Source organism: Bradyrhizobium sp., from assembly GCF_035484855.1.
Classification (GTDB): Bacteria; Pseudomonadota; Alphaproteobacteria; order Rhizobiales; family Xanthobacteraceae; genus Bradyrhizobium.
Window position 1 is genome coordinate 1 of sequence record NZ_DATHOP010000159.1, and the last position, 43,517, is coordinate 43,517.

38 protein-coding genes and 2 pseudogenes are annotated in these 43,517 nt (G+C 62.8%); 18 read left to right on the forward strand and 22 right to left on the reverse strand.

Annotated features, from left to right (window positions below; translation table 11 throughout):
• The 6 genes and pseudogenes from VK804_RS18000 to VK804_RS18025 all read right to left on the reverse strand — a co-directional run.
• A pseudogene (locus tag VK804_RS18000) lies at window positions 1-261 on the reverse strand (oxalate decarboxylase); the annotation flags it as partial.
• 124 nt (window positions 262-385) lie between these two features.
• Window positions 386-1,393 (reverse strand): formate dehydrogenase subunit gamma, encoded by a 1,008-nt coding sequence (locus tag VK804_RS18005; RefSeq protein WP_325372685.1) that lies wholly within the window; start codon window positions 1,391-1,393, stop codon window positions 386-388.
• Between the two features lie 50 nt (window positions 1,394-1,443).
• Window positions 1,444-2,046, reverse strand: coding sequence for a formate dehydrogenase FDH3 subunit beta (gene fdh3B, locus VK804_RS18010; protein WP_325372687.1), 603 nt, complete (start codon window positions 2,044-2,046; stop codon window positions 1,444-1,446).
• An 11-nt stretch (window positions 2,047-2,057) separates the two neighbouring features.
• Entirely contained in the window at window positions 2,058-5,012 is a 2,955-nt protein-coding gene (locus tag VK804_RS18015; RefSeq protein ID WP_325372689.1) for a formate dehydrogenase subunit alpha, read from the reverse strand.
• Window positions 5,013-5,023: 11 nt separating this feature from the next.
• Window positions 5,024-5,233, reverse strand: a complete 210-nt coding sequence (locus VK804_RS18020) for a formate dehydrogenase (protein WP_325372691.1) — start codon at window positions 5,231-5,233, stop codon at window positions 5,024-5,026.
• Between the two features lie 228 nt (window positions 5,234-5,461).
• The gene (locus tag VK804_RS18025; RefSeq protein WP_325372693.1) at window positions 5,462-6,661 is read right to left on the reverse strand and encodes an adenylate/guanylate cyclase domain-containing protein; all 1,200 of its coding nucleotides are present in this window, start codon (window positions 6,659-6,661) and stop codon (window positions 5,462-5,464) included.
• 162 nt (window positions 6,662-6,823) lie between these two features.
• On the opposite strand from VK804_RS18025, the gene VK804_RS18030 reads away from it, so the two are divergent.
• The 3 genes from VK804_RS18030 (at window position 6,824) to VK804_RS18040 (ending at window position 10,889) form a co-directional block, all read left to right on the forward strand.
• Window positions 6,824-8,248, forward strand: coding sequence for an MFS transporter (locus tag VK804_RS18030; RefSeq protein WP_325372695.1), 1,425 nt, complete (start codon window positions 6,824-6,826; stop codon window positions 8,246-8,248).
• A gap of 389 nt (window positions 8,249-8,637) precedes the next feature.
• Window positions 8,638-9,699, forward strand: coding sequence for a sugar phosphate isomerase/epimerase (locus VK804_RS18035; RefSeq protein WP_325372697.1), 1,062 nt, complete (start codon window positions 8,638-8,640; stop codon window positions 9,697-9,699).
• Window positions 9,699-10,889, forward strand: coding sequence for a Gfo/Idh/MocA family oxidoreductase (locus VK804_RS18040; protein ID WP_325372699.1), 1,191 nt, complete (start codon window positions 9,699-9,701; stop codon window positions 10,887-10,889). Before VK804_RS18035 ends, VK804_RS18040 begins: the two co-directional genes overlap by 1 nt.
• Window positions 10,890-11,029: 140 nt before the next feature.
• On the opposite strand, the gene VK804_RS18045 is transcribed toward VK804_RS18040, so the two are convergent.
• The 4 genes from VK804_RS18045 to VK804_RS18060 form a co-directional block, all read right to left on the reverse strand.
• Window positions 11,030-11,440, reverse strand: a complete 411-nt coding sequence (locus VK804_RS18045; RefSeq protein ID WP_325372701.1) for a carboxypeptidase-like regulatory domain-containing protein — start codon at window positions 11,438-11,440, stop codon at window positions 11,030-11,032.
• A complete protein-coding gene (locus VK804_RS18050; RefSeq protein ID WP_325372703.1) occupies window positions 11,437-12,249 on the reverse strand; it encodes a carbohydrate ABC transporter permease in 813 nt (270 codons plus the stop codon). The genes VK804_RS18045 and VK804_RS18050 overlap by 4 nt, the downstream gene beginning before the upstream one ends.
• Entirely contained in the window at window positions 12,249-13,187 is a 939-nt protein-coding gene (locus VK804_RS18055) for a sugar ABC transporter permease (RefSeq protein WP_325372705.1), read from the reverse strand. Before VK804_RS18055 ends, VK804_RS18050 begins: the two co-directional genes overlap by 1 nt.
• 67 nt (window positions 13,188-13,254) lie before the next feature.
• The gene (locus VK804_RS18060) at window positions 13,255-14,505 is read right to left on the reverse strand and encodes a sugar ABC transporter substrate-binding protein (RefSeq protein WP_325372707.1); all 1,251 of its coding nucleotides are present in this window, start codon (window positions 14,503-14,505) and stop codon (window positions 13,255-13,257) included.
• A gap of 176 nt (window positions 14,506-14,681) precedes the next feature.
• Between VK804_RS18060 and VK804_RS18065 the strand changes: the two genes are divergently transcribed.
• Window positions 14,682-15,770, forward strand: coding sequence for a sn-glycerol-3-phosphate ABC transporter ATP-binding protein UgpC (locus VK804_RS18065; protein ID WP_325372709.1), 1,089 nt, complete (start codon window positions 14,682-14,684; stop codon window positions 15,768-15,770).
• Between the two features lie 28 nt (window positions 15,771-15,798).
• Here VK804_RS18065 and VK804_RS18070 read toward each other — a convergent pair whose 3' ends face one another.
• From VK804_RS18070 to VK804_RS18095, 6 genes are all read right to left on the reverse strand, one after another.
• A complete protein-coding gene (locus tag VK804_RS18070; RefSeq protein WP_325372711.1) occupies window positions 15,799-17,109 on the reverse strand; it encodes an ABC transporter substrate-binding protein in 1,311 nt (436 codons plus the stop codon).
• Between the two features lie 128 nt (window positions 17,110-17,237).
• Window positions 17,238-18,056 carry a family 1 encapsulin nanocompartment shell protein gene (locus VK804_RS18075; RefSeq protein ID WP_325372713.1) on the reverse strand — a complete coding sequence of 273 codons (819 nt, stop codon included), beginning with the start codon at window positions 18,054-18,056 and terminating at the stop codon, window positions 17,238-17,240.
• On the reverse strand, window positions 18,053-19,120 hold the full coding sequence (locus VK804_RS18080) for a Dyp-type peroxidase (RefSeq protein WP_325372715.1): 1,068 nt from the start codon (window positions 19,118-19,120) through the stop codon (window positions 18,053-18,055). The genes VK804_RS18075 and VK804_RS18080 overlap by 4 nt, the downstream gene beginning before the upstream one ends.
• A 224-nt stretch (window positions 19,121-19,344) precedes the next feature.
• Window positions 19,345-20,964, reverse strand: coding sequence for a hypothetical protein (locus tag VK804_RS18085; protein WP_325372717.1), 1,620 nt, complete (start codon window positions 20,962-20,964; stop codon window positions 19,345-19,347).
• Between the two features lie 78 nt (window positions 20,965-21,042).
• Window positions 21,043-21,810: a methyltransferase gene (locus VK804_RS18090; protein WP_325372719.1), complete on the reverse strand. Its 768-nt coding sequence runs from the start codon at window positions 21,808-21,810 to the stop codon at window positions 21,043-21,045.
• Window positions 21,811-21,902: 92 nt separating this feature from the next.
• Complete coding sequence (locus VK804_RS18095; RefSeq protein WP_325372756.1) at window positions 21,903-23,546, reverse strand: carbamoyltransferase; 1,644 nt, start codon at window positions 23,544-23,546, stop codon at window positions 21,903-21,905.
• Between the two features lie 1,075 nt (window positions 23,547-24,621).
• On the opposite strand from VK804_RS18095, the gene VK804_RS18100 reads away from it, so the two are divergent.
• Complete coding sequence (locus VK804_RS18100; RefSeq protein ID WP_325372721.1) at window positions 24,622-25,602, forward strand: tripartite tricarboxylate transporter substrate binding protein; 981 nt, start codon at window positions 24,622-24,624, stop codon at window positions 25,600-25,602.
• A 28-nt stretch (window positions 25,603-25,630) separates the two neighbouring features.
• Here VK804_RS18100 and VK804_RS18105 read toward each other — a convergent pair whose 3' ends face one another.
• Both VK804_RS18105 and VK804_RS18110 read right to left on the reverse strand, forming a co-directional pair.
• Entirely contained in the window at window positions 25,631-26,086 is a 456-nt protein-coding gene (locus VK804_RS18105) for a YybH family protein (protein WP_325372723.1), read from the reverse strand.
• Between the two features lie 159 nt (window positions 26,087-26,245).
• On the reverse strand, window positions 26,246-27,430 hold the full coding sequence (locus tag VK804_RS18110; protein WP_325372758.1) for a cytochrome P450: 1,185 nt from the start codon (window positions 27,428-27,430) through the stop codon (window positions 26,246-26,248).
• Between the two features lie 233 nt (window positions 27,431-27,663).
• On the opposite strand from VK804_RS18110, the gene VK804_RS18115 reads away from it, so the two are divergent.
• From VK804_RS18115 to soxA, 8 genes are all read left to right on the forward strand, one after another.
• Window positions 27,664-28,482 (forward strand): N-acyl homoserine lactonase family protein, encoded by an 819-nt coding sequence (locus VK804_RS18115; RefSeq protein WP_325372725.1) that lies wholly within the window; start codon window positions 27,664-27,666, stop codon window positions 28,480-28,482.
• Between the two features lie 1,108 nt (window positions 28,483-29,590).
• Window positions 29,591-30,040 (forward strand): (2Fe-2S)-binding protein, encoded by a 450-nt coding sequence (locus tag VK804_RS18120; protein WP_325372727.1) that lies wholly within the window; start codon window positions 29,591-29,593, stop codon window positions 30,038-30,040.
• Window positions 30,041-30,050: 10 nt separating this feature from the next.
• Window positions 30,051-32,234: a xanthine dehydrogenase family protein molybdopterin-binding subunit gene (locus VK804_RS18125; protein WP_325372729.1), complete on the forward strand. Its 2,184-nt coding sequence runs from the start codon at window positions 30,051-30,053 to the stop codon at window positions 32,232-32,234.
• Between the two features lie 54 nt (window positions 32,235-32,288).
• Window positions 32,289-33,566 carry an NAD(P)/FAD-dependent oxidoreductase gene (locus VK804_RS18130; RefSeq protein WP_325372731.1) on the forward strand — a complete coding sequence of 426 codons (1,278 nt, stop codon included), beginning with the start codon at window positions 32,289-32,291 and terminating at the stop codon, window positions 33,564-33,566.
• A gap of 37 nt (window positions 33,567-33,603) precedes the next feature.
• Complete coding sequence (gene soxX / locus VK804_RS18135; RefSeq protein WP_325372733.1) at window positions 33,604-34,017, forward strand: sulfur oxidation c-type cytochrome SoxX; 414 nt, start codon at window positions 33,604-33,606, stop codon at window positions 34,015-34,017.
• A gap of 11 nt (window positions 34,018-34,028) precedes the next feature.
• Entirely contained in the window at window positions 34,029-34,508 is a 480-nt protein-coding gene (locus tag VK804_RS18140; protein WP_325372735.1) for a SoxY-related AACIE arm protein, read from the forward strand.
• The gene (gene soxZ / locus VK804_RS18145) at window positions 34,508-34,828 is read left to right on the forward strand and encodes a thiosulfate oxidation carrier complex protein SoxZ (protein WP_325372737.1); all 321 of its coding nucleotides are present in this window, start codon (window positions 34,508-34,510) and stop codon (window positions 34,826-34,828) included. The genes VK804_RS18140 and soxZ overlap by 1 nt, the downstream gene beginning before the upstream one ends.
• A complete protein-coding gene (soxA, locus tag VK804_RS18150; protein WP_325372739.1) occupies window positions 34,825-35,607 on the forward strand; it encodes a sulfur oxidation c-type cytochrome SoxA in 783 nt (260 codons plus the stop codon). The genes soxZ and soxA overlap by 4 nt, the downstream gene beginning before the upstream one ends.
• A gap of 2 nt (window positions 35,608-35,609) precedes the next feature.
• Here the strand turns inward: soxA and VK804_RS18155 are convergent, their stop codons facing one another.
• Window positions 35,610-36,953, reverse strand: coding sequence for an MmgE/PrpD family protein (locus VK804_RS18155; protein ID WP_325372740.1), 1,344 nt, complete (start codon window positions 36,951-36,953; stop codon window positions 35,610-35,612).
• A 165-nt stretch (window positions 36,954-37,118) separates the two neighbouring features.
• Here VK804_RS18155 and VK804_RS18160 point away from each other — a divergent pair, with 165 nt between their 5' ends.
• Both VK804_RS18160 and VK804_RS18165 read left to right on the forward strand, forming a co-directional pair.
• Window positions 37,119-38,033 carry a tripartite tricarboxylate transporter substrate binding protein gene (locus VK804_RS18160; protein ID WP_325372742.1) on the forward strand — a complete coding sequence of 305 codons (915 nt, stop codon included), beginning with the start codon at window positions 37,119-37,121 and terminating at the stop codon, window positions 38,031-38,033.
• Between the two features lie 90 nt (window positions 38,034-38,123).
• Complete coding sequence (locus VK804_RS18165; RefSeq protein ID WP_325372744.1) at window positions 38,124-38,603, forward strand: GNAT family N-acetyltransferase; 480 nt, start codon at window positions 38,124-38,126, stop codon at window positions 38,601-38,603.
• A gap of 41 nt (window positions 38,604-38,644) precedes the next feature.
• Here the strand turns inward: VK804_RS18165 and VK804_RS18170 are convergent, their stop codons facing one another.
• Window positions 38,645-39,850, reverse strand: coding sequence for a BtaA family protein (locus VK804_RS18170; protein ID WP_325372746.1), 1,206 nt, complete (start codon window positions 39,848-39,850; stop codon window positions 38,645-38,647).
• Window positions 39,851-40,051: 201 nt separating this feature from the next.
• On the opposite strand from VK804_RS18170, the gene VK804_RS18175 reads away from it, so the two are divergent.
• The gene (locus VK804_RS18175) at window positions 40,052-40,756 is read left to right on the forward strand and encodes a class I SAM-dependent methyltransferase (protein WP_325372748.1); all 705 of its coding nucleotides are present in this window, start codon (window positions 40,052-40,054) and stop codon (window positions 40,754-40,756) included.
• The gene (locus tag VK804_RS18180; protein ID WP_325372750.1) at window positions 40,753-41,076 is read left to right on the forward strand and encodes a multidrug efflux SMR transporter; all 324 of its coding nucleotides are present in this window, start codon (window positions 40,753-40,755) and stop codon (window positions 41,074-41,076) included. The genes VK804_RS18175 and VK804_RS18180 overlap by 4 nt, the downstream gene beginning before the upstream one ends.
• 11 nt (window positions 41,077-41,087) lie before the next feature.
• On the opposite strand, the gene VK804_RS18185 is transcribed toward VK804_RS18180, so the two are convergent.
• A complete protein-coding gene (locus tag VK804_RS18185; RefSeq protein ID WP_325372752.1) occupies window positions 41,088-42,104 on the reverse strand; it encodes a UPF0104 family protein in 1,017 nt (338 codons plus the stop codon).
• A gap of 200 nt (window positions 42,105-42,304) precedes the next feature.
• On the opposite strand from VK804_RS18185, the gene VK804_RS18190 reads away from it, so the two are divergent.
• Window positions 42,305-42,526: a hypothetical protein gene (locus VK804_RS18190; protein WP_325372754.1), complete on the forward strand. Its 222-nt coding sequence runs from the start codon at window positions 42,305-42,307 to the stop codon at window positions 42,524-42,526.
• Window positions 42,527-42,586: 60 nt separating this feature from the next.
• Here the strand turns inward: VK804_RS18190 and VK804_RS18195 are convergent.
• Window positions 42,587-43,517: pseudogene (locus VK804_RS18195) on the reverse strand (regulator); the annotation flags it as partial.

Consider the following 43,517-nt stretch of genomic DNA (forward strand, 5'->3'; position numbering starts at 1 on the left):
GCCGGTCTCCTGCCGGACATGGGAATCCGAAAAAGAGAAACGAAGATTGGGTAGCGTGCCGTGATCGGTGGGAGGCGGGACCAGGATATCGGGATTTTGCCGGTCGCGGAGGAGATTGCGCGGACCGGGATCGGTGCCGCCATGGCCGGGGCGCATGGGTTGCGGCACCGGCTCATTGGTTTGCGCGCCGGCCGCCGTTGCCGCAAACAGGCCGCCGGCGGCGCCGGCCGCCAACATCGTACGTCGAGTGATATCGTCCATGACCTTCTCTCCTTGAAAAAAAATGACATGTCGTGGATCGCCCCGGATTCACGGGGACAAGATGTTGCGGTGATGCGTCAGGCTATCTCGTGTGCGCCGGATCAACGGGTCGTCCGGCCAACCTTCATTCCGCTGGTGTCGCCGCGGGCCGTCCCGGTCCGCGCTCCTTCTCGAGTTGTCGGGCAAGCCAGAGGTCGTGATGTTCCTTCGCCCAGTTGAGATCGACGTCGCCCTGCCCCATCGCTTCGAACGCACCCTCCATGCCGAGCGTGCCGATATAGATGTGCGCCAGGATCAGGGCGACGAACAGCACGGCCACGACGGCGTGTGCGCCCTGCGCGAGCTGCATGTCGGCGATATCGGTCCCGTAGAAGGGAAACAGCAGCAGAACACCCGATAACGAAACGACAATGCCGGCCATCAGCGAAAGCCAATAGACCAGCTTCTCTCCCAGATTGAACCTGCCGGCCGGAGCATGCCTGTTCTTGATGAAACCTCCGCCTTGCCTCAGCCAATCGAGATCGACCTTCTCCGGAAGGTTGTCCTTGAAGAAGATCACGATGATCAGGACGAGCCCGGCCATGAATGCGAAGCTGGTGAAGTTGTGCAAATACTTCGCAGCTTCCGAAATCTCCGAGAATGCGTCCGGGCCGACCACAGGCAACAGCACGAGTTTTCCGAAGGTGATATTCAACCCGGTCAATCCGAGAATGACGAATGAGACCGCCGTCAGCCAATGCGAAAATCTCTCGAAGGCCTTGAAGCGGAGGATTTTCTGCCCCGAGCGCCCTCCGGCAATCCGGATGCGTCCCACAATAAAATAGGCCAGTGCGAGCAGCGCGATGGTCCCCAGGATCACGATCGCGCCGCCCCAATGCAGCAGGACTTCATGGAAATAGTCCCAGGTCCGCCCCGCGGGCTGGATCAGCACGGCGGCTTTCCTGTCGGGAATATCGATGCGGCCTTCGATGCGGGGCACCTGCTTCAGCAGCGTCTCTTGATCGACCACGCTCGCCGTGGGATCAGGGGCGCCATCGGGCCCGAACTTTTCGGCGTATGCAGGAACCGCCGCGGCCATCACCAGCCATGCCACCGCCAGGACCAGAAGGCGAATGCTCACAGGAAGCGTCATGACGTCAACCCCTTGCTGCCTTCCTTGCCATCGTCAGCCTCGGTGGCAGATCAAACTTTGATGTCCTCGCGATAGGCGGTCATCCAGCCCCAGGCGCCGGAGCCGTAACCGCGTTTGAGAACGCGTTCCTTGTAGATCTGGGCAATGATGTCGCCGTCGCCGGCCAGCAACGACTTGGTCGAACACATCTCGGCGCACATCGGGAGCTTGCCTTCGCCGAACCGGTCCGAGCCGTATTTCTCGAACTCCGCGGCGCTGCCGGGCGCTTCCGGTCCGCCGCCGCCGGCGCAATAGGTGCATTTGTCCATCTTGCCGCGCGAGCCGAAATTGCCGACCTGCGGGTACTGCGGCGCGCCGAACGGGCAGGCATAGAAGCAATAGCCGCAGCCGATGCAGATATCCTTGTCATGCAGCACGATACCGTCATCGGTCGGATAGATGCAGCTGACCGGGCAGACCGCCGCGCAGGGCGCATCGGTGCAATGCATGCAGGCCATCGAGACCGAGCGCTCGCCGGGCTTGCCATCGTTGATGGTGACGACGCGGCGGCGATTGATGCCCCAGGGGACCTCGTTCTCGTTCTTGCAGGCGGTGACGCAGGCGTTGCAATCGATGCACCGATCCGCGTCGCAAAGGAATTTCATGCGCGCCATCGCATTCCCTCTCACGCCGCTCTGATCTGGCAAAGGGTTGCCTTCGGCTCCTGCATCCCGGTCGCAGGATCGTAGCCATAGGTCGTGAGCGTGTTCACGCTCTCGCCGAGCACGATGGGATCGAAGCCTTTCGGATATTTGGCGCGGAGATCAGCGCCCTCAAACCAGCCGGCGAAATGAAACGGCATCCAGGCAAGACCCTTGCCGACGCGTTCGGTCACCAGCGCCTTCATGCGGGCCTTTGAAGCGCCCTCCGGCCCCGTCACCCAGACCCATCCGCCGTCCTGGATGCCGCGCTCGGCCGCATCCGCCGGATTGATCTCGACATACATGTGCTGCTTCAATTCGGCGAGCCACTTGTTGGAGCGCGTTTCCTCGCCACCGCCTTCATATTCCACAAGCCGCCCCGAGCTCAGAATGAGAGGAAATTGCCTGGCGATGCCCCGGTCGACCGCCGCCTTCTGCACGGTAAAGCCGATATTGGGAACGCGGAACTGCCTGGCGTCCGGCAAGGTCGGATAGTCGGCAACGAGATCCGTGCGCGGCGTATAGATCGGCTCGCGGTGGACCGGAATCGGGTCGGGAAGATTCCAGGCGATCATCCGCGCCTTGCCGTTGCCATAAGGCGAACAGCCGTGCTCGATCGCCACGCGCTGGATTCCGCCGGAAAGGTCAAGCGACCAGGACACCGTATCGGGATTGGCGGGATTCACGGTCTGGATAACAGCCAATTCCTGCGCGGTGAGATCCTTGTCCCAGCCGAGCTTCTTGAGCACCGCCAAAGTGAACTCCGGATATCCATCCTTGATTTCGGAGCCGGCGGAATAGGAGCCTTCGGCGAGCAGGTTGTCGTGTTCCTCCTTTTCGACTTCCTGGCCGTTTTCCATCACCTTGCGCTTGACGATGCGTTCGACGCCGAACCGGGCGCGGAAGGTGCCGCCGCCGTCCTTCACCGCCAGGTTGGTGTTGTAGAGGATCGCCGAGCCGGGATGCCTGAACTCCGGCGTTCCCCAGCACGGCCATGGCAGGCCGTAATAGTCGCCGCCGACCTCCGGGTCATCCTTGGGCGCCCGCATGGTGACCAGATCGAACTTGGCCTGGTTCTTCATGTGCGCCTTGAGCCGCTCGGGCGATTGCCCGCAATAGCCGGTCGACCAGCCGCCGCGATTGATCTCGCGCAGGATATCTTCCGCCGACACCGCATTGTTGTCGACCTTGATGTTCTTGAACATCCGATCGGCGAAGCCGAACTTGCGGGCAAACAGGTACATCGTGTCGTAGTCGTTCTTCGATTCGAACACCGGCTCCACGATCTTCTCGCCCCACTGCAGCGAGCGATTCGAAGCGGTACGCGAGCCGTCCATCTCGAAGCTGGTGCAGGCCGGCAAAAGATAGATTCCGTCCTTGCGGTCCGAGAGTACCGACCACGCGGTCGGATAGGGATCGCAGACCACCAGCAGTTCGAGTTTCTCGATGCCGCGCTTGGCTTCCGGCATCCGGGTAATGGTGTTGACGCCATGTCCCATGATGAACATCGCCTGCACATTGTCGGGCTGGCTGACCTGGTCCTTCGGCAGCAAGGTCGCGTCGAACCAGCGCGTAGACGGAATGCCCGGCGTTTCCATCAGCTTCTTGTTCGGGAAACGGGAACTGATCCAGTCGTAGTCCACTTCCCACACCCGGCACCAATGCCGCCAGGCGTCTTCGGCCAGACCGTAATACAGCGGCAGCGTCGTCACATCGAGGCCGAGATCGGTGGCGCCCTGCACATTGGTATGACCGCGAAAGATATTGGCGCCGCTGCCCGGAGATCCGACATTGCCGGTCGCGAGAAGCAGAATGCAGCTGGCGCGGACGTTGGCGGTGCCGGTCGCGAACTGGGTCTGTCCCATCGCCCAGATCAGCGTCGCGGGTTTTTGCTTGGCGAAGATTTCGGCGATGTGTTTGACTTGGGCTTCCGGCAGACCGGTGACACGTTCGACCTCGTGCGGCGTCCACTTCGCCACCTGCTTGCGGATGTCGTCGATGCCGTAGACGCGCTGGCCGATGAATTCCTTGTCCTCCCAGCCGTTTTCGAAAATGTGCCAGAGCATTCCGTAGATCGTGGCGATATGGGTACCGGGACGGACGCGGACATATTCGGTGGCGTGGGCGGCGGTCCGCGTCATCCGCGGATCGACCACGATCATGTTGGCGCGGTTGAGCTCCTTGCCCTCGAGAATGTGCTGAAGCGAAACCGGATGCGCCTCCGCCGGATTGCCGCCCATCAACAGGATGGTCTTGGCGTTGCGAATATCGTTGTAGCTGTTCGTCATCGCGCCATAGCCCCAGGTATTGGCGACGCCGGTGACGGTGGTGGAGTGGCAGATTCGCGCTTGATGATCGCTGTTGTTGGTTCCCCAGAATGCCGCGAGCTTGCGGTTGAGGTAGGCCGCCTCGTTGGTGAACTTGGCCGAGCCCAGCCAGTAAACCGAATCCGGTCCGGACTTCTGGCGGATCTCCAGCAGCTTGTCGCCGATTTCGTCGACGGCCGTTTGCCACGTGATCCGCATCCATTGCCCGTTGACGAGCTTCACCGGATAGCGCAGGCGGCGGTCGCTCAGCACGTCGTCGCGGACGGCCGCGCCCTTGCAGCAATGTGATCCGCGATTGATCGGGCTGTCGTAGTCCGGTTCCTGGCCGATCCACACGCCGTTCGCCACTTTGGCGATCACCGAGCAGCCGACCGAACAATGGGTGCAGATGTTCTTGCGGGTCGCAACGGTGGCGCCGGCTGGAGGCGGCGGACCGGCCTCGGCTTGACGGACGCCACCAAGCGGCAGATTGCCGACTGCCGCCAGGGCGCCTGCGGCGAGGCCGGAACGCTTCAGGAAAGCGCGGCGATCCAGACCGCCGCTTGATTCATTCGCTCCTGAGCCGGCAAGCCGCCCGCGGCCTCGGTGGCGTTCCGATGTCCTGATCAACACGGACGCCTCCCTCACCGGGCCGGATAGGAGTTGACGCGATAGAAATCGCGAACCTCCGGGGAGTTCGCTTGATAGCGGGCCTTGCGCTTGTCGGCGAGATTAACGGGCGCGGCGGCCGCCGGGTCCGGCACCAGGGTAGTTGCGGCGGCCGTTCCAGCGCCGGCGATCGCGAAACGAAGCAAATCGCGCCTCCGGATAATCGCCTCGAATCGCTCCTTCATGAAGGTCGCACTCCTGACGTCAGCTGTGGCTCTACCGGTCGTCCGCAGTCTTCTCCTATCGGCTCATTTCGCGCCCTAGCGTAATACGCACATACCGTTGTCGCTCCACTGCGCGCGGCTTCCGTTGTTCAATTCCGCGTGAGGTCTCGCCTCCTCACGCAGCGACCAGAAACATTGGTTCTCGCGCAACCCTTTGGAAACAAACGCATTCTCGGCGCAGATCGGCATTCAGCCGTGATACGCAAACAGCTCGATCGGGTCGTTGAAGCCGCGGACCGGATATTCGCCGACGCGTTCGAGATCGAAATCGCCTTTGACGAAGTCGGCGAACGCGCGGGACAGCAACACCGGCTTCCCCAATTGTTTGGTGAGGGATTCCAGACGCGAAGCCATGTTGACCGCGGGGCCGATGACGGTGAAGTCGAGCCGGGTGCGCGACCCGATATTGCCGTACATGACGTCACCGACGTGGACGCCGATGCCGTAATTCAGCGGGGCACGACCGGTTTCGCCGTTCTTTTCGTTCAGCGCAACCATGGCCTGACGGGCCTCGGCCACGGCGTGCAGCAGATCTGCGCAGGCCGACGGCTGGCTGAGCGGAAAAATGGCGAGCAGACCGTCGCCGATGAATTTCAGTATTTCTCCGCCATGCCGCGCGATCGGCTCCGACATCGCGTCGAAATAGCCGTTCAGGAGATCGATGACGTCATCGCGGGGCCAGTTGTCGGAGATCCTGGTGAAATCACGCAGATCGCAGATCAGGATGGCGGCGCTTACCGTCGTCCCGCTTCCCCGCCTGGTGGCGCCGGCCAGAATGAGCTCGCCGGCATGCGACCCGACATAGGTTTCGAGCAGCGTCCGTGCCAGCCGGTTCTTGACGCGGATTTCGCTGACCAGCGCCAAACCCGGCAACAACTTCGACAGGTCCGCGATATCCGCGTCGTCGAAACCCCCACGCCGGTCGGTTGCAAAGGTCACCATATGCCGCTTGCCGAGCGTATGGTGCAGCGGCCACGCCACATAGTCGGTCAGGCCTTTCGCGCGCATCTCGTCATAGACGGCGTGCTTGCGGCCCAGCGATGGATCGCGTTCGAGATTCTCGCGCACCTCGGTGGCACCGTCCTGCAGCTCGTTGGCGGGACTGCCGATATATTCGGATCGCTCCCTGACATCGTAGCCGACCCTCGCAATCTCGGCATCGTGCATCCCGTCGGCCCACATGAACCGGGCGCCCAGCCATTGCGGATGGTGGATCAGAATATGCAGCGTCGCCCGCTTGACGGGGATGCCCGCGCGCTGAAGCCGGACGCACAGCTCGGCGAAAATATTGTCGAGGAAGCGCTCATCGCGCGTATCGTTCATCAGCCAGTGCACGACGTCGCTGTCGGAATGGACGGTGACGGGATCGATGTTCGGCGGCGCGTCCATATCTTGCTCCCGGGCGGTAACCTGGATCGACGGTACAGGATATGTCGTGTCTCCGCCCGACAGCGTCAACGGTGCCCGCCGCAATCCACAACCGTCGATGCCAGGGCGGCTCCGCCCGCTCCCACTGGTTCTCCGGGGGTGTGCGCTCTACATTGACTGCAAATGAGCAACGCCCTTCACGTTCCCCTCGACGCCGCAAACGCGCGAACAGCCGAAGGGGCGCGTTCGCCGGCCCACCCTCGCCTCATTGTCGCAACGACGATCCTGGCATCGAGCCTGGCGTTCATTGACGGTTCGGTCGTCAATGTTGGCCTGCCGGCCATCGGTCGGAGTTTTCATGCCGACGCCCCCGGCCTGCAGTGGGTCGTCAACGCCTATCTGCTTCCCCTGAGCGCGCTGCTTTTGCTGGGAGGCGCGGCGGGAGACCGCTATGGGCGCCGACGTCTCCTGATCGTGGGTGTATCGCTGTTCGGCATCGCCTCTCTGACTTGCGCGATGGCGCCGAGCCTTGTCTTGTTGCTGCTTGCCCGCTTCGTGCAGGGTGCGAGCGCCGCCATGCTGCTGCCGAACAGTCTCGCAATCCTGGGCCAGAGTTTCTCAGGCGAGGCGAAAGGCCGCGCGATCGGCATATGGGCGGCGGCCGGAGCCGCCGCGGGCGCGATCGGACCTGTCCTTGGCGGGTGGCTGATCGATGCCGGCAGTTGGCGCCTCGCCTTTCTGATCAACGTTCCGCTGTCGGTAGCCGCGATCGCGCTGGCGTCCCGCTACGTCGACAGCAGTATCGACGACACAGCCGGCAGTCTCGACTGGTCGGGCGGAGCGCTCTTCACGGCTGCCCTGGGCCTTGCGACCTGGGCGTTGACCGAAGGATCCGGCCGGGCCTGGTCGCCAGCCACTTTTGCCGTGCTCGGAACCGGCTTGATCTTCCTGCTCATGTTCCTGTCGGTGGAGCGACGGCTCGGCGACAGCGCCATGATGCCGCTCTCGTTGTTCGGATCCCGGAGCTTCATCGGGCTGACGCTTTTGACGCTCCTGCTGTATGCCGCGCTCGGCGGATTATTCGTGCTGGTGCCCTATGTGTTGATTCAAGCGGGCGGCTACACCGCGATGCAGGCCGGCGCTGCGCTGCTGCCCCTGCCGCTGGTCATCGCCGTGGCATCGCCTGCGGCCGGTGCGCTGGCGGCGAGGCTCGGACCACGATGGCTGTTGATCGCAGGGCCGCTCCTCGTCGCGGCCGGCTTTCTCCTGACGCTGCGGATCGGGTCGGCCACAAGCTATTGGCTTGGGGCGTTTCCCGCGATGGCCGTGATTGCCCTCGGAATGGCCGGTGCGGTCGCCCCGCTCACGACAGCCGTTCTGATGTCCGTCGACAGCAGCCACACCGGTGCAGCATCCGGGCTGAACAGCGCAGTAGCGCGTACCGGCGGATTGGTTGCAACAGCCCTTATTGGACCTGTGATAGCGTCATCCGGACCTGCCTTGCTTTCAGCTTTTGGCGTCGCCGCGGCGATCGGCGCCGTCATCTGCGCGGCAGCAGCGGCGAGCGCCGCCATGTTGATCGCGCCGGCGGGGAAATCCCAACCATAGGCGGACGACGACCGTTGCTCACCGTCGTCCCTCGTCTCACATCCCGAGAATGCCGATCTGACTTATTCCAGATTCGGGTCGTCCCTTCGCTTGGACTGCCACTTCCACTGTCAGCACAGGCCGACCACAATGTCCTGGCGAAGGCCCGCTTTGCGCCGGAAGCGCTGCCGGGAATGCAGCTTGGCTTGTGAGGCATCTGCTCATGGAATGATGTTCGAACGGGCGGATGTCTTGATGCACTTGCAAACGACCAGCGCCCTCGCAGCCGCATCATGATGAATTTGGAATATGCGCCTTGCGCAAACACACATCGGTTGAAGGATGCCTTGCAGGCGCTATAGTCGAGTTCTCGCCCGCTTCCTGCCGCGCTGAAGTGGCACCGGAGGACCATGCCAAAGACCATTAGGGGACCCGGACTGTTCATCAGCCAGTTCATCGGACGGGAGCCTGCCTTCAATACGCTCCGCGGCATCGCGTCCTGGGCCTCCGAGCTCGGTTTCAAGGCGCTGCAAATCCCGGTGTCGACTGCCGGCCTGAGCGACATGGCGGGGCTTTCCGAGCGCGACACCATCGCGGCGGTCGAAACCATCCTCGGCGCGAACGGCCTTTCGGTAAGCGAGGTTTCGGCCCACCGCGCAGGCCAGCTTTTGGCGGTCCATCCGGCCTATGACGATGTCATGGACGCACTGGCTTCGCCTGATGTGCGGGGCAAGCCGCAGGCGCGCCGGAAGCAGGCCGAACATGATTTGCGCCGGGCGATATCGAACGCAGCGGCACTCGGCGCGCGACGCGTGGCGGTGCTTTCCGGTGGCTTCGCGTGGCCGTTTTTCTATCCCTATCCTCCAAATCCCGCGGGTCTCATCGCCCGCGCGTTCGACGAACTCGCCGCGCGCTGGCGTCCGTTCCTCGACGAAGCCGACCGCGCAGGCGTGGATATCTGTTTCGAACTTCATCCGGGGCAGGACTTGCATGACGGCGCGACCTTCGAGCGTTTCCTTGCCCTCGTCGACCATCATCCGCGGGTCAAAATCCTCTATGACCCCAGTCATATGCTGCTTCAGCATCTGGACTATCTCGGTTTCATCGATCGCTATCACCAAAGGATCGCGGCGTTTCACGTCAAGGACGCCGAGTTCATTCAAAGCGCAAGCCGCGGTGTCTATGGCGGCTATGCCGATTGGCTCGATCGCCCCGGCCGGTTCCGCAGCGTCGGCGATGGACAAATCGATTTCGGCGGCATTTTCGATCGCCTGACGCAATATGGATATGACGGATGGGCCGTGCTCGAATGGGAATGCTGCCTGAAGAACGCGATGGACGGCGCGGCTGAAGGGGCGCGTTTCATCGCCGACCACATCATCAGGGTCAGCGAACGACCGTTCGATGCCGGTATGCGGCAGGATGGATCACCGGAGGCGCTCGATCGCATTCGGGGCCTGAAGAGGCCGTGATGCCGAACCCGGTTCTCTCCGCACTCGGGCGGCCGTTCCGTCTTGGCATCGCCGGCGGCGCTTCGCCCTCGATGATCGGGCCCGTGCACCGGATCGCCGCGACGATGGACCAGCGCTTCACCCTGGACGCAGCCGTGCTGTCCTCGCGCCCCGAACGCGCCCGCGCGGAGGGCCGCGCGATCGGGCTCACTGAGGCGCGCTGCTACGGCAGCGTCGAACAAATGATCGAGGACGAACGGTCGCGCGACGACGGCATCGAGGCGCTGGCCATCGTCACGCCCAATGACAGCCACGCGCGTTACCTGCGGCTCGCGCTCGCCGCGGGTCTTGACGTCATGATCGAAAAGCCGCTTTGCAACGATCTCGCCGAGGCGGTGGCGTTGCAGCAGGCCGCCCGGGCATCGGGATGCGCGGTGGCGCTGACGCATACCTATTCGGGCTATCCGATGGTGCGCGAAATGCGCGCGCGCATCCTCGCGGGCGAGATCGGTGCTATAAGGCTGGTGCAGACGGAATATCTGGCTGGCGGCCTTGCCACGGCCGTCGAATCGGCTGTCGATGCCGACCAGCGCTGGAGACTGAAGCCGGACCGCAGCGGCCCGTCGCTCGTGCTCGCAGATATCGGAACGCATGCGCATCACCTGGTATCGTTTGTCACGGGTCTGCGGTTTGCATCCGTTTCCGCCGAGGTAGGCACCTTGCTGCCCGGCCGAAAGGTTTATGACCTCGCGCAAGTCCGGTTTCGGCTCGCCAACGGCGCACCAGGCCGGCTCGACGCCTGCAATGCGGCGGCCGGCATGTCGAATCATATTCACTTACGCGTCTACGGCGAGACCGGGCACATGGAGTGGGTCCACCGCAACCACGGACAGCTCGTCATCGCCTCGCTTGACGGTAACAGGCGAATTATCAGCCACGGACAGGCGAACCTGACATTCGATGCGCAACGCTCGACGCGATTGGCGCGTCCCGGACATCCGGAAGGGCTTCACGAAGCGGTCGCCAACCTCTATTGCGGCCTGGCGGACATGATGCTGTCGCGGCGCGGCCATCCGGCTTCCGACGCGCCGCCTCTGGTGCCTACGATTTCGGATGGTGTCGCCGGATTGTCGTTCGTGGCGGCTTGCCTTGAGAGCTCTGCGCAGGGTGGGGCCGTCGTTGCGCTACAAGCCACATCGGATCGTCACTGAGATTGCCGATCAGAAGCGCCTTCCTCGTCATGGCCGGGCTTGTCCCGGCCATCCACGTCTTTCCTGCTGCTGGGTCGTAGAGACGTGGATGCCCGGGACAAGCCCGGGCATGACGAGATTTGCATAAATCGGATCGCGGGTCACATGCCCTCCGCCAGCCGGAGCGGCTCCTTCAGCACAAAATCCTCCGAAGCGAAGCAAAGCCGGATCGACACCCGCGCGGATCGTCCCTTGCCCGGCTTCTCGGCGCTGACCTGGATATTGTGCGACGGATTGTTGGCAAATTCAAAGGAGCCGTCGGGCCTGGTGGTCGTCGAAGCCTTCACGACGAAGGTCGCAAAGTTGAACACCCACAGCTTGACCTCGGCGCCTTCGACCGGCGCGCCGCTCGTGTCAACGACGCGGCCTTCGACGATGCCGTGATCGTGGCTGACGACCCAGAGATTCCAGCCGACCGTGATGAGGACCAGCACGGCGGGAACGAGCACGAAACGGTTCAGCAGCCATCGTTTCCATTTCGGGCGCGAAAACTCCTCGTCTTCCATCGTCATCCCTTCGCCGCGCCCGATGTCAGGCCCTGCACGAATTCCTTCTGCGCCAGCAGGAACAGCAGGATGCCGGGTGCAAGCACCATGATGCAGAAGGCGTACAGCGCTCCGGTCGAATCCTCCTGATACGACAGGAAGCGTGCAAGGCCGAGCGGCAGGGTCTGCATATCGGCCGACCGGGTCGCGATCAGCGGCCACATGAAATTGTTCCAGGACCAGATGAATGAAAGGATGACGTTGGTCGCCATCGCCGACTTCGCCAGCGGCATCATCACCTTCCAGATGATCTTCCACTCCGACAGACCGTCGATCCGGGCCGCGTCGATCAACGAATGCGGGATCGCGTCGAAGCTCGCCTTGAATACGAAGATACAGATGATCGTCGAGAACATCGGCAACGCCAGGCCCAGATAGGAATCGAGCAGGCCAAGCTTGCCGGTGATCAGATAGGCCGGAATGATGGTGGTTTGAAACGGAATCATCATGCAAGAGAGAAACAGCATCAGCACCACGGTCTTGCCGCGAAAACCCTGCGTCAGCGAATATCCCGCCATGGCATTGAGCACGACGTTGGCGATGACGGTCATCACGGAAACGATGACGCTATTGAGGAAGAAGCGGGCAAACGGAATCGCGTACCAGACGTCGACGTAATAAAACGGGTTGGGATGGCGCGGAATGATGCTCGGCGGATAGGAGAAGATGTTTTCGCCTGATATCGAGGTCTTCAGCACCCAATAGAACGGCACCAGCATCACGAAGCAGGTGGCAATCAGGGCGAGATGGATCGGCCAGCGCGGATATTTCTTCATCAGTCGAACTCCACCGCGCCGGCATTGCCGCCGGACAGCCGGTTCGCGGTCCACGTCACGCCGAGCAGCAGCACGAAGAAGGTCACCGTCAGGGCCGCGGCGTAGTCGAAGCGGGTCTGCGTGAAGGCGAGCTTGTAGATGTAGGTGATGAGGATCTCGGTGGCGCGTCCGGGGCCGCCCGCGGTCATGACATAGACCAGATCGAAACTCGTCACCGAATTGAGCATGCCGATGACGAAGCAGAGGAACAGCGATGGCCGCAGCAAAGGCAGCGTGATGCGCAGGAAGCGGCGGAACGCGTTGGCCCCGTCGATCGAGGCGGCCTCGTAGAGATTGCCGGGAATATTCTGCAAGCCGGTCAGGATGATGATCATGTAAAATCCGAGCATCTGCCAGATATTGGCGGCGATCACCGACGGCAGCGCCCAGGTGAAGGAGTTGAGGAACGGGATCGGCTTGTCGACGAGATCCAGCGCCCTGGCGACGTAATTGATCAGTCCGACGCGCTCGTCGAACATCCAGCGCCAGATGATGGCGACAGCGACGGTCATCAGGGGATAGGACAGAAAGATCAGGGTGCGATAGACGTCGCGTCCCCTGATATCGGAGTTGACCAGCAGCGCCAGTCCGAGCGCCATCGCGATGCCGATCGGGGCCGATGCGATGATGCCGAGCGTGTTCCAGAGCGCCTGCCAGAACACGTCATCCTCGAACAGCATCTCCTGGTAGTTGTCGAGGCCGATGAAAACCGCCGGCTTCATCGGCGACCAGGCCTGAAACGACAGCAGGACGTTCCATCCCAGCGGCAGGATGCGGTAAAGCAGGAAGATCAGAAGCGATGGGGCCAGGAAGCTCCAGATCAGAACAGCCTTGCGCGTCGACTTGCGGACCGCGAAATGCGGCCGGCGCATCGCGGTCGCGGGCTCAGACACTACCATCGGGTGCGCCCTAGGCGAAAGCTTCTGCCGTCGCGCACTGAAGACAGCCTCCGACGATGCACCACGCTCACGACCGGCGCATGACGCGTGTCACTGCACGTTCCGCATCGGCAAGCGCCGTCTTGGCGTCCTTGCGTCCGAGCACGGCATTCTGGATTTCGGGCCAGAACGCGTCCTTGATCTGGGCGTCATTCGGTAGCGGCCAGTTGCCCGTCATCTTGTCGGTTTGCTCGAGTTGGGTTTGCAGCACGGCATGCGCCAGCGCATCTTCCGCCTGTACGCTGGCGAGCCCGGCCTTGTCGGCTTCGATGTTGGCGGTCAGCACCCGCCGGATTTCCGCAAGCCGCGTCGCCCATTTCGTACCGGTCATGTGCTTGACCAGCGCGAAGGCGAGGTCCGGATTCTTCGAGGTCTTGGAGATCGCGAAGCCGTGGTTGGTGGGGGTCGACCAGCCACCGGGGGTCTGCACGGCGCCCAGGGTTTCGGGGTTGATCCAGCGTCCCTGTCCCTTGACGAAGAAGTACGATGCCGAATGCGCATGAAGCATGCCGACATTGCCGCCGGCGAATGCGCCGTTCGGCTCGACCCAGCGGCCGGTCCATGCAATCTTGTTGATGCCTCCGGATTCGGTCGCCTTGGCAAGGCGGTCGAGAACCGCGATCATCTGCGGCGTATTGAAGGCCGGCTTCTTCATGTCCGGCGTCAGCAGTTCGATGCCGTTCATCTTCATCAGCGGCCAGTACAACCAGTCGAAGTTGAGCGTAATGAAGCCTGTCTTCTCGCCCTTGGCCATCGCCTGCGAAAACGTAATGAGCTCGTCGAACGACGTCGGCGGGCCTGACAGGCCGGCTTCCTTGAACATGATCTTGTTGTAGTAGAGCAGCGTCTTGGAGATATAGAACGGAATGAGATAATTCTTCTTGTCGTAGACGAAGCTCGACATGTAGTCAGGGTTGTAGAGTTTTATGAGCTCGGGCTCCTTCTGGAGGTATGGCGTGAGGTCGAGCAGCGCGCCGTTGGCCGCCCATTCCACCCATAATTCGCCCTGCAGGTCGATGATGTCGGGTGCGGTGCCCGCGACCAGTTGGGTCTGGTAGAATGCCGGCAGATCGGGCCCTTTCTTGTCGAGCCATTCGATCTCGACACCGGGATTGGTCTTCTGAAAGTCGGCAAACTCTTCCTTGAACAGCGCTTCCTGATCGGCGATGTTCCAGGTCAGGATGCTGAGTTTCCTGTTCGATTGCGCTCTGAGATAGGCCGGCATCGCCAGCGTTCCGGCGGTGGCCACGCCTGCCTTCAGAACGGTCCTGCGATCCATTTCATCCTCCCTCGTTTGGTTGCGAAATCGGCTGGAAGCGGAACCCCCATCCGACTCGGCCATCGCCGCAACCGGTTCTTTGGACCGGATTTGGAAGGCGTGACGGTCCGGATGATAGCCTTTGCAAATCGGCGGTCAACACGGTAGGTGCTGAAAGCATCGGGTGAGGTAATGACATGGCTACCGTCGAATTCAGAAGGCTCGTCAAGCGCTATGGCCCGCTCGAGGTGGTTCACTCGATCGACCTGATGATCGGTGACGGTGAGTTCATCGTGCTTGTCGGACCGTCCGGCTGCGGCAAATCGACGACGCTGCGCATGTTGGCCGGACTGGAAGACATTTCCGGCGGCGAAATCCTGATCGACGCCCGCGCCGTCAACGAGATCGAGCCGCGGGATCGCGATATTGCGATGGTGTTTCAGGACTACGCGCTCTATCCGCATATGTCGGTGTACGAGAACATGGCGTTTTCGTTGCGCTACCGGAAAGTGCCGCGCAAGGAGATCGATGCGCGCGTGCGCGATGCGGCGGAAATCCTGGGACTGACGCCTTATCTTCAGCGCCGGCCGAAGCAGCTTTCGGGCGGCCAGCGCCAGCGCGTCGCCATGGGAAGAGCCATTGTGCGTAAGCCGCGGGTGTTCCTGTTCGACGAACCCCTGTCGAACCTCGACGCCAAACTGCGCGGATCGATGCGGTTGGAAATGAAAAAATTGCACCAGCGGCTCGGCGTCACGACGGTGTTCGTCACGCACGACCAGATCGAGGCGATGACACTTGCCGATCGCGTGGTCGTGATGAACGGCGGCCATATCGAACAGACCGGTACGCCGGACGAGGTTTACCATGCGCCCGCGAGCCTGTTCGTCGCAAGCTTCATCGGCGCGCCCACCATGAATTTGATCCCGGCGGCCCGCGGTGGCGCCTGCGAATTGCGGTTGGCAGGGCTCGATCAGCTCATTGCGCTGCCCAGGCCGATGACCGGCTCCGCGAGCGATTTCATTTTTGGCATACGCCCGGAGGATGTCGACATCGCACAGGACGCGCCTTTGCCGGGGCAGGTCGATATGCCGGCGATCGTCGAGGTCATCGAGCCGCTCGGCGCGGACACGCTGGTCTTCACGACAATGTCAGGTCATCCGGTTGCCGCACGCGTGCGGCCGGAGATTCGCCCCGCTCCCGGTGCAGAGGTCATTGTGCGATTCAATTTGAAGCGCGCCCATCTGTTCGACGCCGCGACCGGTAAGGCCGTGGCCTTCGCGTCGTGATCCGCTGAACGGATCGCCGGCTCGCGACCTACATCGCGTAAACCGAGGATTTCGGCAGCGGGAACACCGGCTCCTGGGTGCGGATGTTGGTCGGCCAGACCACCGAGATGTGCTCGCCGGCATTCTGCATCACCACCGGCGTCGAGCGTTCGTTCTGGCCGGAGAGCGGCGTGTCCGGCGGGAAGAATTTCACGCCATAGCCCTGAATGGTGCCGCCGGCCGGGATGTCGACGTCGAGCGCCGCCTTGCGGATGGCTTCCGGATCGAAGCCGCCATATTTGTCCTTGGCCACCGGCAGCACATTGTTGAGCAGGACCCAGGTCTGATTGAATCCCATCGAACAGTGCGGCGGAACTTCGGTGGCGCCGGTCTTTGCCTTGAAGCGCTCGACCATGACCTTGGTGAGATCGCCGATGCCGGGCGCGAGCTTTGCGGGGTCGAGCAGCTGCGCCGGCACCGGATCGATATTGCAGAAATTGTCGATGTCGGCGCCGAAACTGGAGCGCAATTTGTCGAGCTGGCTGTAGCCGGCGCCGGCGCCGAACAGCATCTTGAATTGCAGGCCGTTCTCGCGGGCCTGGCGCAGGAACAGCGTAATGTCGGGATTGTATCCGGCATGCGAGATCACGTCGGCGCGGGAGCGCTTGATCTTGGTCACTAGCACCGAGAGGTCGGGGGCGGTCGCGGAATAGCCTTCCTTCAGCACCACCTGCAGTCCGGCCTCTTTCGCATAGGCCTCGTCGGCGGCGGCAACGCCGACGCCATAGGGGCCATCCTCGTGGACCAGCGCGACCTTGAGGTCCTTGGGGTCGATGCCGAGTTTCTGCTTGGCGTGCTCAGCGAGAAAGCCGGCAAAGGCCTGACCATACTGATCGGAGTGGATCTGCGCGCGGAACACGTAATGCAGATTCTTGTCCTTGAACACGGCGGTCGCAACCGCGGTGGTGATCCAGAGGATCTTCTTCTGCTGCTCGAGCTTGGCCGCGAGCGGCACCGCGTGCGCGCTGGCAAAGATGCCTTCGATGATGTCGACCTTCTCCTGGCTAAGCAGCCGCTCGGCCTCGTTGATCGCAACATCGGGCTTGCTCTGGGAATCGGCGGCGACGGGTACGATCTTGTACTTGCCGCCGATACCGCCCTTCTCGTTGACGAGATCGATCGCAATCTGGGTTCCGACGGAGGAAGCAACCGAGCCGCCGGCCGCAAACGGGCCGGTCAGATCGTAGATCACACCAATCCGAAGCGTCTCGGCCTGCGCCTGCGCGCGCGTCCAATCGAGATTGAGCACCGCTGCCGTGGCCGCGGCATTCTTCAAAAGCGTCCGGCGTGAAGTGGGCATGGCGTTCCTTCCCGAAACCCGTCTTTATTGTTGTGTTTGTCCGAGTATTTAAAGGATGCGGGGCAAAGTCAACACGCGGCCCTCATCCCTTCGTATCGCACGTCGCCGCCGGGCCCCACGAGCCGAAATCAGGGCTTGGCTTTGCCGTCGTTGGCAATCAGCGCAACGGAAGCCTCTGTGGTCAGCAGCAGGAAGGTGAAGGTCTCCTCAAGGTAGAGCCGGACCGTCTTGTCGTCATGGTCTAGATAGCCGATCGACACATCCTCTCCGATATAAAGCGCGAAATCGCCGCCGCGCGTCGTCAGCACGAAGGCGCCTGTAATCGCCGGCGCCCAGACGATTTCGCCGTCCACGAGCTCCTTGATATGCCGCATGATCGGATAGCCGTGATCGCTGCTCTCGCTCAACGCCGTATAGGCGTCGGCGCCCAGCAATACCGAATAGGGTCCGTTGACGCCCTCCAGGCGCAATTGGCTCAGTGCGTGGGCAATGGCGTCGGGATAGGCGCGCACATCGGGCGGCAGGGTGATAATCGGGTTGCTGGTGCCCTCGCGGATGCCGCCGATATCTGCGGCGGCGTAGCCCTCGAAGATCGCCCGATCCTCCGCAAAGGCCAGGAGTCGCGCCGCATCCTTGGCAGGCTGCCAATCGGAATCGTCGGCACCGCGCTCCACGTCGTCGATCTGCTGGCGATCGAGTTCGAAGGGAACGCGCAGTTCGACCACCGGCTTGACCTCGCGCGCGCGCGCCAGAATTCCATCTCCGGGTGCTGCGACATTGCGCAGATGGCCGGTGCCGACAGCGGAAAGCGCGACGCCACCCGGCCCATGCACGTCGACGACGCGCCGCCCTGCCAGATAGCGCTTGAGGGTGCGCGAGGTTTCCTCCTCGATATCGGCCCAGGCCGCCTCGGATATCGGGGCAAGTTCGCGGTGAAGATTGTTCATGATGCGGGGTCTCCTTTGAGCGAACCGATGTCGAGCGAACCTTCGCGTTTCGGCACGGGCTTTGGCGCTGCAGCCGCAGGCGTGTCCGAAAGTTCAGCGGCCGGATCGTCGTCCGTGATATTTTCCAGGAAAGTCGCCGATGGCACGAAGAACAGATTGCCGGTCTTGGCGACGCTGAAATCGAGCAAACGATCATAGTTACCGGGAGGCTGGCCCACGAACATGTTTTCGAGCATCTGCTCGGTCGTTCGCGGCGAACGCGCATAGCCGATGAAATAGGTGCCGAACTCCTTGTCGGCCACGCGGCCGAACGGCATGTTGTCGCGGACGATCTTGGTTTCCTTGCCATCCACCACGATCGTGGTGAGCGCGTTGTGGGCGTAAGTTGGTTTTGTGGCGTCATCGAGCTCGATGTCGGACAACTTGGTGCGGCCGATGATACGCTCCTGGACTTCCGTGGACAGCGCATTCCAGCCTGCCAGATCGTGCAAATATTTCTGCACGATCACATAGCTGCCGCCGGCGAAGGCGGCGTCTTCGGCCCCCACATAGGCGGTATCGATCGCGAGCTGCCCCTCCGGATTTTCCGTTCCGTCGACAAAGCCGAGTAGGTCGCGCTCGTCGAAATAACGAAAGCCATGCACTTCATCGACCGGCGAAACCGCCCCGCCCAGCCGGGCCATGATTTGCGTGGCCAGCTCGAAACAGAGGTCCATGGGCTTGGCGCGGATGTGAAACATGAGATCGCCAGGTGTCGCAACCGCATGGCGCGGGCCGGCCTTGATTTCCCGAAACGGATGCAGCTCTGCCGGCCGTGGTTGACCAAACAGCCTGTCCCATGCCTCCGATCCGATCCCCATCACGCAGGAAAGGTTTCCCTCGATGTTGCGGAAGCCGACGGCGCGTATCAGCCCCGGCAGATCGCCGCAAAACGACCGGACTGCCGCGCGATTGGCGGCGCCGGGATTGATGGTCGCGACCAGAAAGATCGCGGCGCGAGTCAAGGCCTGCACCACCGGCTGAGGCACCGGGGCCGGTTCGGACGGCGCGGCGGGCGCGGTCATTGGACGCGCTCCCTCTGCCCTGCTCCGTTGAAACAAGCCATTCGTCACCTGCCCGATCGATGCAGGATTGCCCACGAAACGGACAACTCAAATTCGAACCAACCTGCGGCTGCGTACCGCCTCGATACGCCACCGGTTTGAGGCCGGCGCCGCCGCTGCAGTCTACATTCTATATACGACGGATGAAACCCTCAGGCCGGGGTTCAGAGGATTCAGGAGGCATTTCAAGGGCCTTGCGCAGCGCGGCGGATTTTCTCGCAGGCAATGCCAACCGCATAGACCTGGACGCCCTCGACCACGCAATGGTCGGGGTGCAATTCCGTCAACCAGACCGAGGTTTTCGGGTCGAGCTCCGCCGCGGATCGCACCACGATGCAGGGATATTCGACGGCCAGCTGTCTGAAGCTAAAAGGATGGAAATTCCGCGACAGCGCATCGCCGTAAGTATTGTAGTTCAGGAGCGGCGCCTTGAACTGGCGCGCATAGGCCTCAGAGAACCGGTCCTGCATTTCCGGAGTCCCCAGCGTGGTTTCTCCCGCGAAATACAGTTCATCGTCGGGGGCTTGCATATACAGCCCGGATACGTTGGCGCATGACGGGCCGGCCGTTGTAACGGCCCGTGACAGCGCCGCCCCCTTGTCATCGAGCGCGATCCACTGCGCGGCTTCGCTTCTGATCTCAAGCAACGAGGTCGCGATCAGGACGGCGCAGACCGTGGCCGCCACGCCCGCGAGCGCGCGCGGCGAAACCGCCGGAAACAGCCGGCGCAGCTCGATGACGGTCAGCACGAGGACACCGCCAGTCAGCACCCAGGATGCCGCCATGTAATGCAGGTCGAAATGCTTCGCTGTCGCCACCAGCTGGGCGGCAAACGCAAGGAAGGCCGCAACCAGCGTCAGGCTGACCGGATCGAGGTAACGGCCGGTGGTCAGCATTCGCGCAAGTGCTGCGAGCATGCCGATCGCGAACACGGCAAAGATGACCGCGCCCGCCCCGATGATTTCTTCCATGTTCGGCCAGAACAGGCTGAAGTCGATGAAGCCGGTTTCGCCCGCGCCATAGATGCCCTTGTGCGTGGCCAGGCTGACGAGCCAGTGAAATCCGCCCGTGAACACATTCGGATTGAAGATCCGGTTGAATAAAAAGAACGAGAGGATACCGGTCAGGGAGGCGACGGCGAACGCCCACCGATTCCTGAGCAAGGAGACGCTCAAAGCGGCCAACGGAAAGACCAGGATTTTGGACGATAACCCCAATCCGAATGTCAGTCCCTGCATCGCACCAAGCCAGACCGTCGGCGGATTTTCGTCCAGTGCCGCCTTGAGCGCCAGCGCCATCCCGAAAATGGCGCAGGAAACCATCAGGCTTTCCGATGCCAGCACCACATCGAAATGCAGCGCCACCGGGTGGACGAAAGGTGCGACCTGGAACAGCATGGCCGCGAGCCAGCTGCGTGTGGCATTCCTGACGATGACGCCGGAGGCCAGCAAGACGCCGGACAGGATCACTGCCTGCGCGGCGCGCGTGGCATAGATGATCGCGTCGAAATTCTTCAGTCCGAAGTCGACGACGTCCGACCGGCCGGCGAGAAACGTCCACAGCTTGATGACGAGCCCGGTGAGCAGGATCGTGGTGGTGCCGGGATGATCGCTCTTCATCATCGGATAGCCCGCCGCCCAGGCGAGGCCGTTCATCGCATAGGTCGACTCGGGATCGACCTGCCGGCCCCAGGGTGCGGAATAGGCGGAATAGACGAGCGCCACGGCGAGATAGACGAGGGGCAGAACGACAACGGCGTATCGGGCCCAAATTCCGCCCGCGGTCTCATCCGGAAAATATTTCATGAGTCGGACCTAGCACAGACGCTGTGACATGACATAGGTCGTTGGATCGCATGTCCGGTTCGGGCGTCACCCGTGCCGTTAGCTATAGCGCTGCCAAAGCAGCTTGTTTTGCAAGGGATCGACCGCGCGCCCGACTCGGGTGATTGCCCACACCGGAGGGACGTCACCCTGTCTCATGATTCCGATATAATAGAACTCGCTGTCCTTGGTGAGCGTTGGGGAGTGACCATCCAGAAAAACGATCTCAAGCCCGAAATTCCCGATCATTGCCCGGAAGCTTTCGATCGTCGATCCCTTGTTGTTTTCCTGCAATATGATGACGCCGTCCTTTGCCAGAAAATTACCAATGGTCGCAAAGAATTCCTGGTGAATGCGCCAATCGGGATCGTGAGCGCGCAAATCCCCTTCGTACTGATCCACAAAATGAGGAGGATTGCTGACGACCAGGTTCCATTTTTCGGAGGCTGGGATGTCCTTGAGATTATCGGATTGAAAGACTGAAGCGCGAGAGCCCAGTCCGTTAACGCTTATGGTGCGTTCGCATGAAGCGACTGCGTCAGGATTGATGTCGGCCAGGCAAAGCGTTTCGCAAAAACCATTACCCAGCAACGAAAAACCGATAAAGCCGGGACCGCAACACCACTCAAAAGCGCGCTGCTGCTTCGGCATATCGCGGGCTGTTAGAAACGGAAGAAAGTCTTGTCCGAATTCCGTCCCGCCCCCGTCAAGTTCGCTGCGGTATTTGATTTCGATTCCGGCATAGCTTACATGCCGTGACGGTCGAAGCCATCGCAAAATTGGCCTGAGATATTCATTTTCGAGGCGTTTCAGAAATCTAGAACCCATCGAGTACCCTTCCATTCATTTCAACTGCTTTCGTGACGGCCTGTGCGAAGACGTGTTGCGGGTTTCCGACCAAATTCGGCCGAGGCGACTGGTCAAGTCAGCCCGATTTTCGACAGGCGGTAGGGGCCAAGGAAAAGCACGTCGAGGCCGGAGCAGAAATAGGTGTGCAGCGCCTCCAGCGGCGAATTCACCATCGGCTGCTCATTGATGTTGAGGCTGGTATTGATCAACATCGGCACCGAACTGGCCTTGGCGAATTCACCGATCAGGCGGCTGTAGAGTGGATTGGTTTTCGGATGCACGCTTTGGATTCGCGCGGTGCCGTCGACATGGACCACCGCCGGGATCTTGTCCTTGACCGCCTCCTTCACGGGAAACGTCACCACCATAAACGGCGCGTCGAAAGTATCCTCGAAATAATCGTCCTGCCGCTCGATCAGTACCGAGGGGCAGAACGGGCGAAACTCTTCCCGGTATTTGATGCTGACGTTGATGCGGTCCTTCATGCCGGCCGATCGCGGATCGGCGATGATCGACCTGTTGCCGAGCGCACGCGGTCCGTATTCCATGCGGCCCTGAAACCAGCCGACCGTTTTCTGCTCGACGAGGTCGCTGACGCAGCGGGTCGCGGGATCCTCGACCACTTCGTAACGCGCCCCGATCTTGTCGAGCGTGTCCCTGATGAAGTCGTTCGAGTATTCCGGTCCCCAATAGGCATGGTCGAGAGACGCGATCTTGTGGCCGGCGTCGGCGCATTTCAGCATCGCGGCGCCGAGCGCTACGCCGGCGTCGTGCGGCACCGGCGGGACGTAGAGCTTGCCAACCGACGGCTCCGCGGCGATCTCCATGTTCATCTTGCAGTTCAGCGCGACGCCGCCGGCGAGGCAGACGTCGTTGCAGCCGGAGGCCGCGATCGCCGCCCGCGTGACGTGGGTGGCGACGATCTCCAGCTGCTTCTGGCCGCTGGCCGCGATGTCCGTGAAGCGCTGATCGAGCGCCTGCCCACGCTGACGCCGGGGCCCAAGCAGATCCTCCAGCTTCTCGGTAAAAATCCGCTCCTGCCGCGTCGAGAAGTCGCTGGTGTAGATCTCCGCGTCCCTCACGCGCTTGTCCAGGGCGCGGTCCAGCTCGTAGCTGATGCCGTCGGGACGCAGGATGGTGCCGAACTGCTCAAGGTAGCGCGGACGCCCATACGACGACAGCCCCATCACCTTGTATTCGTCGTTGGTCATCTGATAGCCGAGATACTGAGTGAGCATCCCGTAATACAGCCCAAGGCTGTTGTGCCTGCCGAAGCGCGTCAGTTCGCGAAACTCGTTGCCCTTGGCATGCGCGACCATTCCCGAACTCGAATCGCCGGAGAAATCGAAACAGATCACCGTCGCCTCAGGCAGGCCCGAGCCGAAAAAACTGCTCGCGGCGTGACAAAGATGGTGATCGTAGAGTTCGATCTTCGGGCTGTGGCCGAATTGATATTTGAAATAGTCCGTCAGGCGCTCGCGATAATTGGCGTAGGTTTTCAGCGGCGAGCAGATCCAGTCGACATCCTGCATGGTGATGCCGGCCTGCTTCAGACAAAAACTGATCGCGCCCCGCGGAAGCTCGCCGCGCGCATGCTTTGCCAGCGTGAAGCGCTCTTCTTCCGCCGCGGCAATCAGCTCTCCGTCGCGCAATAAAACCGCTGCGCCGTCGTGGTGGCCGTGCTTAATTCCTGAGCTGATACCTATCACATACATTTCAGTCATGCCTGCTGATGGAAGCGGGTGAGGCCGGAGGTCTAGTATCGACGGAGCCCCCGTAAAGCGGATCGAGAAGACCTTTGCAATTGGATAACGCCAAGCCGCGGCTCAATAACGCCTGCGCACGCGGAGGGTATTGTCGGCGGCGATTCCGCAGCCCACACGATCCGACCGGGTGACGGAGCTCGGAGCCTCGCCCGCGATACACTCGAGCGAGCCAAATCTCATCATAAGAACCTCTTTTCCCGACCGTCTTCCGATACGGCCAATCGCAGGAGGGACGGCACCTCCCCGCGAGGGTCGTATATTAACAAGCGGCTGTAAATCAAGGCATTTTTGCCCGCCGCGCCACCAATCCGGCCACCCCGAACCGAAACCCGAAAAACCCCGCCGCCCGCGCTACGAGCTATCGCGAAATTGCTTCCGCTATTTTTTGTGGAAGGGTCATGATGATCAATGGGCTTGCAAGCACGGGCGACAGCAGCAACTGAACAACGTTGGCCGACCATCCACCAAAAATGCGACGCGCGCGGCTTGATGCAAAAAGCGTCACATACCCTCGGAGAAATGCCGCGCAAGCGACAGCCGAAACCTCATGGTCTTCATTCGGCGGATACGACGCCTGATGGCTCAATGGCGCGCATAAGCTTCCACAAGGGTCCCGTATTGACCACACGAGTCTATCCGGTCCACTGGCGAAGCACGGGCCTCATCTTGAAAACAGACGCAGCAAGCGCCTCTTTAGAGGCAAGAAAAGCGTTTCCATGGGAAACCTTTTGTCAAGGGCTCCTGCTGTTAGTACTACGCAAAGCAAAAATGCCCCGAGTGCTCCGGCTTGCAGCGATGTTAGTCCCATTCTGCACCAGTACCATTAAAGCCCGAGAGCCAGCAATGCGTATGTGCGTACTTCCAAGGCTTAAGGGATCAAGAGACACTCAGGCGCGATCCGGTGGAACGCGCCCCGTGGCAGCTTCATATACGGTAAGTCGCATTTCGCCGGGATGCTGCTATAGGCGTCTTGTACCGAAGGCGCAGACCTCCGGTTTCGACAATCCTTGATGGAGGAAACGCTGTGCACCCCGGAATCCGGTTCATCAGTTTGATTGCGACGCTCGGCTGGGTTTGCCCGCTGGCGGCACCCGCGACGGCGCAGCCGTTTCCGGCCAAGATGGTCAAGCTCGTCGTCCCCCAGACTCCCGGCGGCGCCACCGACGTGTTTGCACGCAAGATCGGTCAGGCCTTGAGCGAAAAGTGGGGACAGCCGGTCGTGATCGAAAATCGCGCCGGCGCCGGAGGCGTGGTCGGGACCGAGGCCGTCGCGAAATCCGCGCCCGACGGCTACACGTTGCTCGTGACCTATGCGGGCTCGCAAGCCATCAATGCGAGCCTGTATCCCAAAATTCCCTTCGACTCGATCAAGGATTTCCAGACCGTTGCGACGCTCGCCGTCACTCCGTTCATTCTGATCGTTCATCCAGAACTGCCGGCCGACAATCTTGCGGAGTTCATCGCGCTGGCGAAGGCGAGGCCCGGCGCGCTGACCTACGCCTCCTCGGGCAACGGTTCGGTCAACCATCTGCTCGGCGAGATGCTCAAGGATGCGGCCGGAATCAGCATGCTGCACGTTCCCTACCGGGGCGTCGCGCCCGCCATTGCCGACGTCATCGGCGGACAAGTCGACTCGGCGTTCTCTAGCGTCCCATCCGTCATGCCGATGATTCGCGGCGGAAATGTCCGGGCGCTAGCCGTCTCTAGCGCGCGGCGTGTCGCCATCGCGGCGGAAATTCCGACCATTGCCGAATCCGGTTTCCCCGGTTTCGACGTCAATCCCTGGTGGGGAATCCTGGCGCCGAAGGGAACCGACATGGCGATCGCGCGCAAGATCAACGCCGACGTCGCCGACATCCTTCGCAGCCAGGAGATGATCGATTTTCTGGCGACCCAGGGCGCCGAGCCGCTGATCACCTCGCCCGAAGAGTTTTTGGCAATCCTGCAGGCCGACGTGGTGAAATGGGCGAAAGTCGTCAAGGACGCCGGCGTCACCATCAACTGAGGGACTCACCCCATCCTGCGACCTGCTGCTACCCCTTCACCGGGCGGTTGGCATGGCTTGCCTGCGGGACACCGCGATTGAGCGACATGTGGGAATGCACGCAAAGCCAGCCATCGGCATATTTCGAGAACACCATGGTGGCCCGGCCGGGACGCGGAAATAGGCTGCCGTCGGGATGATAGCCCGTGCTGGTCCACGGCGCGATCACGATCGCCATCCTGCCATCGGGGGACGAAAGAACCATGGTCTGCTCGAGCACGAAACGGAAGTCTGATGTCTTCGGCCAGACATTGTCCCATTGTGTCGCGACCCATTGATCCAGCCCCGGGATGACATCGTTGTGGGTTCCGAAGGCCAGTACATCGGGATGGAACAGCGGCCTCGCCGAGGCGTAGTCGACCTCGCGGACATGGCCCGCGAAGGTTTCGAGCCATCGGCGGAAGAACTGCGTGATCTCCGCGTCCGCGGTCGGCAAGGGATCCATGGCCTGCTCCGTGTTCGGCCACCGAATGGCAGCGCGTAGCGGGTAGGATGGGTGGAGCGAAGAGGCCGGGCAAGATTTTTCTTGCCCGGCCTCGAAGCGATACCCATCGATCGTAGCGAAGATGATGGGTTTCGCGAAGGGCTCAACCCATCCTACGAGCTATTGCAGGAGAACCGGCAGGTTGAGCGGGCCGCGGAAACCGAATCCGTGCCAGCGCACGCCGGCCGGATCAGGCAAGGTCATGTTCGGGAAGCGCTCGAACAGCATGGGCAGCAGGATGACACCGATGGTTCGCCGCGACAGCTGCGCGCCCGCGCAATGATGCGCCCCGTTGCCGAAGGCCTGGTGAGGGTTGGGCTCGCGCAGCGCGTCAAAATTCTCGCCATCGTCGAACACGTCCTCGTCCCGGTTGGCGGAGGCCTGGATCGTCATCACGGTGTCGCCCTTCGGAATCAAGTGCCCACGAATCTCCGTATCCTCCATGACGAGCCGTGAACTCGCCTGGATCGGCGCGACCCACCGCACGCCTTCCTCGAAGGCGGCGCGCCATTTGCCGCCGGCGCGCACGGCATCACACTGATCCGGATGGGTGAGCAGGCCGAAGAGGATCGTCAGCAGCGCGTCGCGCGGCTCGTTGATGCCGCCGCCGATCGCGATCTTCACGTTCGCGATGATCTGACTTTCCGGAATCGGATCCTTCGCGTTCACCATGAAGGAGAGCGCCGAGGTATCGGGCTCGGCGCGCACGCGTTCGGCGTTGGCGCGGATGCATTTGTCCATCTCCGCATTGGCGATGTCGGACGCCTCAAAGGGTCCCGGCGTCCAGCCAAAGTTCCCGGCACCGTCGATCAGCCTCTGCGACCAGCGCTGCATGTCCGCATCATCAGCGTCCGGAATGCCCACCGCATGCGCCAGGATCCGCGCGGCAATCGGCCCGGCGAGCGCGGGAAACAGATCGACCACCTCGCCGCGCGGCAGCCGGTCGAGATATTCAGCGCCCAGTTTCGCATACAGCGGCGCCCAGTCGGATTCGATCGTCTTCGGCATCAGGGCCGGCATCATCGCCATGCGCTCGGCCCGGTGCTCGTCGTGGTCCTTGCGCATCAGCGTATGCGCGAGAAAGGCGCGCTTCATGGGCGTGTTGGGATCGTCGGCGCTGAATAGAGCCGCGTTGTCCTTGACGTACCTGGTGTCGGCAGCCTTGGTGAGGAAGGTGCGGCCCACGGATTTGACCCGCAACACCGGCGCTTCGCGTCGCAGGCGCCGGTAGATCGGATAGGGATCTCGCGTCAGCTCCGCGATCGTGATGGTCTCGTCGAGGGGAGCCAAGCCTGCGGCCGGCATGGGGTGATCCTGTTGCAGCGCGCCAGTATGCGCCGGGGCCTGAGCATAGTGGCGGGCGCAAAACCGCGCAACGCCGGCATCCGTCGAGTGCCCCCGAACAGCCATTCCTTCACCCGACACATGCGTGTATCCTGCGCGCGCTATCCATCGCCGGGCCAAGGTGCCGAACGGCTTGAACGCCACGCCGGGCAAGAGGGCCGCGCTTCAACTCCGAAAAATCAAGGGAAGAAACAATGAATCGAACACTGACCATACTCGCCTTCGGCGCCAGCCTGTTCGCCGGCCTGGCGACATCGGCGCAAGCGGCACCCGACGTATCGCTGGCGCGGCTCGATTGCGGCACCCCGCCGCCGCCCACGGCCGTCAACGAGCGCTTTTCGGATACCTTTGCCTATGGCGAGCTGAAGATCCAGTTTGTCTTCAGTTGCTATCTCATCAAGCATGGCGACGAATACATGTTGTGGGATACCGGACACGCCATGACGATGCCCAACGTGGCGCCGAAGGTGAGCCTGGTCGACCAGTTGGCAAAGATCGACGTCAAGCCTGACCAGATCAAATATGTCGGCATCAGCCATTATCACGCCGATCATACCGGCCAGATCGACTCGTTTCCGAAGGCAACGCTGCTGATCGGCGCCAAGGAATGGGAAGCGATCACGGCGCCTAAGCCCGCTCAGGGCGTGAACTTCAAGCCATTCGAAAGCTGGATCAGGGGCGACAGCAAGGTCGAACCGCAGCCCACCGACAAGGACGTGTTCGGGGATGGCACGGTGATCGTGCTGCGCACGCCCGGCCACACCCCGGGCCATCAGAGCCTGCTCGTCAAGCTGGCGCAGATGGGGCCTGTCATCATTACCGGCGATGCCGTCCACTTCCGCGAGAACTACGATTCGGACGGTGTGCCGTGGTTCAACTACGATCGCGCCCAAACGGTAGCCTCGATCGAGCGTCTCAAGAAAATGGCATCGAACCTGAAGGCAACCGTCGTCATCCAGCACGATGCGCGCGACATCGATAAATTGCCGGCACTTCCCGCGTTCGCGAAGTAGGTTGCGGCATTCTTCTCCCCTCCCCCCGCGAGCGAAGCGAGTGGTGGGGAGGGAGCCTGCCCCGGACTTGATCCGGGGTCGGGGGTGGGGGGTGGCGCGGCGCGCGTAAGTCATGGAGAGTCCCTCCGCAGCGTAGCGAGACGGAAATCGCGTCATCTCAAATCAACGCCGTCGCGCTCCGTCCGCCCCCCGCTCAAGCCAATGCCACGTTGACGGTCTCTTCGAAGATTTTCACGCCATCGCCCTCGCGCACCAGCAGCGCCGAATAGTAGCCGCGCGGCCGCCGGCCATCGCCAAGCTTGGCGCGTCATTCGCCGGCGTTGAAAACCATGCCGACGGGCAAATCACCCTTGTTCGCCCTGGACTGTCCGCCCCCTGCTGTCAAGGCCTTGTCGCAAAAAGATTCTGCTTTACCGAATATTCGGATTATCCTATGTTCGTCACCGTCCCGCCCCACCAAAAGGGGCGTATCATGATCGTCGCGAACGCGGGGCGGGATGCGGTGGACGCCGAGGGTGCCTTTGACGAATGGCGCCGGAAGCGGACGGCAAAGACGTGTGGGCCTGGCACCCCGACGCTGGTGTCAAGTTCGCGTTAAGGCACGCGGATGACGGTGGCCAACAAGCCCGGAGCACCGGGGCGAGCACGTAGCAGCCGTAAAACCATTGCGTGGGGAATGCCGGGTGATCCCGGTGTGACCTGCTAACGTGTGTGCGCTCTACCCACTACCATTGCACACACGGCTATCGGGCGCATCGGCCGCCCGGCATTCCCTGCGCCCTTCGTTTGCAGAGGGCGGGAAATAAACGAATACCTCGCGCGACGCTCGCGGCGAGATCGCGAACGTATGTCTCACCGTCATTGCGAGCGTAAGCGAAGCAATTTTTTCCGCTTGTTGCCCTATGGATTGCTTCGCTTACGCTCGCAATGACGGCCTCGCCTGTCATCGATCGAGATCCGGAACCGCCACACACCCCCCGGCAACTCACTTATTCCGGCCCGCAATCGAGGATTCTTGATTTTTTCTTGATTTGAACCGATTCGATTTCCGGTCCAACATCGCCTTCAAGGTCCTCTCGATGGATTGGACCAGCATAAGGGGAACGCGATGGCAAACCTCACGATCAATGGCAAGACTTTCGACGTCGACGTCGAGCCGGATACGCCGCTGCTTTGGGCGATCCGGGAAAATATCGGGCTGACGGGGACCAAATACGGTTGCGGCATTGCACAATGCGGCGCCTGCACCGTTCATATCGACGGCGTGGCGACGCGCTCCTGCAGCGTACCGGTCAGCGACGCCGCCGGCAAGCAGATCACCACCATCGAGGGGCTGGCGCCCGAGAACGCGCCGCACAAGGTGCAGCTGGCCTGGATTGCCAACGACGTGCCGCAATGCGGCTATTGCCAGAGCGGCATGATCATGGCGGTCGCCGCACTGCTGAAGGACAAGCCAAAGCCGACCGATCAGGATATCGACGACGCCATCACCAATATCTGCCGCTGCGGCACCTTCCAGCAGGTGCGCGAGGCGATCCACGCCGCCGCGAACGCTTGAGGAGATGGCCATGAACCAGATGCCCTCCCTCAATCGCCGCCATTTCGTCATCGGCACCGCCGCCGTTGGCGCGGGCCTTGCGCTCGGCCTCGACCTTCCCTTCGGCGGCCCCGCCACGGCGCGCGCCGCCGACGGCTCGCCCGAGGTCAACGCCTGGGTCGTGATCCGGCCCGACGACACCGTCGTCATCCGGGTCGCCCGCTCCGAAATGGGCCAGGGCACGCTCACTGGCCTTGCGCAACTGGTCGCCGAAGAACTCGAATGCGACTGGTCGAAAGTCACCACCGAATTCCCGACGCCGGGCCAGAGCGTCGCGCGCAAGCGCGTCTGGGGCGATTTCTCGACCGGCGGCAGCCGCGGCATCCGCACCTCGCAGGACTACGTCCGCAAGGGCGGTGCCATCGCGCGGGTGATGCTGATCGAAGCCGCGGCCAATGACTGGAAGGTGCCGGCCTCGGAATGCGTTGCCGCCAACAGCGTCATCACCCATACGCCGTCGGGACGCACCACGACCTACGGCAAGGTGGCCGAAGCCGCCGCGAAGCTCACGCCACCGGCGGACGTCAAGTTGAAGGATCCGAAGGACTGGAAACTCATCGGTAAACCCGTCAAGCGGCTCGACACGGTGGACAAGACCAACGGCAAGCTGACCTACGGCATCGACGTCAAGCTGCCGGGCATGCTCAACGCCGCGATCAAGGCCTGCCCTGTGTTCGGCGGCAAGCTCAAAAGCTACGACGAGGCCAAAATATCCGGCATGAAGGGCGTCAAGAAGGTGGTCAAGGTCGGCGACAACGCGGTCGCCGTCGTCGCCGACACCTGGTGGCACGCCAAGAGCGCGCTCGATGCCTTGCCGATCGTCTGGGACGAAGGCGAGAACGCCAAGGTTTCGAGCGCATCGATCGCGAAATGGCTCGATGAAGGCCTCGACGATTCGCAAACCGCCTTCGTCGGCAACCAGAGCGGCGATGCCAAGGCCGCGATCGCGGGCGCGGCGAAGAAAATCGAGGCGGTCTACAACTATCCGTACCAGAACCACGCCACGCTGGAGCCGCTCAACGCCACCGCGCTCTATACCGAGGATAAATGCGAGGTCTGGTGCGGAACGCAAAACGGTGAAGCCGCGTTCGCCGCAGTGCTGGAAGTGTCCGGACTTTCGGCCGACAAGTGCGACGTGCACAAGCATATCGTCGGCGGCGGATTCGGCCGCCGCGGCCAGACCGACTATGTCCGGCAGGCGGTCGCGATCGCCAAGCAGATGCCGGGCACACCGATCAAGCTGTTGTGGTCGCGCGAAGAGGACATGCAGCACGGCACCTATCATCCGGTCACGCACTGCAGACTGGTCGGCGCCTTCGATGCCGACAACAACCTGACGGCGCTGCAGCTGCGACTGTCCGGGCAATCCATCCAGTTCAGCCTGCGTCCGGCTTCGCTGGTCAACGGCATGGACCCGGGCGCCTTCACCGGCCTGAACGCTTCCGGCGAAGCCGCGATCGGCTATTCCATCCCCAATCTCCTGATCCAGCATTCGATGCGCAATCCCCACGTGCCGCCGGGCTTCTGGCGCGGCGTCAACATCAATCACACGGCGCTCTATCTCGAATGCTTCATGGACGAACTGGCGCATGCGGCGGGACAGGACCCGCTCGAGTTCCGCCGCAAGCTGATGGCGAAACATCCGAAGAACCTCGCCGTGCTCAACGCCGTCGCCGAAAAAATCGGCTGGGGCCAGCCGGCGCCGCAAGGCATCTTCCGCGGCCTTGCCCATTATGCGGCTTACAACAGCTTCGTCGCGGGAGCGGCCGAAATCTCGGTCAGCGACGGCAACAAGATCAAGGTGCATCGCCTGGTCGGCGCGATCGATCCCGGCTATGCCGTCAACCCGGCGCAGATCGAACGGCAGACCGCGGGCTCCTTCGTCTACGGCCTGACGGGGCTCGTCTATGGCGGATGCACCGTCAAGGACGGCTACATCGAAGAGACCAATTTCGACACCTACAATTCGATGCGGATCGCCGAGATGCCGAAGGTGGAGACGATCGTGATGCCGAGCAACAGCGGCGTCTGGGGCGGCGTCGGCGAGCCGACGATCTGCGTCGCGGCGCCGGCGGTGCTCAACGCCTATTTCGCGGCGACGGGAAAGCGCATCCGCTCGGTGCCGCTGCGGGACCAGAACATCAGCTTCGCCTGACATACTCACGGCGGCGGCCTTCGGGCCGCCGCTCCATTAGCGGAAAAAATTCCGATGAACGCGCTGCGCCTGATGACGCGGAGAAACGTCGCTGGCGGGATCGCGGCGGTGACGGCGTCGCTGGCGCTCGCCTCGCCTTCGCTGGCGCAATCCGCCGCCCGCATTGTGGTGATCGGCGGCGGCTTTGGCGGCGCCAGCTGCGCCCGCGCGTTGCGGCGGCTCGATACAAAACCGCAGGTGACGCTGGTTGAGCAGAGCAAGACCTTCGTCGCCTGCCCGTTCAGCAACGAGGTGATCGCGGGCCTGCGCGAGATCGAGGCGCAGCAGTTCGGCTACGACAAGATCGCGGCCGAGGGCGTCACGGTCATTGTGCAGGCCGCGACGAAGATCGATCCGAAGGCGCGGACGGTCGGCCTCGCCGACGGTACCTCGCTCGGCTACGACCGCCTGGTGCTTGCGCCCGGCATCGACCTGCGCTTCGACGCGCTGCCGGGTTACGACGAAGCGGCCGCGGCAAAAATGCCGCATGCCTGGAAGGCGGGCGAGCAGACGATGCGCTTGCGAAGACAGCTCGAAGCCATGGACGACGGCGGGCTGGTTGTGCTCGCGGTGCCGGCGGGCCCCTCGCGCTGTCCACCGGGGCCATACGAGCGCGCCAGCCTGATCGCGCATTACCTGAAGACGAAAAAGCCGCGCTCGAAAATCCTGATTCTCGACGCCAAGGACGCGTTTCCGCAGCAGCGTCTGTTCGAGAATGCCTGGAAAGAACTCTATCCCGGCATGATCGAACGGGTGTCGCTGTCGCAGGGCGGCCGGGTCACGTCGGTCGATCCCTCGATCAACACCATCGTCACCGATTTCGGCAACTACGCCGCAGCAGTCGCCAACGTGATCCCGCCGCAAAAGGCCGGCCGCATCGCCGATGTCGCTGGAGCGGTCGACAACACCGGTTGGTGCCCGATCGATCCCGTGAGCTTTGCCTCGAAGCTGGTGCCGAATATCCACATCATTGGCGACGCCTGTTTCGGCGGCACCATCCCGAAATCCGCATCCGCCGCGAACGCGCAAGGCAAGGCCTGCGCCGAAGCGGTGGCGAACCTGATCGCGGACAAGCCACCGGCGAACCCGAAGCTTGCCGGTGCCTGCTACAACACGATCGCGCCCGGCTACGCGTTCTCGCAAGTGGGCATCTATCAGGCCCGCGACGGCCTGTTCGCCGAGAGCGAGGCGGTCGCCACAAGCCCCGTCGATGCGCCGCGCGAGTTGCGCGCGCGCGAAGCCAGCGATGCACAAAACTGGTACGAGACGATCACGGTGGATGCCTTTGGCTAGGTCAGCGATCATTCTTGCAGCCGCGTGGCTAGCGGCCATGGCATTCACTCTGCCCTGCGCCGCGGACCAGCAGGGATTGCGGGATTATGCCGTCGTCGGCGACGCGATCCCGACATCGCTGACGGGCATGCCGGGCGACGCGACGCGCGGACGCGCGCTGGTGCTGGAGCGCAGTTCGACCTGCATCCTCTGCCACTCCGGGCCATTTCCCGAAACGAAGTTTCAGGGTGACCTGGCGCCGAGCCTCAAGGGTGCGGGCAGCCGCTGGTCCGAAGGCCAGCTTCGGCTGCGGCTGGTCGACGCATCGCGCCTCAATCCCACGACCATCATGCCATCCTATTATCGCGTCGAGGGGCTGGTGCGCGTAAGCCAGGCCTGGCGCGGCAAGCCGATCCTGTCGGCGGAACAGATCGAGGATATCGTGGCTTATCTCGCAAGTTTGCGCGAATAGGAAAGGCACAGATGCGCGAACCGGACCGATCCACCCGTCGCCAATTCCTCGGCCTCGCCGGCGGCGCAGCCGTGGCCGGCGCCGTGCCGATCGTGACGCTGCGGCCGGCGCAGGCAACGCCTGCGACGCTTGCCACCGCCATCCGCAACATCGTCGGTACGGCTCCGGTGCGGACCGGCAAGGTCAAGCTCGACATTCCGCCGCTGGTCGAAAACGGCAACACCGTGCCGATGACCGTCAGCGTCGAAAGCCCGATGAAGTCGGATGACTACGTCAAGAGCATCCATGTCTTCAACGAGAAGAATCCGCAACCGAACATCGGCAATTTCTATCTCGGCCCCCGCGCCGGCCGCGCGCAGATTGCGACCCGCATCCGCCTTGCCGACAGCCAGAAGATCACGGCCATCGCGCAGCTTTCCGACGGCTCGTTCTGGTCGGCCACCGCCGACGTGGTGGTGACGCTGGCGGCCTGCACCGACGAGGTGCTGTGATGGCGTCCGCCCTGGTCAACGTCCCGAAGCGCGCGAAACCCGGCGAGATCATCGAGATCAAGACGCTGATGTCGCATATCATGGAGACCGGCTATCGCCGCACCGCCGAGGGCGAGATCGTCCCGCGCGACATCATCACGAGTTTTAGTTGCCGCTACAACGGCGCCGAAATCTTCCGTGCCGACCTGTTTCCGGCGATCGCGGCGAACCCGTTCATCAGCTTCTTCACGGTCGCGACCGAAAGCGGCAAGTTCGATTTCGAGTGGATCGGCGACAACGGTTTTGGCACGACCGCCTCCGCTTCAATTACGGTCGAATGAAATCCACATGCACGATAGTCGCAGTACTGCTGCTGATCGCGGCCGTCTCCCCGCTTCCGGCGAGCGAAATCCCGCAAGCCGAGCGGCGAAGTGGCTTCAGCTTCATGGCGCCGGAAACGCAGGCGATGCAGAATGACGACACCGCCAATCCCGGCATGCTGTGGGTGCTCGACGGCGAGCAGCTGTGGAAGGCCAGGAACGGCGCCGCCGGCAGGGCCTGTGCCGATTGCCACGGCGATGCGCGTGAGAGCATGAAGGGTGTTGCGGCCCGTTATCCGGCCTTCGACAAGGCGCTCGGCCGGCCCGTCAATCTGGAGCAGCGCATCAACATGTGCCGCGCGACGCATCAGCAGGCAACGCCGCTGGCCTACGAAAGCCGGGAGCTGTTGGCGCTGACGGCCTTCGTCGCACGGCAGTCACGCGGTCTCGCCATCAAGACCGGTGCCGATCCGGCGCTTGCGCCGTTCGTCGCCCAAGGACGCGACCTGTTCATGCAACGGCAAGGCCAGCTCAATCTCAGCTGCGCCAATTGCCACGACGACAATTGGGACAAGCGCCTTGCCGGATCCGCCATCACCCAAGCGCATCCGACCGGCTACCCGATTTACCGGCTGGAATGGCAATCGCTCGGCTCGCTGCAGCACCGGCTGCGCGGCTGCATCGCGGGCATCCGCGCGCAGCCTTACGACTACGGCGCGCCGGAGCTGGTCGAACTCGAACTCTACCTGATGTCGCGCGCGAAGGGCATGCCGATGGAAGCCCCGGCGGTGCGGCCGTGAAGCTAGCGCGGTACCGCCAACGACATGAGTGCGGGAACATCCGCGTCCCTGTCGAGCGCCCAGACCGCAGAGATCAGCGACGTGGCATCGAACCCCGCATCCCAGGCGGCGGCGGACGTTCGCAGCTTCTCCTCAAGCCCCGTGTCATCAAGCGGATTGACGTCGCTGCCGCGCGCCGCCGCCTGCGAAAGTCGGTGGACCTTGCCGTCGGCTGTGGTGATCTCGACTGCTGCTGCGATGGTGGAGAAAGCCTCGTCGCGCTCGACTGTAACCTTGCCGCGCAGCGCCCGCACCTTGGGATCGTTGACGCTGGCGTCGGTGAACTCCTCGATACCGGCCTTGCCCGTCACGAGCGCCGCGGCAACCGCGTGCTGCACGCTGACCTGCGACTCGCGGCCGGTGGAGATATCCGGCCGGTCGGTGCGGACCGCGAGCAGCGGATTGCCGCGCACCACGGTGCGCGCCACCTCGGCGGCCGGATGATCGCGCCGCCAGTCCAGCACGCAATCCAGCACGGGATGAATCACGAAGCCACAAGGATACGGCTTGTACGACGTCGCCATGATCTCCCAGCTTTCGCCGAGTCCGTCGGTGACCAGCGACAGATCGGGAGCCTCCGCCAATGCATTGTAAAATCCCTGCCGGCCTGCGAGCGGTTCCGGCGGCCCGTCAAACCCCTTTTCCGCCAGCAGCGCCGACCACAACCCGTTGCGCGCGGCGTTGCCGACGCTCAGACTCTTCGCCGGCGTGCCCAGGCATTCGCACAGGCCGGCGGATTGCGTGGCCGCATTGCCGAGCGCCCAGACCATCTGGCGCTCGTCGAGCGCGGCGAGCTTGCCGGCGCCGGCCGCCGCACCGAACACGCCGCAGGTCGAGGTGATGTGCCAGCCGCGGTTGTAGTGGCTCGGCGAAATCGCCAGTCCAATGCGGGCCTGGATTTCGTTGCCGAGGATGAAGGCCAGCAGCAATTCATGCCCGCTCAGCCGTCGCCATTCGGCGAGCGCCAACACGGCAGGCGCCACCGGCGCGGTCGGATGGATCACGGTCCGCAGATGGGTGTCGCAGTAATCATGGACATTGGCGGAGGCCGCGTTGAGGAATGCCGCACTCAGCACGTCGACGCGCTCGGGCCGCCCGACCACGGTCGCCTGCCTGCTGTCCGTGAATTCGGAAAGCGAGCGCAGCGCGATCTCGACCGGCGAGGTGCGGCAACCCGCCAGCGCGACCGCAAAAAAATTCATCAGGGAACGCCTGGCCTGATGCCGCACCGGCGCTGGAATGTCCTCCCATCGCGTGCTGACGATGAAGCGCGCGAGGCTCTCGGTAACATCGGATTTATGCAGCATGGTTTCCCCTCAAGACTTGCCCGCGAGCATCCGCTGCGGCGTGCCAAAGCACAAGGCGCGCCTGACGTAGACGAGCCACGAAAATTTGCCCTATGCTGCGACCGGCAAGAACAAGACCCGCCGCCCGCACGCGCCGGAACGAGACAATCTGGGGAGGCCAGTGCGATGCGCATCCATTCGAGGCTGCTCGCGTTGGCCGTTGCGCTGGCGAGCGCGGGCGCCGCGCGCGCCGACGACTATCCGTCGCATCCGATCCGGCTGGTGGTGCCCTATGCCGCCGGCGGCGGTGCCGATTCGGTCGCGCGCGTCATCGCCAAGCGCGTTGGCGAGACCATCGGGCAACCAATCGTGATCGAGAATCGCGGCGGCGCAGGTTCGATCATCGGCACTGAGCTCGTCAACAAATCCGCGCCCGACGGCTATACGCTGCTGATGGGACAATCCGGGCCGATTTCGATCAACCCGGCAGTCTACAAGAGCCTGCCCTACGACCCGCTGAAGGATTTTGCGCCTGTTACCATGACCACGTCCTATCCCTACATCATGGTGGTCAGTCCCGCGCTCGCCGTCAAAACCGTCGGCGAGTTCGTCGCGCTCGCCAAAAGCAAGCCCGGCGAATTGAACTATGGCACGACAGGCGTCGGCGCCGCCAATCACCTCGTCACCGAGTTGTTCGACTTCAGGGCCGGCATCCGGATGACGCATATTCCCTATCGCGGCACCGCGCTCGCGGTGACTGACCTGCTCGCCGGCCATGTGCAGGTGGTGTTCTCCGATCCGATCTCGGCGCTGCAGCACATCCACGCCGGCACCTTGGTGGCGCTGGCGGTGACCAGCAAGGAGCGCTCGCCGGTTGCGCCCGATGTGCCGACGATTGCCGAGAGCGGCTATCCCGGCTTCGACGCCATCGCCTGGCACGGCATCCTGGCGCCCGCCGGCACGCCGCCCGCAATCATCAGCAAGCTCAATGCCGAGATCGTGGCGGCGCTGAAGGACCCGGAAACCAGGGAGTTGCTGGAGCAGCAGGCAATGCAGACCGTCGGCAGTTCGCCCGAAGCGTTTGCAAGTTTTATCCGGTAGGACATCGCGATCTGGAAGCAAGTCGCCGAGCAGGCCAAGGTCGAGGTGAAGTAGCGGGTGGCAGCGGAATCGGGACATTCGGCAAGAGAAATGATCGCTGAGACAGGACTGAAAATTGCCCTTGAAGATCCATCGCAGCCGGAGATCATGATGCTCCTGCGCGACGGAGAGCAGCATTCGGCGAGCCTCTACCCGGTCGAGAGCAATCATCACATGCCGCTGAGTGCGCTGCAGGCGTCGAACGTTCGTTTCCTGGTAGTCCGTGATGCAAACGGCCGCGCGGTTGGAACCGGCGCGCTCGCGCTTGACGGAGTTTCCGCGGAACTAAAGCGGATGTGGGTCATCCCGGCCGCACGCGGTCAGGGCATATCCAGGATCATCCTGGCAGCACTCGAAGCGCATGCGCGCGACGAGGGGGTGCACGCGCTCAGGCTGGAAACCGGGGTGCAGAATCATGCGGCGCTTGGTCTCTACGCGCGAGCCGGCTTCAGGCTGCGCGATCCGTTCGGCGACTACCGGGCAGACCCGCTCAGCGTCTTCATGCAGAAAGACCTCACTGACAATCCTTGAATGACTGCCGACGAAGCTCGAGTCATGGGCAACCACTCCGATCACCGCCGGACGTAGCAGTGAAAGCCGCCGTAAATTCCCGACCGATCCTGCTCGAATCCGATCGCGCTGCGTTCCTCGTCGCGACGCCAGATTTCCTGCAAGGGGGCAAGCTCCGGACTCTCCAGCGGCGACCGCGCGCCTGCGGTGCGGAAGATCACGGCAACCTGGTCGGTGCCGGTGCGATCGATGGCGTTCCAGAGTGCGGCGATCTCCTCACGCGCCATCCAGTCCTGCGAATCCAAGAGCACCACGGCATCGACCTCGCGCGCCGGAAGGCCTTCGAGGAACGTCCGCAGGTTGGCGTGCACCGGAATGATCAAGCCGGCGCCGTCGCGCATCCGCTCATGCTGGCGGCGCTGCAAATAGGGCGGCAGACAAGTGTCGCCGGGACCGGGGTAACTGCGATGCAGCGCCTGCCAGGCGAAATAGTTGGTGTCGTTGGGATGTCCATTGATCAGGCGCAACAGCCGCTCGTGCAGCACTTCGTTGAGCGGAGCATCCGCGCCCAGCAGCGCCCGCTGCTGCGGCGGGATACCCAGGCTGAACAGCAACGCCGGCGTTCCCGTCAACAGCCGCGCCAGCGGCGAATGAAACAGCCAATGCAGCCGATCCAGCGCCTGCAGCCGCTCGGGAGCGTCGGATTTGCCGTTCAGCAACGCCGCCAGATCGATCCCGGCGACCTTCGCCACGAGATGCGCGAGTCCGATGAAGCGGCCGAGCATGCCGTGACGATAGAATCCGTCGGTGAAATAGGCATGCCGCGGCCGGCCGATGATATTGCGCTTGTCCCAATAGGCGCGCGCCTCGGCGTCGAGCACCGGCCACAGCCGCTCGCGATAAAGTCCGGTGTTGGCGCGCGAGGCCGCCTCGCCGAAGAACTGCCAGAATTCGGCATAGCTGCGAAAAGCCCGAAGCCCGGCAAGCTTGAGCTTGAGCAGCGAGAGGTGCGCCTCGTTGAGGTCGACGGCGTAGACCTGGGCCGGTTGCGCGGTGAGATAGGACAGCGCGTTGCATCCGCCGGAGGAAATGGTGACGATGGTCGATCCCAAGGGCAATTGCAGCGCGGCAAGGTCGGCTTCCGGATCTTCCCAGATCTGGGTGTAGACCAGTCGGCGAAACCACAACGCGAAGAGCCTGTCCCACACCGTCGCCTCGGTCGCGCCACGGGAGTTGCGGACCGCGTCCGCGATCAATTGCGTGTTCATCCATTCCTCGAATCAGCAATTCGATCAGGCTATCGCCCGCTCACTGCAGTTTTGCGACACGCGAAGCGAACGATAACAGCGTGAGCAACTGCGCGTTCGCCCATCTTTCGCCGCGATCGGCGAAGCGACGGCCGCTGTCATACCTTTGTCGCGCGAACATCCGAAGGAAGTCGGCGACATCTTCGATTCCGAGGTGCACGAATGTCTGCCACTTCGCCCGATATCGGCGCAGAGGCCGCTTGGCCGACCGCGGCCACCGGCCGCATGAACCGGATGTATCGCTGGCAGCGCCACATCTACGACCTCACAAGGCGATACTACCTGCTCGGCCGCGACCGGCTGATTGTCCGCCTCGAGCCCGCAGCCGGCGCGACCGTGCTGGAGATCGGCTGTGGAACCGGCAGGAACCTTGTGCACGCCGCCATGCTTTTTCCCGAAGCGCAATTCTTCGGCATCGATGTCTCGACCGAAATGCTGGCGTCCGCGTCACAGGCCATTTTGTGCCGCGGCATGACGGATCGCATCCGCATCTCGCATGGCGACGGCACGGCGTTCGACCCGCAGGCGCTGTTCGGCGTTGCCGCCTTCGATCGCATCATGATTTCCTACAGCCTCTCGATGATCCCGGACTGGCGCCGCGCCATCGAGGCGGCGACGCAGCGGCTGGCGCCCGGCGGCCGCCTCCACATCGTGGACTTCGGCAATCAGGAGCGGATGCCTGATCTGGCGCGTGCGGCCCTGTTGCGGTGGCTTGCGCTGTTCGACGTCACGCCGCGCGACGATCTCGCCTGCGAATTGTCGGCGATGGCCAGCGGCACCGGGGCCGATCTGAACTTCGAACGCCCGTATTTGGGTTATGCGCAATATGCGGTGCTGAGGCTGCCACTGGGGCCAAAGGCGCCGTGAGCGGTTGGCTGGCACTTCTCGGAGCGGGCCTGCTCGAAATCGCGTGGGCATTCGGCCTGAAATATTCCGACGGCCTGACCCGGTTCTGGCCGACAGCCGCAACCGCGCTTGCGATCGCGCTCAGCTTCGGCCTAATGGCGGTGGCGCTGAAGTCGCTGCCGTTCGGCACGGCCTATGTGGTGTGGACCGGGATCGGTGCGGTCGGCAGCATCCTGGTCGGAATCCTGGTCTACAGCGAGCCGGCCGACCCGGTCCGCATCATCTGCCTGACGTTGATTGTGGCCGGGATGGTCGGGCTCAAGCTCAACTCGCCGGTGTGAAGCAAACCTTCTCAGGACTGATGTTTGGCGCGAAAGCCGCGCCAGGCTTCGATCGTGCCGAACAAGATAAGCGCGGTCACGAACGGCAGGAAGTGATACAGGAAGCGGAACATCAGGAGCGCCGCGATCAGCGGTTCCTCGTTGTCGCCGCCAAGTCCAAGCAGGATCGCGGCGTCGAACACGCCAAGGCCTGCCGGCGCGTGGCTGGCAAAACCGAGCAACGTGGCGGCGATGAAGACGGTGATCATGCGGAAGATGTCGATATTCATCGCGGACGGGATCAACACATACATCGCCAGCGCCGCGGCGCCGAGGTCCAGGAACCCGATCGCGATCTGCACCAGCACCATCGGCCCCGTCGGAAGCCGGACCGGCCATCGCCTGGTTCCGAGATGTCTGGGCGAAATCCAGCTCCAGGTCACGAAGGCGCCGATTGCAAGCAGCAGGGTCACTGCTACCACCCGATTGAATTGCGGCGGCAGATACTCCATCAGACCGATCGCATCCGGTTCGTAGGACAGGCTGAGCCCGAGCGCCGTCAGGTTGCCAAGCCAGAATGTGAGCCCGGTCAGGAAACAGATATTCGCCACGTCGGCGGCGCCAAGGCCGTTGTAGGAGTAGATCCGGTAGCGGATGATCGGCGAGATCAGCGCGACCGCGCCGATGCCGTGGGCGATCGGATAGCTGGTGAAGCTGGCCAGCGCCGCGATCCGGTAGGGAACTTCCGAGCGGCCGATGGTGCGAAGCGCGAACAGATCGTAAAGGCTCACGCTGGCGTATGAAAGTACCACCAGCGCCATGGCCAGCGCGATCACACCCGTGTTGGTGCGCTCGACGATCGCCCACACTTCGTCGAAATTGACCTTCTTCAGCGCGTGCGTGAGCAGGAAGATCGCCGCGGCCGCTACCGCAAGGCTGACGACGACCCCGAGGCCTCTCAGTCGGACGCTGCTACGGTGCGTCTTGTGCAGCGCATTGATTTCCAGGGCGTTCATCCGTTCGGGCAACGAGATCCAGTGTCGCGCCATGATTCGATGCGATCGATGCGGCTTCTTGGCACGTTGATGTGACAGTCGCGTTACCGGGAGTTCGGAAGACACAGCGAATTCAGGGCGGCGCGACTCAAGAAAACTTGTTCGCCCGAACCAAATCCGGACGCATTGCAGTCGCATGCCGTTCACGCTGTCTCCGTAAGACACGCGCGCAAATTGCTTGGATTCGAGGCACCATGAACGCGGAATTGGATTACGATCTCACGGGCGATCAATGGGAGATGCTCAGAGAGCTCCGCGCGCCCGGATCAATCACGCGCAGCCGCAATCGAGCCGCCCTCGAAGGCCTGATCGCGCTTCAGCTCGCGGAGATTGTCGAGGGCCTTCCGCAGATTACGCCCCGGGGCCGCAGCGTGCTGCTGCGAGGTTCGCCCCGACTGTGGGATGTGGCGGCGTGAGCGAAATTTCGGCGGGTCGGCCCGGCGTCGGCGAGAGAGGCCGACGCCGGTCGTTTCTCCTTATTCGGCGGGCACCGCATGCGGCGGCATCTCATCCGGATGTGCGACATAGTGCACGCCCGCGCCGAGCCTGCCGAGCGCAAACAGTCCGGCCGCCATCACCGCGTAGGCGAGCGCCACGGGGGGAGTGACGCCGAAGCCGCCACCGAAACCGACCGCCTCGCCGTGCATGAAGCCGAAATAGGTCAGCACCGCGCCGGTGAGCGCGAACGCCGAAGCTTTCATGAAATCGCGCTCGATCACGAACACGCCGATGGCGCCCAGGATCAGGCCGGCGAGGATCGAGCCGCCGCCCATCACTTCCAAGCCATGATAGAGCACGCCCTGCTGCGGCAGCGCGGCGATGGCCGCGCTCTTGACCGCGTCGACCTTGTCGGCGGCTAATCCCCCAACAGCTTGCGCCGCGTTGAGGGTCGACCCCAGCATGGTGTCGATCTGCAGCTTGGCCCAGGCCGCCAGATGCGGCGTCAACGCCAGCACGATCGCGGGTGCATGCTTGACCGGCGTGGTCTGGAACGCCTGCGCGCCGATCAGCATGCCGATATAGAGCAGGATCGGCGAGATCGCGACAACCGGCACCAGCGCCAGCAGCACCGAAATGATGCCGAACCATGCCAGCACGATCACCATGATTCCGGTTGCCGCCGAATAGCCGATCCGGCCGCCCATCGCCTTCCATCCGGGATGGCCGATATAAACCGCGTTGATGAAGGGATTTCCCATCAGGCAGCCGATCAGGCTGACGATGCCATCGGCGGTCAGCACGCGCGTGGTCGGATATTCGTCGCCCGCGGCCTCGGCACTTTCGACGTTGTCCATCGCTTCGACGAGATCGTAGATGCCGAACGGAATCGCGGTCACCAGAATGACGCCGAGGAATTCGAATCCCGAGAAGACCTGGCCGAAGGCCGGCAGCGGGACCGAGAAGCCG

Bases quoted from the DNA above. Each gene is read 5' to 3' on its own strand.
- soxZ (WP_325372737.1), top strand. From the start codon at position 34,508: ATGGCGTCCGCCCTGGTCAACGTCCCGAAGCGCGCGAAACCCGGCGAG.
- VK804_RS18075 (WP_325372713.1), bottom strand. From the start codon at position 18,056: ATGAACAATCTTCACCGCGAACTTGCCCCGATATCCGAGGCGGCCTGG.
- VK804_RS18160 (WP_325372742.1), top strand. From the start codon at position 37,119: ATGCGCATCCATTCGAGGCTGCTCGCGTTGGCCGTTGCGCTGGCGAGC.
- VK804_RS18080 (WP_325372715.1), bottom strand. From the start codon at position 19,120: ATGACCGCGCCCGCCGCGCCGTCCGAACCGGCCCCGGTGCCTCAGCCG.
- soxA (WP_325372739.1), top strand. From the start codon at position 34,825: ATGAAATCCACATGCACGATAGTCGCAGTACTGCTGCTGATCGCGGCC.
- VK804_RS18155 (WP_325372740.1), bottom strand. From the start codon at position 36,953: ATGCTGCATAAATCCGATGTTACCGAGAGCCTCGCGCGCTTCATCGTC.
- VK804_RS18125 (WP_325372729.1), top strand. From the start codon at position 30,051: ATGAACCAGATGCCCTCCCTCAATCGCCGCCATTTCGTCATCGGCACC.
- VK804_RS18185 (WP_325372752.1), bottom strand. From the start codon at position 42,104: ATGGCGCGACACTGGATCTCGTTGCCCGAACGGATGAACGCCCTGGAA.
- VK804_RS18115 (WP_325372725.1), top strand. From the start codon at position 27,664: ATGAATCGAACACTGACCATACTCGCCTTCGGCGCCAGCCTGTTCGCC.
- VK804_RS18025 (WP_325372693.1), bottom strand. From the start codon at position 6,661: ATGGACGCGCCGCCGAACATCGATCCCGTCACCGTCCATTCCGACAGC.
- VK804_RS18085 (WP_325372717.1), bottom strand. From the start codon at position 20,964: ATGAAATATTTTCCGGATGAGACCGCGGGCGGAATTTGGGCCCGATAC.
- VK804_RS18035 (WP_325372697.1), top strand. From the start codon at position 8,638: ATGCCAAAGACCATTAGGGGACCCGGACTGTTCATCAGCCAGTTCATC.
- VK804_RS18110 (WP_325372758.1), bottom strand. From the start codon at position 27,430: ATGCCGGCCGCAGGCTTGGCTCCCCTCGACGAGACCATCACGATCGCG.
- VK804_RS18060 (WP_325372707.1), bottom strand. From the start codon at position 14,505: ATGGATCGCAGGACCGTTCTGAAGGCAGGCGTGGCCACCGCCGGAACG.
- VK804_RS18040 (WP_325372699.1), top strand. From the start codon at position 9,699: ATGCCGAACCCGGTTCTCTCCGCACTCGGGCGGCCGTTCCGTCTTGGC.
- fdh3B (WP_325372687.1), bottom strand. From the start codon at position 2,046: ATGGCGCGCATGAAATTCCTTTGCGACGCGGATCGGTGCATCGATTGC.
- VK804_RS18165 (WP_325372744.1), top strand. From the start codon at position 38,124: ATGATCGCTGAGACAGGACTGAAAATTGCCCTTGAAGATCCATCGCAG.
- VK804_RS18090 (WP_325372719.1), bottom strand. From the start codon at position 21,810: ATGGGTTCTAGATTTCTGAAACGCCTCGAAAATGAATATCTCAGGCCA.
- VK804_RS18095 (WP_325372756.1), bottom strand. From the start codon at position 23,546: ATGTATGTGATAGGTATCAGCTCAGGAATTAAGCACGGCCACCACGAC.
- VK804_RS18065 (WP_325372709.1), top strand. From the start codon at position 14,682: ATGGCTACCGTCGAATTCAGAAGGCTCGTCAAGCGCTATGGCCCGCTC.
- VK804_RS18130 (WP_325372731.1), top strand. From the start codon at position 32,289: ATGAACGCGCTGCGCCTGATGACGCGGAGAAACGTCGCTGGCGGGATC.
- soxX (WP_325372733.1), top strand. From the start codon at position 33,604: ATGGCATTCACTCTGCCCTGCGCCGCGGACCAGCAGGGATTGCGGGAT.
- VK804_RS18045 (WP_325372701.1), bottom strand. From the start codon at position 11,440: ATGACGATGGAAGACGAGGAGTTTTCGCGCCCGAAATGGAAACGATGG.
- VK804_RS18170 (WP_325372746.1), bottom strand. From the start codon at position 39,850: ATGAACACGCAATTGATCGCGGACGCGGTCCGCAACTCCCGTGGCGCG.
- VK804_RS18005 (WP_325372685.1), bottom strand. From the start codon at position 1,393: ATGACGCTTCCTGTGAGCATTCGCCTTCTGGTCCTGGCGGTGGCATGG.
- VK804_RS18190 (WP_325372754.1), top strand. From the start codon at position 42,305: ATGAACGCGGAATTGGATTACGATCTCACGGGCGATCAATGGGAGATG.
- VK804_RS18070 (WP_325372711.1), bottom strand. From the start codon at position 17,109: ATGCCCACTTCACGCCGGACGCTTTTGAAGAATGCCGCGGCCACGGCA.
- VK804_RS18055 (WP_325372705.1), bottom strand. From the start codon at position 13,187: ATGGTAGTGTCTGAGCCCGCGACCGCGATGCGCCGGCCGCATTTCGCG.
- VK804_RS18175 (WP_325372748.1), top strand. From the start codon at position 40,052: ATGTCTGCCACTTCGCCCGATATCGGCGCAGAGGCCGCTTGGCCGACC.
- VK804_RS18030 (WP_325372695.1), top strand. From the start codon at position 6,824: ATGAGCAACGCCCTTCACGTTCCCCTCGACGCCGCAAACGCGCGAACA.
- VK804_RS18050 (WP_325372703.1), bottom strand. From the start codon at position 12,249: ATGAAGAAATATCCGCGCTGGCCGATCCATCTCGCCCTGATTGCCACC.
- VK804_RS18105 (WP_325372723.1), bottom strand. From the start codon at position 26,086: ATGGATCCCTTGCCGACCGCGGACGCGGAGATCACGCAGTTCTTCCGC.
- VK804_RS18140 (WP_325372735.1), top strand. From the start codon at position 34,029: ATGCGCGAACCGGACCGATCCACCCGTCGCCAATTCCTCGGCCTCGCC.
- VK804_RS18020 (WP_325372691.1), bottom strand. From the start codon at position 5,233: ATGAAGGAGCGATTCGAGGCGATTATCCGGAGGCGCGATTTGCTTCGT.
- VK804_RS18120 (WP_325372727.1), top strand. From the start codon at position 29,591: ATGGCAAACCTCACGATCAATGGCAAGACTTTCGACGTCGACGTCGAG.